The organism is Microcoleus sp. T3_B1 (assembly GCF_036700445.1).
Classification (GTDB): Bacteria; Cyanobacteriota; Cyanobacteriia; order Cyanobacteriales; family Microcoleaceae; genus Microcoleus.
Genome location: NZ_JAUBOX010000035.1, coordinates 1 through 57,671, shown reverse-complemented (window position 1 = coordinate 57,671; position 57,671 = coordinate 1). Strand labels below are relative to the sequence as shown.

Annotated in this window: 40 protein-coding genes and 2 pseudogenes (1 of these 42 running past the window's edge); 19 read left to right on the top strand and 23 right to left on the bottom strand. The window is 45.6% G+C overall.

The features are described 5' to 3' along the window. Positions 1–1,418, top strand: the 3' portion of a protein-coding gene (locus tag QT990_RS19475) for an FG-GAP-like repeat-containing protein (protein ID WP_333465656.1). Its footprint begins 1,204 nt before the window's first position; the window shows 1,418 of its 2,622 coding nt (coding positions 1,205–2,622); the start codon falls outside the window, past its left edge; its stop codon occupies positions 1,416–1,418. A 683-nt stretch (positions 1,419–2,101) separates the two neighbouring features. On the opposite strand, the gene QT990_RS19470 is transcribed toward QT990_RS19475, so the two are convergent. The 3 genes and pseudogenes from QT990_RS19470 to QT990_RS19460 form a co-directional block, all read right to left on the bottom strand. Continuing rightward, on the bottom strand, positions 2,102–3,910 hold the full coding sequence (locus QT990_RS19470) for an aspartate kinase (RefSeq protein ID WP_333465655.1): 1,809 nt from the start codon (positions 3,908–3,910) through the stop codon (positions 2,102–2,104). Positions 3,911–3,939: 29 nt separating this feature from the next. Beyond that, complete coding sequence (locus QT990_RS19465) at positions 3,940–4,071, bottom strand: hypothetical protein (RefSeq protein ID WP_333465654.1); 132 nt, start codon at positions 4,069–4,071, stop codon at positions 3,940–3,942. A gap of 51 nt (positions 4,072–4,122) precedes the next feature. Beyond that, positions 4,123–4,938 (bottom strand): annotated as a pseudogene (locus QT990_RS19460) (Uma2 family endonuclease). A gap of 111 nt (positions 4,939–5,049) precedes the next feature. Here QT990_RS19460 and QT990_RS19455 point away from each other — a divergent pair. Together QT990_RS19455 and QT990_RS19450 are read left to right on the top strand one after the other, a co-directional pair. After that, a complete protein-coding gene (locus QT990_RS19455) occupies positions 5,050–5,709 on the top strand; it encodes an HAD family hydrolase (RefSeq protein WP_333465653.1) in 660 nt (219 codons plus the stop codon). 407 nt (positions 5,710–6,116) lie between these two features. Next, a complete protein-coding gene (locus QT990_RS19450; RefSeq protein WP_333465652.1) occupies positions 6,117–9,458 on the top strand; it encodes a PAS domain S-box protein in 3,342 nt (1,113 codons plus the stop codon). A gap of 180 nt (positions 9,459–9,638) precedes the next feature. Here QT990_RS19450 and QT990_RS19445 read toward each other — a convergent pair whose 3' ends face one another. Beyond that, complete coding sequence (locus tag QT990_RS19445) at positions 9,639–11,996, bottom strand: iron uptake porin (protein WP_333139558.1); 2,358 nt, start codon at positions 11,994–11,996, stop codon at positions 9,639–9,641. 171 nt (positions 11,997–12,167) lie between these two features. On the opposite strand from QT990_RS19445, the gene QT990_RS19440 reads away from it, so the two are divergent. Continuing rightward, the gene (locus QT990_RS19440) at positions 12,168–12,899 is read left to right on the top strand and encodes a sucrose-phosphate phosphatase (RefSeq protein ID WP_333139561.1); all 732 of its coding nucleotides are present in this window, start codon (positions 12,168–12,170) and stop codon (positions 12,897–12,899) included. Between the two features lie 577 nt (positions 12,900–13,476). Then, the gene (locus QT990_RS19435) at positions 13,477–13,830 is read left to right on the top strand and encodes a DUF6464 family protein (RefSeq protein WP_333106534.1); all 354 of its coding nucleotides are present in this window, start codon (positions 13,477–13,479) and stop codon (positions 13,828–13,830) included. Positions 13,831–13,870: 40 nt separating this feature from the next. Here QT990_RS19435 and QT990_RS19430 read toward each other — a convergent pair whose 3' ends face one another. The 3 genes from QT990_RS19430 to QT990_RS19420 all read right to left on the bottom strand — a co-directional run bounded on the left by QT990_RS19430 (position 13,871) and on the right by QT990_RS19420 (position 14,975). Then, on the bottom strand, positions 13,871–14,056 hold the full coding sequence (locus tag QT990_RS19430; RefSeq protein ID WP_333106532.1) for a hypothetical protein: 186 nt from the start codon (positions 14,054–14,056) through the stop codon (positions 13,871–13,873). Between the two features lie 185 nt (positions 14,057–14,241). Continuing rightward, a complete protein-coding gene (locus tag QT990_RS19425) occupies positions 14,242–14,592 on the bottom strand; it encodes a late competence development ComFB family protein (protein ID WP_333300290.1) in 351 nt (116 codons plus the stop codon). 74 nt (positions 14,593–14,666) lie between these two features. Then, positions 14,667–14,975 (bottom strand): DUF1830 domain-containing protein, encoded by a 309-nt coding sequence (locus tag QT990_RS19420; RefSeq protein WP_333139568.1) that lies wholly within the window; start codon positions 14,973–14,975, stop codon positions 14,667–14,669. Positions 14,976–15,045: 70 nt separating this feature from the next. Here QT990_RS19420 and QT990_RS19415 point away from each other — a divergent pair, with 70 nt between their 5' ends. Beyond that, positions 15,046–15,360, top strand: a complete 315-nt coding sequence (locus QT990_RS19415; protein WP_333465651.1) for a hypothetical protein — start codon at positions 15,046–15,048, stop codon at positions 15,358–15,360. Between the two features lie 816 nt (positions 15,361–16,176). Here the strand turns inward: QT990_RS19415 and QT990_RS19410 are convergent. The 5 genes from QT990_RS19410 to QT990_RS19390 form a co-directional block, all read right to left on the bottom strand. Beyond that, entirely contained in the window at positions 16,177–16,563 is a 387-nt protein-coding gene (locus QT990_RS19410; protein ID WP_333139573.1) for a response regulator, read from the bottom strand. Between the two features lie 283 nt (positions 16,564–16,846). After that, positions 16,847–20,317 carry a PAS domain S-box protein gene (locus tag QT990_RS19405; RefSeq protein ID WP_333465650.1) on the bottom strand — a complete coding sequence of 1,157 codons (3,471 nt, stop codon included), beginning with the start codon at positions 20,315–20,317 and terminating at the stop codon, positions 16,847–16,849. Between the two features lie 20 nt (positions 20,318–20,337). Continuing rightward, entirely contained in the window at positions 20,338–20,565 is a 228-nt protein-coding gene (locus QT990_RS19400) for a hypothetical protein (protein ID WP_333465649.1), read from the bottom strand. A gap of 291 nt (positions 20,566–20,856) precedes the next feature. Further along, positions 20,857–22,779 carry a response regulator gene (locus QT990_RS19395; RefSeq protein ID WP_333465648.1) on the bottom strand — a complete coding sequence of 641 codons (1,923 nt, stop codon included), beginning with the start codon at positions 22,777–22,779 and terminating at the stop codon, positions 20,857–20,859. Positions 22,780–22,980: 201 nt separating this feature from the next. Then, the gene (locus tag QT990_RS19390) at positions 22,981–24,267 is read right to left on the bottom strand and encodes a chemotaxis protein (protein ID WP_333465647.1); all 1,287 of its coding nucleotides are present in this window, start codon (positions 24,265–24,267) and stop codon (positions 22,981–22,983) included. Between the two features lie 613 nt (positions 24,268–24,880). Here QT990_RS19390 and QT990_RS19385 point away from each other — a divergent pair. The 4 genes from QT990_RS19385 (at position 24,881) to QT990_RS19370 (ending at position 30,321) form a co-directional block, all read left to right on the top strand. Further along, a complete protein-coding gene (locus tag QT990_RS19385; protein ID WP_445252012.1) occupies positions 24,881–25,435 on the top strand; it encodes an IS607 family transposase in 555 nt (184 codons plus the stop codon). Then, complete coding sequence (locus tag QT990_RS19380) at positions 25,398–26,627, top strand: transposase (protein WP_333139580.1); 1,230 nt, start codon at positions 25,398–25,400, stop codon at positions 26,625–26,627. The genes QT990_RS19385 and QT990_RS19380 overlap by 38 nt, the downstream gene beginning before the upstream one ends. A 181-nt stretch (positions 26,628–26,808) precedes the next feature. Next, entirely contained in the window at positions 26,809–29,355 is a 2,547-nt protein-coding gene (locus QT990_RS19375; protein WP_333139582.1) for an ATP-binding protein, read from the top strand. Positions 29,356–29,643: 288 nt separating this feature from the next. Next, on the top strand, positions 29,644–30,321 hold the full coding sequence (locus QT990_RS19370; RefSeq protein ID WP_333139584.1) for an N-acetylmannosamine-6-phosphate 2-epimerase: 678 nt from the start codon (positions 29,644–29,646) through the stop codon (positions 30,319–30,321). A 260-nt stretch (positions 30,322–30,581) separates the two neighbouring features. On the opposite strand, the gene QT990_RS19365 is transcribed toward QT990_RS19370, so the two are convergent. Continuing rightward, on the bottom strand, positions 30,582–30,941 hold the full coding sequence (locus QT990_RS19365; protein ID WP_006635567.1) for a phage holin family protein: 360 nt from the start codon (positions 30,939–30,941) through the stop codon (positions 30,582–30,584). Between the two features lie 224 nt (positions 30,942–31,165). On the opposite strand from QT990_RS19365, the gene mrdA reads away from it, so the two are divergent. Then, positions 31,166–32,980 (top strand): penicillin-binding protein 2, encoded by a 1,815-nt coding sequence (gene mrdA, locus QT990_RS19360; RefSeq protein WP_333139586.1) that lies wholly within the window; start codon positions 31,166–31,168, stop codon positions 32,978–32,980. Between the two features lie 456 nt (positions 32,981–33,436). Here mrdA and QT990_RS19355 read toward each other — a convergent pair whose 3' ends face one another. Then, complete coding sequence (locus tag QT990_RS19355) at positions 33,437–33,937, bottom strand: pentapeptide repeat-containing protein (RefSeq protein WP_333139589.1); 501 nt, start codon at positions 33,935–33,937, stop codon at positions 33,437–33,439. A gap of 368 nt (positions 33,938–34,305) precedes the next feature. Here QT990_RS19355 and QT990_RS19350 point away from each other — a divergent pair, with 368 nt between their 5' ends. Continuing rightward, a complete protein-coding gene (locus tag QT990_RS19350; protein WP_333139591.1) occupies positions 34,306–35,247 on the top strand; it encodes a pentapeptide repeat-containing protein in 942 nt (313 codons plus the stop codon). A gap of 146 nt (positions 35,248–35,393) precedes the next feature. Here the strand turns inward: QT990_RS19350 and QT990_RS19345 are convergent, their stop codons facing one another. The 3 genes from QT990_RS19345 to QT990_RS19335 form a co-directional block, all read right to left on the bottom strand. After that, the gene (locus QT990_RS19345; protein ID WP_333139593.1) at positions 35,394–40,997 is read right to left on the bottom strand and encodes a DNA/RNA non-specific endonuclease; all 5,604 of its coding nucleotides are present in this window, start codon (positions 40,995–40,997) and stop codon (positions 35,394–35,396) included. A 757-nt stretch (positions 40,998–41,754) separates the two neighbouring features. After that, positions 41,755–41,898 (bottom strand): hypothetical protein, encoded by a 144-nt coding sequence (locus QT990_RS19340; RefSeq protein WP_333139595.1) that lies wholly within the window; start codon positions 41,896–41,898, stop codon positions 41,755–41,757. Positions 41,899–42,081: 183 nt separating this feature from the next. Then, on the bottom strand, positions 42,082–43,113 hold the full coding sequence (locus QT990_RS19335; RefSeq protein WP_333139596.1) for a hypothetical protein: 1,032 nt from the start codon (positions 43,111–43,113) through the stop codon (positions 42,082–42,084). Between the two features lie 103 nt (positions 43,114–43,216). On the opposite strand from QT990_RS19335, the gene QT990_RS19330 reads away from it, so the two are divergent. Then, a complete protein-coding gene (locus QT990_RS19330; RefSeq protein ID WP_333139598.1) occupies positions 43,217–44,152 on the top strand; it encodes a metallophosphoesterase in 936 nt (311 codons plus the stop codon). Between the two features lie 27 nt (positions 44,153–44,179). Next, positions 44,180–44,662: a PD-(D/E)XK nuclease superfamily protein gene (locus tag QT990_RS19325; protein WP_333139600.1), complete on the top strand. Its 483-nt coding sequence runs from the start codon at positions 44,180–44,182 to the stop codon at positions 44,660–44,662. A 225-nt stretch (positions 44,663–44,887) separates the two neighbouring features. Here the strand turns inward: QT990_RS19325 and QT990_RS19320 are convergent, their stop codons facing one another. After that, on the bottom strand, positions 44,888–45,763 hold the full coding sequence (locus QT990_RS19320) for a DNA adenine methylase (protein WP_333139602.1): 876 nt from the start codon (positions 45,761–45,763) through the stop codon (positions 44,888–44,890). Between the two features lie 276 nt (positions 45,764–46,039). Between QT990_RS19320 and QT990_RS19315 the strand changes: the two genes are divergently transcribed. The 3 genes from QT990_RS19315 to QT990_RS19305 all read left to right on the top strand — a co-directional run bounded on the left by QT990_RS19315 (position 46,040) and on the right by QT990_RS19305 (position 47,834). After that, positions 46,040–46,243, top strand: a complete 204-nt coding sequence (locus tag QT990_RS19315) for a DUF751 family protein (protein WP_190657763.1) — start codon at positions 46,040–46,042, stop codon at positions 46,241–46,243. 344 nt (positions 46,244–46,587) lie between these two features. After that, on the top strand, positions 46,588–46,980 hold the full coding sequence (locus tag QT990_RS19310) for a PadR family transcriptional regulator (protein WP_333139606.1): 393 nt from the start codon (positions 46,588–46,590) through the stop codon (positions 46,978–46,980). A 320-nt stretch (positions 46,981–47,300) separates the two neighbouring features. Beyond that, positions 47,301–47,834, top strand: a complete 534-nt coding sequence (locus QT990_RS19305) for a cofactor assembly of complex C subunit B (RefSeq protein ID WP_333139608.1) — start codon at positions 47,301–47,303, stop codon at positions 47,832–47,834. Positions 47,835–48,197: 363 nt separating this feature from the next. On the opposite strand, the gene QT990_RS19300 is transcribed toward QT990_RS19305, so the two are convergent. Both QT990_RS19300 and QT990_RS19295 read right to left on the bottom strand, forming a co-directional pair. Continuing rightward, on the bottom strand, positions 48,198–48,521 hold the full coding sequence (locus tag QT990_RS19300; protein WP_006635576.1) for a DUF3155 domain-containing protein: 324 nt from the start codon (positions 48,519–48,521) through the stop codon (positions 48,198–48,200). 106 nt (positions 48,522–48,627) lie between these two features. Continuing rightward, a complete protein-coding gene (locus QT990_RS19295; protein WP_333465646.1) occupies positions 48,628–48,795 on the bottom strand; it encodes a hypothetical protein in 168 nt (55 codons plus the stop codon). A 124-nt stretch (positions 48,796–48,919) separates the two neighbouring features. Here QT990_RS19295 and QT990_RS19290 point away from each other — a divergent pair, with 124 nt between their 5' ends. Then, positions 48,920–50,305, top strand: a complete 1,386-nt coding sequence (locus tag QT990_RS19290) for a HAMP domain-containing sensor histidine kinase (protein ID WP_333465645.1) — start codon at positions 48,920–48,922, stop codon at positions 50,303–50,305. 28 nt (positions 50,306–50,333) lie between these two features. Next, on the top strand, positions 50,334–51,026 hold the full coding sequence (locus QT990_RS19285) for a hypothetical protein (protein WP_333465644.1): 693 nt from the start codon (positions 50,334–50,336) through the stop codon (positions 51,024–51,026). A gap of 14 nt (positions 51,027–51,040) precedes the next feature. On the opposite strand, the pseudogene QT990_RS19280 reads toward QT990_RS19285, so the two are convergent. The 3 genes and pseudogenes from QT990_RS19280 to QT990_RS19270 form a co-directional block, all read right to left on the bottom strand. Then, positions 51,041–51,283: pseudogene (locus QT990_RS19280) on the bottom strand (hypothetical protein); the annotation flags it as partial. A 716-nt stretch (positions 51,284–51,999) separates the two neighbouring features. Continuing rightward, positions 52,000–53,541 carry an ATP-binding protein gene (locus QT990_RS19275; protein WP_333465643.1) on the bottom strand — a complete coding sequence of 514 codons (1,542 nt, stop codon included), beginning with the start codon at positions 53,539–53,541 and terminating at the stop codon, positions 52,000–52,002. A gap of 170 nt (positions 53,542–53,711) precedes the next feature. After that, positions 53,712–57,671 (bottom strand): ATP-binding protein (locus QT990_RS19270; RefSeq protein ID WP_333465642.1); only part of this gene is annotated, 3,960 nt, incomplete at its 5' end.

Below are 57,671 nucleotides of genomic sequence, written 5' to 3'. Positions count from 1 at the left end.
CAACACCGATAACAACTCCAACACCGGTGACAACTCCAACACCGATAACAACTCCAACACCGGTGACAACTCCAACACCGATAACAACTCCAACACCGATAACAACTCCAACACCGGTGACAACTCCAACACCGATAACAACTCCAACACCCGTGACAACTCCAACACCGGTGACAACTCCAACACCCGTGACAACTCCAACACCGGCACTAATATCTGTAGTAAATCCAACGCCGATATCAATTCCTACACTACCTCTTACCCTCTCAACCACACCCACTGAAATTACTCTGCCATTAAATTTCCTCGATCAGAGTCAGATCGAGACGATAATTCCCGCATCCGTACCGACTCCCGCACCCGCACCGACTCCTGCACCCGCACCAGTACCCGTACCGACTCCCATTCCTGCACCCGCCCCAACGCCCGCCCCAACTCCCATTCCTGCACCCGCCCCAGCGCCAACACCCATACCGACTCCCGTTCCTGCACCCGCCCCAACGCCCGCCCCAACACCCATTCCTGCACCCGCCCCAACGCCCGCCCCAACGCCCATTCCTGCACCCGCCCCAACGCCCGCCCCAACGCCCATTCCTGCACCCGCCCCAACGCCCGCCCCAACACCCATTCCTGCACCCGCCCCAACGCCGGCCCCAACGCCCGCCCCAACACCAGTACCCGCCCCAGCACCTGTACTTTCTATCAAAACCCCTCTCCCCAATGCCACCGATAGTGGCGAACCGACAGGAATCCCTGAAAATCTACGCGGAGAAGGGTTTTACCTGCTAACAGACGGATCTGATACTGCCATTCCAGAAGTTGCCGCCAAGACAGGAATTTCTGCTTTGTCGGGTAATGACTTTCTCACCGGTACAGAAGATGACGATCCGATCAATGGCAATCAAGGGGCAGATACGCTAGCCGGAGTTGGCGGCAATGATATTTTGCTTGGCGGCAAAGGTTCTGATTTTCTCGACGGCGGTTCTGGCAATGATTTTCTCAGTGGTAACAATGATAATGACACCTTAGTCGGAGGAGATGGTAATGATGTTTTGCAAGGTGGCAAGGGAGATGATATTCTCAATGGCGGTGCTGAGGATGACGTATTAATTGGCGATTTTGGTCAAGATATTCTCATTGGCGGTACTGGAAATGATGCCTTTATTTTTGCGGAGAGTCAGGCGATCGCATCCATCGAGCGGGCTGATGTAATTATCGATTTTTCTAAGGGTGATGCTATTGGTTTGAGTGCAGGCATTGCCTATGCTCAACTGTCCTTTGAGCCGGTGTTATTACAGATTGATAGTGGGAGGCCAGTGGCTTCTGTTGCGATTAAATTTAATTCTGATTATTTAGCGATCGTCTTTGATATCGGTGCTAGCTATCTAACTGCTGATGTTTTCTTCACTACCTCGTAGATTATAGATAACTCGGCGCTTGAAGCCTTGTTCTATGCTACCGTGGTGTCATATAGCAATCCTAAATCATTTGTAAAAATATGTAGGGGTAGTGCTACCCCTACTCCCCGTGCCTACCCCCTATCGGGGCAACCACGGGGGATTGCCCCTACAAGAATTACACGAATCATTTAGGATTGCTATATCAAATCCGTTGACATCGGAATTATTCATCTCTCTTCTCTCTTCTGGAGAATCTGCGATCTTTGCGCCCTCTGCGGTTTAATCATTCCCATACAGGCGGAATTGATATCAATAACTGCTCGGCCCTAAAAAAGAAGGATTATCTATTGACTTTGGTTGATTTATTGTGGTATATTTTAGATAATGGGAGTGGTGGCAAAAATTTTATTTTCGCCACCACTCCCATTATTAAATTGTACTTGATTAAATCCTCGAAGTCAAGTGTTTCACCCTAAAAAAAAGGGCGATTTTTTTTATATCAATTAAATAAAATTTGAAGGACTGAATTCCTTACTACGAATCTCGAAGAAAGGACTAATACCAAATGCGGCTTAAATACCCCGTTCATTTCTTAGTCTGCGGAGGCAGACGAAAGTTTTTGTAGTAGCGGTTTCAACCGCCGAATCATAAAGGGGGTGAAAAACTCGGATTCGGTATAAAGTCCTGACTAGAAACCTTAATTACGCTGGAACTTGGATTTTTTCGGTGCCGGCAAGTTCAAAGGCTGCGTGAATTGCCTTCAAAGCAGTTACGGCTTGTCCTTCATCCACAACGCAGCTAATTTTAATCTCGGAAGTGGCAATCATTTGAATGTTGATTTGCTGCCGGGAAAGCGCTTCAAACATCTTTGCCGCTACTCCTGGATGCGCTACCATCCCGGAACCGACAACGCTAACTTTGGCTATTTGTGTATCGACTGCTACTTCGCCCCATCCGAATTCTGGGGCGGCTTTTTCGAGGACTATTTTAGCAGCTTCGGCGTCAATTTGTGCGACGGTAAATGCAATGTCGCGAGTTAATATGCCGTCGATATTGTGGCAGCGCTGCGACTGAATGATCGTGTCTACGCTGATATTTTCCTCGGCTAAAAGTCCGAACAGTTTTGCTGCTACTCCGGGGCGATCGGGCAATTGGCGAATTGCTAGACGCGCTTGATTGAGATCCAACGCAACGGCGCGGACTGCGGGCCGTTTTTGGGAGGATGAACGCAGCCCAACAGGGGAGTTGGCGACATCAAATGCTTTGCAGAGTTCGGCAACGGCCCGATCGCAATCTTCAGCATCGATCGCACAACTAACTTTCACCTCGGATGTAGAAATCATTTGAATGTTAATTCCCGCATCCGCTAAAGTCTTAAACATCTGCGCCGCTACCCTCGGACGACCGATCATTCCCGCACCCGCAATGCTAACTTTAGCTATTGGCCGCTCTTCTGCTTTCACTTCCGGTTCTCCCAATTCGGGGCGAGAATTCTTGCCGAGGGTGGGAATAATTGCATCTGCAACGGCGGTGGCTTGTTGCAGAGATTTTCGCGTCACTGTGAAGGCAATATCGTTAGTATTTCCTTCATGAATTGACTGGATAATTAAGTCTACATCGAGGTTTTGTTGGGCGATCGCACCAAACAACCGCGCTGCTACGCCGGGGCGATCGGGCAAACGCAGTAGCGACACCCCCGCCTGATCTAAGTCAAATTCCACCGCATCGACGGCTTTTGCGAGCTCCAAGCCCTCCAAAGGCCGGGGTTGCGGGGGTGGGGACACTACACGGGTACCGGGGGCGTCACTCCAGCTAGAAAGCACTACTAGGGGCACGCCGTAATTCTTGGCAATTTCTACCGCGCGCGGGTGGAGGACTTTTGCGCCCAAACTCGCCAATTCCAGCATTTCGTCGCAAGTGATTTCGTCCATCAATTGCGCGTCGGCAACCAAGCGCGGATCTGTAGTCAGAATTCCGGGCACGTCGGTATAAATTTCGCATCTGTCGGCCCGCAGCGCTGCGGCTAAGGCTACTGCTGTCGTGTCGGAACCGCCACGGCCCAAGGTGGTAATTTCCAATTCTCCGGCATCGGCTATGCCTTGGAAACCCGCAACCACAACGACTTTACCGCTTTTTAACTGGCTTGAAAGCCGATTCGGATCGATTCGCAAAATTCGGGCGCGGGTGTGGGCTGCTTCGGTGACAATGCCGACTTGGGCGCCGGTGAGGGAAATGGCGGGCTGTCCCATTTCCTGCAATGCCATGCTCAAAAGTGCGATCGAGACTTGTTCCCCAGTGGAAAGCAACATATCCATTTCCCGCTTGTTGGGATTTGGGGAAATTTCCTTGGCGAGTTTAACTAAACCGTCGGTGGTTTTGCCCATCGCTGAAAGTACGACAACGAGAGAGTTGCCGAGCTGTGCTGTTTTTACTACTCGTCTGGCTACTTCCAAAATGCGATCGACTGTACCAACCGAGGTTCCGCCATATTTCTGAACAATTAGTGCCATACATTCTACACAAAGCTACAAAATACTTATCAAATAATACAAGCAGCTTCTGGATTAGAAGTGGTAATTTTTAAAATTCCCATACAACAAACCGGAGAAAAGAAAAAAATATCTGCGTAAACGATGAAAATATGTGGGTAGGGGCGGGTTTTACCAGCCATTTAAGTCTCTCACACCAATATTTTAATAAACCCGCCCTCTTGAGTCTGATTTTAGCCTCCTTCTAACTCTCGCAAACGCGCTTCTAAAGCTTGAATTCGCTGCTCGGCTTCTATTCGCTTTTGCCGTTCTTGTTCTACTTCTGACTGCGCTTGTTCGACTGCCAATTCTGCTTCTTCGACTGCCAATTCCGCTTGTTCAACCCGTTCATCAGCGGCCAGCAGCCAATTCCCCTCAGCATCCCACCAGCGCATCCAAGGCAGTTCTACGCCCTGATAAACCCCTTGCCAAATGCCTAATTCCAATCCCATTGGCTCGATTTGGTAATGTCCGCGCTGATTTTCTGACATTAACTCAAATCTATCTTCTACCAAATGATAGCATTCTATTTTGGCTTTTTTAACTTCATAAATTCCGTAAAAAGCAGGTCGAATAATCCGCTCGTAAATCCAGAATTTGCCTTTTTTTGGAGTTTTATCTCTTTCTTCGCTGCCATCTCCAGAGACAAATTCTAGTATGATTAACGGCGGCATTAATTATTTCCACATTACATAGGAACGCCGCATATTTCCGTCGAGAGTTGGCGGCACGTCGGGGACGTAAAACCAATCGGGTGCTTCAGCTCCTCTGGCTAGGGGTTCTGGGGGTTGCGGGACTCGCCAATAAATGCCGGAATCTTGACCGATACAATATTGTCCGTCGGGATGAAATTGGTCTAAAATGGGTCGAACAGATGTTGTTAACAGGATGCTTTGAGGGAGTTCTTGAAAGTTTTTTACAAAAGTACCGTCGGAATCTGGTAATTGAGTGTGGTCTGGGAAATCTGTAAAATCTGTTACTAGAAGTTCGGGTTTTTCGGTGACACTCATGTTGACCTCTTGAATGTTAAAAAATTATACTTATAATTGGTGAAGGAGAGATTAATTATGCTATTATGTCGTGGCAAACCTCCGATTGCTATATAGAATATTTTAAATAATATGAGTCAGTACAAGTTAATTGTTTTTGACTTCGACGGCACTTTGGCAATTACTCACAAAGCTATTGTATTTTGCTTTACCAAAACTTTTGAAAAATTCAATATTATCCCGCCTGCTGCTGATACTATTATAGGTACGATCGGCATCAATTTACCAAATAGTTTTAAAATCCTCCATCCGGCGATCGCGGAAAGTGCAATTCCCGAATGGGTTGAAACTTACCGCTCTTATTATCGGACGGAAGGTGAAAAGCAGGTAGAGTTATTTACCGGGACAAAGCAAGTGTTGCAGTTGGCGCGTGAGTCGGGATTGAGCCTGGGAGTTTTCAGCAATAAACACGTGAGTTTTGTGGATTTGTTACTGCAAAAACTGAAAATACACAGTTTGTTTGATTTAATTTTAGGTGACAACGGAGAAATAATTATGAAACCAAACCCGGCAGTTTTTCACTCGATTATTAAACCGCTGTTCCCGGAGTTGGATAACAGTCAAATTTTAATGGTTGGCGATACAGCGATTGATTTGCTGTTTGCTAAAAATGCTGGGATAGATGTTTGTTGGGCGGCTTACGGATATGGCGATCGCGCTGAGTGTCTCGCCCTCGAACCGACTTTCGCGATCGACGATATTTCCGAACTTGCTGTGTTCGTTCAAAATTAATTTTTCCTCGGTTTGTTTTAGAGAAGAGTTTGACTCATTTAACTATAAAGTATTTAATTATTTTTTTTACTAGAGCCGGATAATGTAGTTTTTATTTAATTAAAAAAATAAGTGAACGAAATTGTAAGCCGCCCAAACTCTGCCAAGTAAACCATACCAGAGATAGAGTTATCGCTGGAACAACTATTATAAATTAACAACTAGGATTCCTTTGAAGGTAGAAGGCACAAGGCAGAAGGCAGAAGGAAAAAAAAACGAGGGAAGCCAGATTTTATTTAGGTAGAATTTACCGCCCCAATTCTGCATGATAGCCTTTTAACTTCAGCCTTTGGAAAACAGACAATTTTGTTAAACTCTAGGGTGTGCTGGCAGTCGGTATCTACAATAAACTCAATTTATAGAAACTCATGCAGATAGATATAAGCATTCCTTCTGAAACGCTATCGCCGACTCGTACTGGCGGCACACCGAATTTAATAGAAGAAGTCTGGAGGCTGTACGATCGCGCCCTGGCAGCTACCAGCAACGGCATCGCGATCGCGGACGCTACCCAGCCGGACAAGCCTATAGTTTACTGCAACGGGGCTTTCGAGCGGATTACAGGCTACAATCGCAGCGAAATAATCGGGCAGAACTGCCGCTTCCTGCAAGGCCCGGATACCGATGGCGCTGCCGTCGATCAAATCCGCGTGGCCCTGAAAGAACAGCATGACTGCAAAGTAGTTCTGAAAAACTACCGCAAAGACGGCACCTCCTTCTGGAACGAACTCACCATCTCGCCGGTGCGCGACAGCAGCGGGCTCGTTACCCACTTCATCGGCGTCCAATCTGATATCACCGATCGTAAACAAGCAGAAGAAGCCCTCAAACAAGCCGAGGCAAAATACCGCAGCATCTTTGAAAACGCCACCGAAGGCATATTTCAAACCGCCCCAGACGGGCGCTACCTCAGCGCCAACCAGGCACTCGCCCGAATGTACGGCTACGATTCCCCGTCAGAACTGATCGCCAAATGTTCGGCAAAAAACCTTTACGCCGATCGCACCCGCCGCGCTTCCTTCATGGCAGAAATCAGCCAAAATGGCTCCCTGAAGGAGTTTGAGTCCTGCGTCCGCCGCAAGGACGGCAGCACTACCTGGATCTCGGAAAACGTGCGCGAAGTCCGCGACGAAGATGGCGAGATCCTTTACTACGAAGGAACAGTCGCCGAAATCGTCGCCCGCAAAAAAGCCGAAGCAGCCCTGCGAAATCAAGAATACTGGCTGAAAACCGCAATCAACGCCGTCCCCGACGCGATCAACCTCACAGACAGCGAGGGGCGCTGGCTGATTGCCAACGACTGCGCCCTCCAACTTTTGGGCTGGGAAACCGCAGACTACCAGGGCAAAACTACTGCCGAACTCGCTACCGCCGCCGATCCGAGAGTCAGAGAAATCCTGCTAACTTGGCAGGAAACCGACGAAACCACCTGGCAAGCAGGCACTCTTACCTCCACCCGCCAAATTGTCCCCTTGCCCACAGGCGGCAGCAATTTGTTTGAAGTGCGGAAAGTGCCACTGTTCAACCCCGACGGTTCGCGCAAAGGTTTGGCAGTGGCGGGGCGGGACATCACGCAGGAAGTGGCAGCGGATGCAGCTTTGCGAGACAGCGAACAGCGGTTTCGGGCAATTTTTGAACGCGCTGCGATCGGCATGGTAGTCGCTACCCTCGAAGGTGTTGCGATCGCCACTAATCCGGCATTTCAAGCTATGCTGGGGCGATCGGAAGCTCAACTGCGGGGTCTCGGCCTCGACGACTGCGCGCACCCGGAAGACGCACAAACTTCGCGCGAGTTGCGCCAACAGTTGGTCGCGGGCTCCCGCGAAGCTTACCAAATCGAGAAGCGCTACCTCCGCCAAGACGGCAGCATCAGGTGGGGACGCCTCAGCACATCTGTCATCGACAGCAGTCAGGGAACCCCACAGTTTATTTTGCAAATGGTAGAGGATATTACCGATCGCAAACAAGCCGAGTCAGCTTTGTTCCAAAATGAGGCTAAGTGGCGATCGCTAATTCTCAACAGTTCCGACATCATTACTATTCTCGACGCCAGCGGTCGCATTGTTTACGAAAGCCCTTCTGTAGAAAGAGTTTTAGGCTACGAACCCGATGAAGTCGCCGGTCAAATTGCTCTCGATTTGATCCACCCTGACGACCTGCCCTCGGTGATGTCCGACGGCGAAAAACTGATCGCAAATCCAGGCGATCCGATCGCCCTAGAAGGTCGGTTCCGGCGCGCTGACGGTTCTTGGTGTTTTCTCGAAGGTGTCGGCATCAACTTGCTAGCAGACCCCGCTGTGAAAGGAATTGTGATCAACTCCCGCGACATGACGGCGCGCCGGCAAGCAGAGTACCGCCTCAGCAAAATCAACGAGTGCTTTTTGGGATTCACCACCGACGCCGCTGATAACATCCAGCGCCTGACATCCTTAGCCGGCGAGCTTTTGGGCGGAAGCTGCGCCATCTACAGCCGCGTCGGTGACGGTCTGCTGCGCGCGATCGGGACTTGGCAAGCGCCGCCGGACTACCCGCTAGTCGATCGCGCCGAGGGTCACATCTGCACCGACGTATGCAGCAAAGGAAGCGATCGGGCTGTTGCCATTCCTGACTTGCAGAACACGATCTACGCCCAAACCGATCCCGCTGTCATCCGCTACCAACTGCGAAGCTATCTGGGACAAGCAGTGCGGCGGGGCGACAATTACGTGGGTGCGGTGTGCGTTGTCAACACTGAGTCGATCGCGCCCACAGAAGCCGACTGCAAGCTGATCGGAATTATTGCCGGGGCGATCGGAGTTGAGGAAGAACGGGCCGCCGCCGCCGATCGCGATCGGCAAAAATCCCAAGAATTGCAAACAGCTTTGAGCGACTTGCAGCAAACTCAAATGCAGTTAGTACAAACCGAAAAAATGTCTTCCCTCGGACAGGTGTTAGCAGGAATTGCCCACGAAATTAACAACCCAGTTGGCTTTGTCGCCGGCAACCTCTGCCACGTCCGAGGCTACGTTCTCGACTTATTAGAAATCGTGCAAGTCTATCAAGAAGAGTACCCAAATCCCCCAGAAAAACTTCAGCAACAAGCCGAAGATATAGATTTAGAATTTCTAGCAGAAGACCTGCCCAAATTGCTCAATTCGATGCAGACCGGATGCGAGCGCATTGTAGAAATTATTCAAACTCTCCGAAATTTCTCGCGGGCGGACGAAGCGAAAATCAAGACTGCCGACATTCACGAAGGTTTAGAAAGTACCTTGTTAATGTTGAACACCCGGCTGAAAGCCAAGGCCAACTGGCAGGGCATTAAAGTGATTAAAGAATACGGAGAACTGCCCCAAATAAACTGTCATCCCGGACTCTTAAATCAGGTATTTATGAATGTATTGGCAAATGCGATCGACGCCTTAGAAGAAAGCTGCAGCCAAGCACAAGACACCGGAAATACTATCTTTCCTACTATTACCATTCAAACTGAAACGATTGATGACAAGAGCATTTTAATTCGGATTAAAGACAACGGTCAGGGCATTCCCGAAGATCAGATTGTGCGTTTGTTTGACCCATTTTTTACCACAAAACCCGTAGGTAAAGGCACAGGTTTGGGTTTATCAATTTCGCACCAAATTGTCGTTGAAAAACACAACGGCAAATTGCAGTGCCTCTCCGAACCCGGTAAAGGTAGTGAATTTATCATCGAAATTCCAATTAAGTAGAAGGAAAAAGGAACAGTGCTGGACGCAGTACGATATCCAGAAACCGGGTTTTTTGGAAAAACCCGGTTTCTTTTGGCTGCAACGTGGGTATCTTGTAGGGTGCGTCGCTACCAGATTTTCTATTTTAATTGCAGATGGGAGGGTAGCGACGCACCATACGGTATCTATTTATTCTGGAAATTAAAAACTAAACTGAGTCCGCAAATTCCCCACAAAAATTGTCGGGTTGTTATCGAAATTGTTGGCATTCCAGATCGCATAAAATGCCGGTACGAGCGAAATATTCTCGGTTACAGGCAAATAATAAGTGGCTTCAATTTCGTACTGTTTGCCACCATTCCCCCCGCCCGAAACCAGAAACCTCCGACCGCCAGTAACGTCAAAAGGTACTAAAAATGAGGCGGTAAACACAGCTCCTTTTTTGAATAAATCAGGAAGTGCAAATCCTAACATATAAGATTGAGTTTTGATCGTGCCGTCGGGTCGGTCAGTCTTGGGAAATATATTGGTTTCGGCGTAGCCGTAGCGGCCGAAAAGACCGAAACGGCGGCTGAGCGACCAATCGAAATTAAAGCTATAAGTATTGGCAGTAGCATTGCCGAGACGGCCACCGAAACCGTCATCTGCCAAACCGTTAAGGGGCCTGCCATTCGGTGCTCCGATTAGCCCGCCAATTTGCTGGATGTTGGAACGGCTGTACAAAAACCGCAAGTTTGCCCGATCGCTCGGACTGAATGTTAGTTCGGCGGTACTCGTATTTGTCCCACCAAACAAGCCTTGAGACGGATTGGAAGCGGAATTAAACACCGAACTGGGCAAAAATTCCATACTCTCGCCCAAATAGCCTAAACGCAGTTTCAATCGGCGGCTGATATCCCACAAAGCCAAAGCACCTGCGCCGCGTTTGGTAGCAGTTAACAAAGTGCTATTGTTAGAATTAAAACTGCTCGCACCGTCCACGAAAAAGCTAAAATTATTGTTGTCAAAGTAGCGGTAGAAATTAATTCTGGGGCCGATTACTAATTGCAAGCTGTTGCTAACCGGGAACTGATAATAAAGTTCTCGCAGGATAACTTCATTGGGATTCACCCCCGCAGTCTGGTCGAGAAAAGGAGTGCCAAAGGTATTAAAAAGACCCGGAGAAGTATACTGATTTGCTGGTGAATTTCCGTTACCTACAGCTAGCTGTGTAACCAATTGGTCTTTGCCTGTAAAAGAAGTAGTGAGGGTTAACCAAATTAAGTGGCTGAAAGCAATTTCTGGGTCGTCCACTCTCTGCACGATCGGTCTGTTGGTGACAGGATCGCGTCCGGCTACTCGATCGAGCGGAGCAGCATCTGCATTTATTGCTTCAACTCGGACTCCCTTGTCCGCAAAAGCTCCACTCAGGTTAAACCAAGCAAATCCGTTGAGTTTAGTAGTAGTTGAAAATTGGTTGGCCTCCAATTCGGCCGTGCGGGCTTCTAAAGCATCTACTCGACCGCGCAATGTAGCTAATTCGGCTGCAAATTCTTCTTGCAATCTTTGCAAAGCAAGTAAATCTTCTCGCTTGACTAAATTCCCAGTAGAACCGCCAAGTTGTTTGGTAATTTGGTCTAAGCAAGCGTTTAATCCGGCGGCGAATTCATACCGAGTCATTGCTCGATTGCCTCGGAATGTGCCGTCTGGATATCCCGCAATGCAGCCGTATCTTTCTACTAGGGATTGCAAGGCTTGAAAAGCCCAATCTGTCGGCCGCACGTCGGAGAGTTGGGAAACAGAAGTGACTTGTGCTGCGTCTTCTTGTATGCTGAGGTCATCAGCGGTGCCTGTCTCGCTGCTGATGTCGGCAACTTTGCTGGCTTCAGCAACTTGTTGAGACTGAGGAGAGTTTGCAATTTCTAACTTCTGTGGAGGCAATTCGCGAATTGCCTCCGTTATTTCTGGGGTTGTTGTTGCACGATCGACTGTTGCTATATCTGTTTGGGGTAAAGCACGATTCACCCATGCTGCATCTGTTGGGGGTAAAGCACGATCGACTGTTGCTATATCTGTTTGGGGTAAAGCACGATCGACTGTTGCTATATCTGTTTGGGGTAAAGCACGATCGACTGTGGCTGCATCTGTTTGGGGTAAAGCGCGATCGACTGTGGCTGCATCTGTTTCGGGTAAAGCACGATCGACTGTTGCTATATCTGTTTGGGGTAAAGCGCGATTCACCCATGCTGCATCTGTTTGAGGTAAAGCGCGATCGACTGTGGCTGCATCTGTTTGAGGTAAAGCGCTATTCACCCATGCTGCATCTGTGTCGGGTAAAGCACGATCGACTGCGGAGTTAGTCTCTGCGGTAATCGCCGCTAACTGCGGTATCTCAATATTACCTGCTGCCAGCGCTGCGTCTGGGGTAGCCGTAGGGACGGCACTCGCTTCTAGCGCAACTTCTGGAGTTGAGGTATCCTGAATTTGAGCTGTTGCGGAGATCGGCCCCAAAGGCACTGCCGCACCAGAAATCAAGAAAGACAGCCAAAAAGCTTTAACCGAGGTTGCATTATTCACCATAAAACTCACACCACTTGTGGAAAATTAAATCTGGCCAAGCTTAACCGATAAGCTTGCTTATAAATGTATTTTTTTTAACAAATTCTTATAAATAGTTAAAACTATTTTAGGAAGCGCTCGATTCCCCATCACTAATCACTGATGACTACTGACTCCTGACTAATTCCCCAAATGAAGTTTTTATTAGTTACAGATTTAGACAACACGCTAGTCGGAGATGACGAAGCAACTCAAGTTTTAAACCAGCGCTTGCAATCACAGCGATCGCAAATTTGTTTGGTTTACGCTACCGGGCGTTCTTATGCTTCAACTTGCGAATTAATTGCCCAAAAGCAACTGCTAGCACCGGACTATTTGATCGCAGGTGTAGGCAGTGAAATTTACAAAGACGGAACCCTCGATTTAGATTGGGCGGAATATCTTTCTCAAGGCTGGGATAAAATGGCGATCGCCTCTTTAGCGCAGCAGTTTTCCCAGCTTAAACCCCAATCCCCAAAAGAACAAAATCCTTGGAAAATCAGTTATAGTCTGGAACCAGCAGCAGAAAATAGCTCGACTGTCCAGGCTTTGCAGGAAAAGTTAACTGAATCGGGACTGCCAGCTCAAATCATTTTTAGCAGCAATAGCGATGTGGATCTTTTACCGCAAACTAGCAATAAAGGCAATGCCCTTACTTATTTACAAAAACGCCTACAAATTCCATCTGAGGCAACATTAGTTTGCGGTGATTCTGGCAATGATATCAGTATGTTTGAACAGGATGTCCGGGGAGTAATCGTCGCTAATGCTCTCTCAGAACTCTTAGAATGGCATCGCGAATGCGGCACTGAAAATCATTATTTAGCTGGTTCTGCTTGCGCTTGGGGAATCATGGAAGGAATGGCATATTTTTGGGAATTTTGATTGCCAAAAAATCGGTTTGATTTGTAGTGAGAAGTGAAGGCCTCATACAAATCAGAGGACTGAAGTCCTCACTACAAACGCACCCGAAGCACCCCAAGTCCTGCAAACCGTTGTTAAAATCTGTTGAGGAATCTCAACCGCGTATCGATCGAACCTGCGAGTTGCGATACCATCAGCGTGTACTGCTTTATACAACCTAATCGAACTTAACTTTAGTTACCTCAAGCGAGTTGAAGTTTATTTCCTAGCCTGTTGGGTGGAACTCACATCTTGCACCATCCTCAAGAACAGGCAAGATGCCTGTTCCACAAAAGATAAATTTTATTGTGGAACAGGCATCTTGCCTGTTCAGAAAAGGCTAATTGAGAATGGTGCAAGATGTGAGGCTCAACGTAGTGGAGGGAGTCGGCTATCCCAAGATAAGTCGCCTATTCCTCGATCGCCAAAAGTTATATAGTTAAGTTGAGCGCCTAAACCTAAATTACTCTCTCTATAAAAACTTATCTTTCTAGATGAACAAGATGTAGGTTGAGTCAACTATTTGCCCCTTTAGTTCAGTTCGCCAACGCACCGCCACATGGAACAAAATACTTTACCCGTAGAGGTGATTCTCTCTCACCCCCGCCAATATTTAGGTAGCCTGCGGCTGGATTGGACGCCACAACCGGGGAACTATGTAGATTTAGAGGGACAAACCTACGCTGTTTTGGAACGCCACCACCGCTATCAACTCAAATCCGGCCGCTACCGACTGCAAAAAATTGCCCTGTACGTGCAGTCGGCCACACCGCCGACGGAAAGAACTTTTGTAAGCGGCATCTGGGTTATCGGAGATGCTAGCTGTCGCTTTAATGCTCGATCGGAAATTCTGCGCTGTGCTGTCAATCCCAATGGCCCGTGCAACTGCTGCTGCGATTACCAAAAGTCTTGAACCATCAAGTCAATCGATTTTAGATTTTAGATTTTAGATTTTAGATTTTAGCAGGGAGCATCTCATATTTGTAAAAATACTTCTTCTGGCTCCTTCCTTCTTCTGGCTCCTTCCTTCTTCCTCTTTCCTTCTTCCTCTTTCCTTCTGCCTCCTGCCTCCTGCCTCCTGCCTCAAAACTCCAATTTCTAGCGGAGGGCTGCAAAGGTGAGATGCTCCCTTTAAGCATTGACCCCACGGATAAATTCGGGGGCGCCTTTATCGGATACAGGTTTTTTATTTCTGGGTCCTGAGTCTGCTTTCGGAATGAATCCGGGGGCCTGTATCCTGGATGCTTTCGGTCAGTACACAATTCCACCTCGCCCAACCGAGAGTGCCGAGAATCTCGGCGTCTCCCTCAATTACCAGAAACTATCACAACCAACTAGCAACTCTGGAATCAAATTTAACTTCTTCAGGAACGCGGTAATCTATCTTCTGATAGCTGTGGAGCACGTCGCGAATGCCAGTATGAATCAAATTTTCTATGTGCAGCAACTGTTCTGAAGAACAGCGAACCTGAACTGTTTGGTTTGACGCAAACTCGCCGGAGTCGATCGCAGTATATCTATTAGGAACTCGGCTGAGCACATAAGCAATTAAATCCTGTCGCAATCCCGAAGGCGAAAAAGCTTGTTGGTATGGGTGCTTCGGATAAGACTCCAAGATAATTTCTACTTCCTCTGTGACTACAGCTAAGGTAATATTGACAAGATTTTTCTGCATTTTCCCTGTCCCCAAACACTCGTTAACTAATATTTTTGTGGCCGTTCTCGATCTCGTCTGATTTCTCATGAATTTTAACCCGCTAATACCCCCAATCGTTCTTCGGTCATCACCAGCTCGAACTCGGAACTTACCTCTTCTATAACCCGCAGCACGTAGCAGGGAATCTTGTCCGATAAAATAGCACTTGGCGCCGTACCAGTGTGAATTTCTAAGACTGCTTCTGCCGCAGCTTCAAACATCAGTCGCTGTCCCGGAAACATCACTCTTTCAAAGTACCAATTAGGAATGTTCCCAATCCGAACCACCTGAACTTGGTTGCTAACATTTGCGTAATAGCACAGAATCTGGTTGTTACCTTTATAAGATAGCTGATCAGACATTTAAAAAATCTCCACACTCTTTCTAAAACTTACTGAGACTTGGCCTTGCCTGTTAGTAGCAATTACGAGTTTGGCTCTTGTTCAAACGACTTATTTTTGGGGTGTTATTCGAGAGCGCGAATCACCTCTTCAGTTATTAATTTTTTTAGCATTGAGTTATCCTGCCAACACTGAGATGTCGGCCGCAGAATCCCCGTTTTTCCCGGTTAAAAAACCCGGTTTGTTTGGTATGCAGTGCGCCACTCCTGACTTATTTAGGTTAATTGTGCTGTGGCACGAGTTAATCGAAAGTACCGTCACTGCGCTGAACTCTCCTGACAACAGGTTGGCTCTTTGGCAGCGGAATGGTGCTGAGAGTGCGATCGACCTTGAGATCCAGAGCTAGGAGTAAACTTTATCTAAAAAATATGAGGAAATTATGAAGACCATCATTTTTTTTGATAAATATACTTTTGCTCAAGCAGGGATTACAACACTTAGGCAAAAACCGGGTTTTTTAGCCAAAAACTTGGCTGCATCTGTGCTCCGGGGTGAAAAAACCAGGTTTCTGAGGGAACTCGGCGTAAATCTTGGATTAGCAAGCTGAAACCGGGTTTTTTACCAAAAAACTTCGCTGCATCTGTGATCTCGGATTAAAAAAAATCGTTCTTGAGGCCCATCTGTGTAACTTCTGGAGGAGTTATTCTGCCTGTAAATATGGTATTAGCCGATCGGCTTTGCGGGTAACAAAAAACCCCGACTCCCTGAGATCATCTCTAGAACTTCTAGGGAATCAGAGTTTAAATTAACCAATCACCGATCCATCTCAAAGCTAAATCAAAAAAATGAGGAAATTATGAAAATAGCAGGAAAAGCTAGAACTTTCCTGGACGCATAAACCCGGTTTACTAAGATAATTGCGTAATTTTCGCAAGAATCAAGAGAATGAGAAAGCGGATTTTCGATCGTCATCCGGCTTTAATGCCCCCTTTATTCTGTCGTCGGGCTGGGCCGACTTTGTTTGTCTATAGCAACCCTAAATCATTTGCCTAATTATTGTAGGGGCAATCCCACGCCCGGTTGCCCCGATAGATAGGGGGTAGGCACGGGGAGTAGGGGTAGCACTACCCCTACAAATTTACATGAATGATTTAGGATTGCTATAGTAGCGGTTTCAAATGCCGAGTTTGAGCGGCTATCTGCGATCGCATTTTCCCCCAATTTAAAGCAACGGTTCCCAACCCAGAATTTCCGCCACTTGCTGTGCCAAACTCAAAGGATCGAAAGGCTTTGCAATCACCCCCGCTACCCCCAAATCAGCAAATTCGCTCAAATCCATCGCCTGCACCTTAGCCGTCAGGAAAATCACCGGAATCCCGCGAGTAGCCGCATTGTTTTGCAGCAAACCAAACAGAGTAACTCCGTCCATATCCGGCATCATCACATCTAGCAGAATAGCGTCAGGGAGTTGAGTTTCAGCTAAAAGCAATCCTTGGCTGCCGTCGGGCGCGCTTAGTACCGTCCAGCCGCCTAAATGCTCCAGACAGGCCTGAATCACGCTGCAGAGGTTTTTTTCATCATCGATTACCAAAATGCGCTTTGCTGACATAATTAAAACTCAAATTTTAAATAAATCATGGTAAACCGAAAAAGGACTTACGCACGCTGCCTCCTCAACCGGGTTTCTTGACAGATATAGCAGAAAGAAGAAGCAATAAAATTAAGAGTTTCAGCACTTAAAAACGTCCTAATCGTCGGGCGCGGTTGCTATATTATGCCGCTCACCTACTTAAACCGAGAACAGAAAAATCGATATATAGCCCTTGCAAACTCATTCTCCCCGCGTGCGTTGCGAGGAACGTTAGCTTTCGCGATGTCTTATGAAAGCAATCTCAAAACTCCAAACTTTTTCCCCCTTCGCCTTCCAACTGTGCGGGCACTGTGAAATAGAAACTGCTTCCTTCTGAGAGAACACTTTCGACCCAAATTCTGCCCCCGTGCTGCTGTACTATGCTGCGACAGATAGCCAAACCCAAACCCGTACCTCCTTTTTGGCGGGAGTCAGAAGCATCCACCTGTTGAAACCGTCCAAAGATAGTTTCTAGTTTATCAGCAGGAATCCCCCGCCCTCGATCTTTGACTTCAAATAAAACCCGTGAAGCGTAGCTATCCCGTAGGGAATCGCCCAAATCTTCAACCCTGACAGTTACTGTACTCCCTGGAGCGGAGAATTTAATCGCATTGCTCAACAAATTTACCAGCAGTTGAACAATTCTGTCCGGGTCAGCCCAAATTTTTGCTTTTTGGGGCAAAATCGACAAATCAATGTTATTTTCAGCAGCCAAAGAAAGTACAGATTCTGCAGACTTCCGCATCAAAACCTGGGCATCGCACCACTGCTTGACGAGGATAACTTGGCTTGATTCGAGCCGCTCTAAGTCTAGAATATCGTTTACCAAACGCACTAACCGTTCGGTATCGCTCGAAGCGATTTCTAACATCTGTTTAGCCGTTTCCGGTTTACTTTTCAGTACCCCAGCCGCCAGCAAACCTAAAGAACCGCGAATCGAGGCAAGCGGCGTTCTCAGTTCGTGGCTGACAATCGAAATAAACTCATTTTTCATTTTTTCAATTGCCCGACTTTCTGTGATATCTGTGACTGTGCCGACGTGACCAATTAGTTGAGATCTGTCGGAAAAAATCGGAGCTGTTTTCAGCCGACAAAACCGGATGGTTCCGTCTCGCTGGATGTGGCGGAATTCGCAGGAAAATTCCCCATCTAGCGATCGCGATTGGGGCCACTTAGACAGAATTAGTTTGAGGTCTTCGCGGTGAACAAACCGCATCCAGCCGTTTCCTAAAGCTGCTGCAGGTGTGAAGCCACCAATTGCTTGACAGCGAGGATTTGTATAGGTACATTTCCCCTCAGTATCAATTTTGAAAATACCCACGGGGGAACTCTCGCTCAGAGAGCGAAATAAAGCTTCGCTTTCCCGGAGTTCTGCTTGAGAGCTTTCTAGTTCTCTGGTGCGCTGCAAAACTCGCATTTCTAACCGTTCGTTGAGCTGTTGGAGGGCGGCTTCAGCAAATTTGCGATCGCTAATATCCCGGTGCACTGATACCCAGTGGGTAAACTCACCATTTTTGTCCGCTATGGGCACAATGCTCATTTCTACCCAAAATTCCGTCCCGTCTTTGCGGTAATTGATCGAGTCAACCCGCACCGGCTGCCAGGTTTTCAAAGCTGTCCGAACTCGATGGAGACTGGCGCGATCTGTTTTTTGTCCTTGCAAGATGCGCGGCGTTTTGCCCACAACTTCTTCTAGCGTATAGCCGGTCATCCGCGTGAAAGCTGGGTTGACATAAAGAATTCGCGGGCCCGGTTCCTCAATCGGTTCAGCTTCGGTAATTAACACGGCGTCGTTAGTGGTGGTGACTACTAATTCCAACAGGCGCAACTGTAATTCTCTAGCTTTGCGATCGGTAATTTCTGTAACTGTCCCCACCATCCGCACTGCATCGCCGGCTTCGTTGTAAAAAAACTTACCTTTCCCCTCCATCCAGTGAATGCTGCTGTCGGGCCAAACCACACGGGTTTCGTGACAGAAATCTCCTCGCTGGGCGATCGCCTGATTTATAGCATTCTCCATACTTTTTAAATCTTCTGGGTGAACGCAAGCTGCAACACTTTGATAAGTTCCGGCAAAAGTTCCCGGAATCAACCCAAACAACTCTTCGTGTTCCCTCGACCAAACTATGCGATTTTTCTGCACGTCCCAGTCCCAAAATCCTATTTTGGTAGCCGACAAAGCTAAGCTAAGCTGCTCATTGGTTTTTCGCAACTCTATGCTAGTAATAGCAACTCGAAGTTCTCGGGCTATTTCGATTTCGCACGGCTGCCAAGGCAAAGATTTTGACCTCACAGTTTCTTGCCACAACTCAAAGGAAATGCGAGGAGACATCAATCGGCTGCCATCCGCTTTAAGTTCAATTTGCCCCTCTGGTGGACCTGCCCAGTTGACAGTTTGAAGTGCTTCGGGACGGAACCACAAAATGTAATAATTTTGCATCTCGGACATGGCAAGTACCAGCAAACCGCTAGCAAATTCTTTAAACTTCTCGGCGGGCGGATACAGTTGTGAGAGAGAATCTGTATAAAAAACCTCATTATTTATTTGAGTTTTTATCCAAGCAATTAAGTTTTCGATTTCTACCAATTCGGGGGTTTGCCCGATGGTTGTTAAACTTTCATTTGCACACACAACTCCACCAGTGGCACCCACTAAAGCCAGCAATTCATCTCGGTATGTTAGTAAACCTTCTACAAAGCAGTTTTTTTGATAAATTTCCGTGATAAATTTTTGGCAAAGTGCTTTTAAATAAATTGCATATTCCCGGTCTTCGCTATCTTGTTTGTAGCTGAGTTCTAGATTTACAAACTTGGCTAGCAGTTCGCAAGCAGTTCTTGTTTCGTAGTTGACATACTTTCGTGTTGGGTGGTGACAGGCGATCAATCCCCAGAGTTTTTTATCTTTGATTAATGTTAGGGTCATGCTAGCGGCAACGTTCATATTTGTGAGATATTGAACGTGGCAAGGCGAAACTGTTCTCAACAAAGAGCCACCCATATCTAAAGGGCGACCCGTCAGCGGATTGCAGTGAGGAATTAGTTCTACAGGCTGACAGTTAATATCGGGAATAAACCGAATTAAATTCATGTGGAAGAGGTTTCTTGCCGGGGCGGGGATATCGGTAGCCGGATAGTGCAGTCCCAATAAAGGAGCCAAACTTTCTACTTTGTCTTCGGCGACAACTTGCCCCGCACCTGTGGCATCAAATTGATAGACGATCGCTCGATCGAAACCGATGATCCTCCGCACTTCTTCAACTGCTGTCTGACACAGCACTTGCAGGTTTGGTGTTTTGTGGATTTTGTCGATCGGCTCTTGGACTAAATTATAACAATTGAAACAATCGCTCGTTTTTGGGGAAACAACCGACTCTAGTTCAACAATTAATGCTGAATTTGATTGATGCAGCGTCCCCTCAAAAAAAGACTTGCGGTCTTGACTTTTGAATGATAATCTGAGCGCGTTACGTTGTTGGTCGTTTTCAAATAAAGCTTTTTCAATAGCCTCAATTTCCTCAATCTCGACAAATTCCTCTAAAAATTGATCCAAAAGTTGTTCGGGGTAAAGGCCCATCGCCTCAAAAGTATTGTTGCTAACTTGCAAAATTTTCAACGCCGGAGATTCCAGCACCAAAAGGATGCCGTGAGGTTGAATGGAACCCGGGGCGTAAATTAGTTCGCAGTCGCTGTTATTGAGAGTGCTTGTGTCTGAGGGCAATACCATTGCTTTCATCTGATTAATACTTCTCTAAATTAGTCTGTGTGGGAGCATCTCATATTTGTAAAAACACTTATTATGGCTCCTTCCTTCTTCCTCCTTCCTTCTTCCTCCTTCCTTCTTCCTTCTTCTTCTTTCCTCCTGACTCCTGACTCCTGACTCCTGGCTCCAATTTCTAGCGGAGGGCTGCATAAGTGAGATGCTCCCGTCTGTGTTCTCGGCGGGCTAGCATCAATCAACAGCACCGCGTCGCAATCACACAATCTAACAATCCCCAGTCTTGGCTAAGGCTTCCTGAGTTGTTTCGGACACGCACTGCATATTTGCTCCTATAGCCTTTCGAGCTCTCATATGAGGTACTCATGGGCATAGGGCATAGGCCTCCGTGGGCATAGGCCTCCGTGGGCATACCTCACCACGCTTGAGAACCGCTATAGTTATCCCATTAAAAAAAAAGAATACAAGTGTAGGTACGCGATCGAAACCCATATCTCATCAGTCATTCCCACTTCTTCAATTCTTTAATTCTTTAATTTTTTAAATCTAAAATGGGATTAGCGCTGTGCCTGAGCCAGTCTGTTTCTCAGTTGAGTCCGCTCCAAACGATTCAGGAGGCGAGCAATCAATTCCGGTTTCACGATCGGCTTGTTCACGTAGTCGTCAGCACCTGCGACAAACATTTGGCGCACTATTTCCGATTCGGAATGAGCTGTCAAAAATAGCACGGGGAGCTTGCTCCAGCGCAAATCGTTGCGAACTGCCAAACACAGCTCGATACCGCTGTAACCGGGCATCTCCACATCTAAAATTAGCAAATCGGGACAAGTCGTTTCGAGTACCTCCCAGAACTTTTCGGGATCGTCCAATGTTGTTACTTGAAATCCCCAAGGTTTTAGAATCACTTGCAGTGCAGCCAATAGATGCACGTCATCGTCTACCACCATAACTTTAGCTTCAGCAGGGCCGGTCTGGTCGAGAACTTGGGCGACTGCTTTGAGTATATCTGCTGGGGGCATAGATTTGTGTAAAAAGCCCGAAGCTCCCAAACGAGCAACTTCTATTCGATCGCTCAATTGATTGTGCCCGCTAAAAACCATCACCGGAATTTCGGGTTTTTCACGGAGGAGTTCGGCTAGGAGAGAAAGTCCGTTTTCCTGAGCTTTGGAAAATGTCAAATCCAGCAAAATCGCGTCGGGAGGCTGTTGAGAAATCGCATTTCTTGCCGCTTGCGGAGAGTTGGCGACTTCTATCTGGAAGCCGGAACCGGATGCTACTGTTTTGAGTTGATCGCTCCCAAAATTATCATCCTCAACAATCAGCATTCGGCGCTTTTGGGAAACAGCAGGAACCAAATCGCCTTCTGGTTCGGGCGACGGGCGATCGAATATCTGTTTGATCTGATGCAGAAATCCCTCAATCTGCTGGGCAGTCCCCGGTTTCCAGATGTTTTGGGCCTTGAACAAATGTTCTATCTGGCGCGCAACTTCCGAACCTTGCGGCAGCCCTAACGTTCCCAAAGAACCGACTAATTTGTGAGCTTGAGCCTGGGCTTGCTCGCGCAGTTCACCCTCCAAGGTTCCGCTTTTCAGTTGAGCGATCGCGCGATCGAATATCGCCACCTTTTCTATAAAATTAGCTTTTAAATTTTCCCGCATTTGGGCAATCGCATTCAAGACTTTGAGACGGCGCTCGTCATTGTTTAATTCGTGGCTCGCTCCGCTGGATTCAGTAGATAAAGTCTCTTGAGTTTTAGCAGTTTCTGGCCTTTCCTGCCCAGCTTGTTGGCTCTCAATCTCCTCCGGCAGACTTTTGAGCCGATAGCCCAATCCGTACACCGTTTCCACTAAATCTACAGTCATCCCGGCTGCTTTCAGCTTCTGCCGCAGCCCCTTGATGTGAGCGGTAACGGCTTCTTCTTGAGGAAATTCGCCGGCCGACCAAATGCGATCGAGGATGGCGCTGCGACTGAAAATGCGCCGGGGATTTCTCAGGAAAAGTTCTAGCAAATTGTACTCTTTGGGAGTCAAGTGCAGCACTTTTTCGGCATAAGTTACTTCCGTAGTGTCCGGGTTGACTTGCAGTTTTTCCCATGTTAAATTTGTACTCGACAAAGTTGCCTTACCCCGGCGCAGCAAAGCCCGAATTCGAGCGATTAATTCTTCGAGATTAAAGGGTTTGACCACATAATCGTCTGCACCAGCCTCTAAACCTTGGACTCGATCGTTGCTGCTATCTAGCGCTGTCAGCAGTAAAATCGGCATTTGGCAGCCGGACGATCGCAATTTCCGACACAAACTAATGCCGTCGAGTTTAGGAATCAGCACATCCAAAACAATCAGGTCGTAATCGTATGCCTGCACCAAATGCAACGCTGTTTCACCGTCGGCAGCAGCATTCACATTGTAATTGTGAGAGTTCAGCGCTTGAGTCAGCAAACTGACTGTAATTGTGTCATCTTCTACCAGCAGGATTTTCATAAACGTCACCTGTCCTTCCAACTATTATTGGAACTTTTTATCGGTTTTTGGGGCTAATTAAATAGCCTTTTTACAACTTAATTTAAAAATCCCCCACCTTCAGTATAACAAATAGTCTTCTGCAAATAGAATAATTCTAAATTATTATTTTTATTTATTTGTTTTATTCTCGAAATTTTTCATTAGATTCGGGCTGGGATTTTATGGCTTTTTGGACTTCAGCGCCTGCTGAATCTTTTGAATCAGATATTGCGAGGAATCTTGATGTTTAACTAAGTCTTCTAACTCGGAAACCGCTACTTCGGCGTGTTCTATCTCTTGAACTAAAGAATCAGCGGTAACACTTTTTATGCCTCCCAAAGGTTCTTGGATAGCGGTCAATGAATTAAATTTTTTTTCCGCTATTAATTCTTCCAACTCTAGCAGGGCCATTTCTGCGCGATCGATCTTGATCGTCACGGATTTAGCCACATTAGCACCCGCTCTTGCTGCCTCCGTGATTTCGTGAACTCGAAGTTTAAACCGGCTGGCAATTTGCTCCATTTGAGTCCCCAATTCAAAAGTTTTACTTGCCAGTCTGCCAATTTCTAGACTCACTTTGCTCAGACCGCTGGGCTGACTTCCCATTTGATTGGTAACTACAGCCACCTGTACTGCTAAATGCCTGACTTGTTCGATCGCCTCCCGGATGGTTCGGGAAGTGCGATTAACCGTTTCTAAATCATTAGCTATTGCTTTGCCCACGCCCAAAATTTTATCTGTATTGTTGCAAATAGAATTAGCGCCTTGAAAAGTAGCTTGAAATGCTTGGCGACCTTCGGAAGAAATCAGTTTCGCAATCCTCACAAATCGCTGATTCATTTGAGCAATTTCTTCAGCTTGTTTGACCAGTGCCACTTGCTGGGCACTGGGATTAGTATGCAATTTTTCTGTTTGACGTTGTTGGATTTTTAAAAGCTCATTACATTCGTGAACCTTAGCCTGTTCTTGTTGAAGTAGCGCCAAATACTTGTGTCTTTCTACTCGGTATTTTTGAAGAAGTTTGTTAGCTTGCGCTAAATGCTTTGACTGGGCAATCACCAGAGTATGAACGTCCAAAAGGTGGTGGCTCTGGTCTTCCCTTACCACAATAATCGGTTCATAAATCAAGTCTTTGTGCCTGTGGAAAGACGCTTGGACGGCATCGTCAACTTTCCAGTTTTCCGAAAGCAGCAAAGGCGGAATTCTAATAAAATCTAACAAGGCTCGAATCGGGTGTGACCCGTAAAGTTCTACGCGATCGGGAAAACTCATTTGCTCTCGAAATTTGACGCGAGAAATCATGCCCAATACCTGTGATTCATGAGTAATAATGACTCCTGGCAGGTCTGGTTCTTGCTCAAATCTTTCAGCCACTACCTGTCCTAGAGTTGTAGCGCTCACTTGGAAGTCGTGACACGGCAGATGTCCGATCGTGAAATCGGGGGTGAGTTGAGTTGGATTGCTCATTTACCCGGATAGTGTTAAGTACAAGTTAACAAATTATATATTAATATTATACTGGAATAAGATTGTTGAAAGTAGTCAACGACCCAGCACGGAAGTGACTGGGCTTCGCGCCTAAAACTTCATTTTCAGTTGACCAGCCTGACAGTAATGACACCAAGCGGATACGTAGCTAGTCCCATGTTCTGTCGTTAAGGGTTAAACATTTTTATTTGGGTTAAGGACGTGCCATTAGCCGAATCAGCTCAGAAAACAAAGGCGCGTGCTAACTTCACCCCAGCAATGGGAGTGGAATTGCTTAGTTTCCATCAACAACCCAGTTCACAAACACAACCAGAAGCGATCGATTATACAGCCGTATCCCTTCCCCCCGTTTCCTCCTACCGCTTTCGCGCTCGTAAAGCGGTGAAGTGGGGGTCACTCGCCCACAAGAAAGAGTAATCCCTAGGAGGGGCATTTCTCAGACATTTTTCGTAATAAGTCCGACAATTGGTGTATGAGAGAGTGATTCACTTAGAAAAACCTACCATGTCCAAGTATGTACCACCAAGAATCGCTATTCAACGACTCGGAGTATGTGCAAAAACACGCTTAGCAGTGGGAAAAAGAAGGGAAAATCAAAGCGTACAGAACACCTTCAGGACAGCCACGACATGACGGAGACTCAATTGTCGATATTCCATCTACTCAACCAACAATCCTCTACGCCAGAGTTAGCAGTCGAAGTCAAAAAGCCGACCTTGTACGACAGGCTGACTTTCTTGTGTCTCGCTACCCCGGAGGTGAAATTATCCAAGACATCGGGAGCAGCCTCAATTTCAAACGGAAAGGTCTTATCACCCTACTGGAACACATTTACACGGGCGACATCGGAATGGTTGTCATTGCCTCAAAAGATAGATTGTGTCGGTTCGGGTTCGATCTTATCTCATGGTTTGCGGAGCGGGGCGGGTGTAAGATTTTGGTTCTCAACAATAGTTCACTTAGTCCAGAAAGAGAAATGGTTGAAGACATACTCGCAATCATCCACGGCGACCGTTGCCGACTCTACGGACTCAGGAAGTATAAAAAGCAAATCATTGAAGACTATGACGTACCGAGTTTACCCAAAGGGGGAGACAAAAAGAATCTGGATGCTGAGAATTCATGCCAATCGAAAAGTCTACAATAACGCGATTGCTTACCTGAATCAACATCAAGGAAAATTCACGTATTATACTGTGGACAAAAAAACTAATCAACCAGTCTTAAAAACTTCAGGGAAGCAAGCTTTTCGGAGTTTTTGTAAAACTTGGGACTCCCAAATAATTCCTGAATGGTGCAAAGAACTAGGCATAGCTCACGGGTTAGATAATGCACTCTTTGAGGCTTACACAGCTTGGAAAAAAACCGATAAGCAGCCCGCTCAAATAGGTAAAGGGAAAAAGGCAAAAATCAATCCTTTAGTCGGATTGAAGTTAGCTCGGTTCCGATCGATACGATCCCAAAAACAGACCATTCAGTTTGCTCCGGGGGACTATAAGAACGGTCATTTAATGACCAATTCTAGTAAAGGTTTAGAGAAACCTCTATGGACTGGGCAAGATTTCTGCTTAATTAACTACGATAGAGCCGTAGAAGTCACCTACAACAAGGGGCGCTGGTTTGTAAATATGCCTGTAGAGATGGACGTTCCAGAGTCTAAAAATGGTGGCAAGACCATCGCACTCGATCCAGGACTGCGTTGTTTTTTGACCGGGTTTGATGGTAATTCTTTTACTGAATTTGGCAAACACGACTTTGGGAAGATTGCTAGGTTGTGTCAACATTTGGACAAAATGCAATCAAAACTTAGTCGCTCTCAAGGTAGCGAGTTTTCTCGATTACGCTATCGATTAAAACAAGCTATGGAAAGGGTGAGGACAAAAATTAAAAACCTACGCTCTGAGATTCACAAGCAAGTAGCAAGTCACTTGGCTAGGAATTATGATGTTATTTACTTACCTACTTTTGAAACTTCTCAGATGGTGGCAAGAGGTACTCGCAAGCTCAATTCTAAGTCGGCGAGAGCAATGATGACTTGGGCATTCTATCAGTTCTCCCAAACTTTAGAACATCTCTGTAATCGTTACGGTTCGAGATTGGTTAGGGTAACTGAGGAATATACTTCCAAAACTTGTACGAAATGCGGTCATATTCATAAAAAATTGGGTAGCTCTAAAACTTTTAGATGTCCTAACTGTGGTTATGAAATGCCCCGTGATTTTAATGGCGCTCTGGGAATTTTTCTCAAAGCTTTGTGGGATACCACCATACTCTGGGACCTGTCTGATGAGTGTGCTATATTCAGATTTTCACCGATTGTCGGGGATTGTCGGGATTAAAAGTATCAGGACAACTATAGGGAGAAATTAGCTCTCTCATCCTGGGGCCTTCTATTACCTACTTTCTGACTACTGTCATCTCAACTTGTTGGATCGGCCGCGCCTGTTGTGCCCCAGGTTCCTTCCTCACAACAGAGGCATTCATATTTTGTTCTTTAAAACAACCGGGAAAATATCTAGATTGAAACCAAAAACCTTAAATCGGACTTTGCCACTAGCAACCTTTGAGGCTGCTTACCAGTTGTTACAGCAAATGGCTGAAATCCCAGGGGCGATTTGGCTCACCGACGATGCCGCTGATTATCAAAATCTGGAAAATTCGTCGGAAAGGTTTGCAGCAGTAGTATCAGAGCATTTTAGCGCCCTGCTGCGGGGCAATCTATTAGATGAGTTCGCAACCAACGGACACAAGCACAGCGAAAAAAATCTCCATTCGCAATTGAATGTGCAGTTGACTTTCGACCCCGGGGCGATCGCCAATTTCCTGTCTCCCCTCGCCGACAAACTCGCAGAAATAACGCCCGCACCCTCGTGGCAAATTGACATTCCCGCCCTCAAACAAGCAATTAAAAATATACAGCCCAACTCGGCAGTTCTCCAAAGCGAATTCACCCTAAATTTGCTGGATATTCTCGCTGCCAATGCCAGCCCAAATAATCGCCCGCCCCTACACAGCCAAACAGAAATAGAGGGAAAATCCGCACCCAAAGTTATAGATCCCGAAACACTACAAAGCCAGATTGCCGAAGCCGTCAATCAATTACAAATTGCCAGTCCCTGCATTTCATTTTGTCAGCCAGTGGAAGATGCTTTGCAGCAACAGCTTGAACAAGAGCGACTTTTGAATCAGGTGACAACTCAAATCCGCCAGAGTTTGGAATTGCCTGTAATTTTGTCAAAAGCAGTCGAGCAAGTGCGAGAGTTTTTGGAGGTCGATCGCCTGTTAATTTATCAATTTGAAAAAGTGCCAGCGCCGCACAATGGCGAGTTAGCTAAAGAAATACCTGCGGCGGTTTCGGGGTCTGGCGAAATCCAAGAAAATTCCGCGTCTTACTTGTATTTAGGTCGCGTTACCTACGAAGCTTTAGCCAACGATGCTATCTCGTCTGTACTGAATTTTACTGAAGACGCGCAGTGTTTTACCCAGGGAGTCATTGACCGAGAGAAATATCGCAAAGGTTTGGCTTTGTGCGTCGCGGATGTGGAAACAACTTACTCTTCACAGCCTTGTTTTTTAGAGTTGATGCGACGGGCGAAGGTGCGGGCAAAGTTGCTAGTGCCGATCGTAGTTCAAGACGACTTGTGGGGGCTGCTAATTGCCCACCAGTGTACTTTTTGGGAGTGGGAAGAAAGCAAAAAAACATTTTTGCGACAAATAGCAGAACATTTGGCGATCGCCATTTACCAAGCCGAACTTTATGCACAAGTCCAGCAGCAAAAGCGCACCTCAGAACAGCGCGTAATAGAGCGCACGCGAGAACTGCGCGATGCACTGGTTGCCGCCCAGTCTGCCAGCCTCGCCAAGAGCGAATTTTTGGCAGCTATGAGCCACGAATTGCGGACTCCTCTCACTTGCGTCATCGGCATTTCCGACACGCTGCTGCGGTGGTCTTACGGCAAAGTTGGCAGTAAAGAAGTGCCAGTGCAAAAGCAGCGGCAGTACCTGCAAACTATCCGAGACAGCGGCGACCACTTATTAGAATTAATCAACGATATTTTAGATTTATCGCAAGTAGAAGCGGGAAAAGCAGTATTAAAAATTAGTGAATTTTCACTTTCTAAATTAGCTTCTCAGAGCCTGCACGCCCTCAAAGAAAAAGCTGCGGCTAAAGGCGTGGAACTGCTGCAAGAACAGCGGATAAAACAAGAGTGCGATCGCTTCATCGCTGACCCGCGCCGCTTGAGACAAATTCTCTTCAATCTTTTAGGAAATGCGATTAAATTTACTCCCGAAGGCGGGCAAGTCATCCTGCGAGTTTGGGTGACAGAAGATAAAAATCGAACGCCTGCAGTGCGGCAGCCCGGTACGGCACCTGCTGGCAGCACCGCTGTTTTTCAAATCAAAGATACCGGCATTGGAATTCCCGAAAATCAGCGATCGCTGTTGTTTCAAAAATTCCAGCAGTTAGATTCTCCCTACCGCCGCGAATACGGCGGCACCGGTCTGGGATTGGCTTTAACTAAACAGTTAGTAGAGCTTCACGGCGGTGCGATCGAAGTTAACTCTACAGTTGATGTCGGCTCTACTTTTACCGTTTTTATACCAATCCAAACTCAAAGCAAAGATGAATCCACAAAATTTAAATATGAAAAATCGAATTCATCTTTACCGCTGCATTCTTCCTCCTTGCGGGGCAGCCTCGTGCTCGTCGAAGAAGATGAAGAAACTGCCATGCTGATTTGCGATATCCTGACAGTCGCAGGAATGCAAGTGGTGTGGATGATTGAAGGTTCGGCGGCGGTGGAACAAATTGAACTTTTGCAGCCCAATGCTGCGATCGTCGCTATGCGTTTGCCCGGTATGAATGGCTGCGAAATAATTCACCAACTGCGCGAAAAACCCGCTACTGAAAATATCAAAATTCTGGCCTTAAGCGCTAATGAAATCCCCGCCGATCAGATATCTTTCGTGACGGCGGGAGCTAACGATTGTTTGGCTAAACCGATTCACCCTGAGCAATTGCTGGACAAAATTATTTCTTTAATGGCTGGGATTGGTAATGGGTAATACAATTTTAGATTTTAGATTTTAGATTTTAGATTGGGGAATGACCACTAATTTCAAAGGTGGTACCCGCCACGTGATTTATCCGTGGAATCAATCCAAAACCGAAAATCGAAAATCACTTATTGCCCCCGCATTTATCCGTGGGGTCGCCTCTAAAATCTAAAATCTAAAATCTAAAATCGATTGACTCATTGGATATAGGTTGGGATATGGTCTACAGTTACATTCTTTTTTTGAACTGGTATAATTTGTAATTCCCAATTACCAATTCCCCATCCGCAATTCCCCATGATTAATTGTCAAATTCCTACAGGATTAATTGTTTCTTGTCAAGCACCTGCTGATTCGCCGCTGCACGATCCGATCGTAATTGCGGCAATGGCTCGAACCGCCATCAATCGAGGTGCATCGGGCGTGCGGATTGACACTCCGGCTCACATTGCAGCGGTGCGAAAACAGATATCCGCTCCCATAATTGGGATTTGGAAGCAGCAATTGCCGGGATGCGAGATTTACATTACTCCTCGGTTTGAAGACGCGCGGGCGATCGCCGCTTCTGGAGCCGATATTATCGCCGTTGATGCTACTCTGAGAAACCGTCCTGCTGGCGGCGAAGATTTAAAGACATTAATCGCGCAAATTCACAGCGAATTGGGTAAATTAGTGATGGCGGATGTAGATACAATAGAAGCTGCGATCGCGGCAGCCGAAGCTGGTGCAGATACTGTAGCAACTACTCTTTTTGGCTACACTGCCCAGACGGAAAATTTGTCGCCGCCGGGATTTGATTTGGTTGCGGAAATGGTAGAAAAGCTTAAGGTTCCCGTTATCTGCGAAGGCGGGATATCGGGGCCGGAAATGGCTAAAAAAGCCTTGGATTTAGGAGCGGTGGCTGTTGTTGTGGGGACAGATATTACTGGGATCGATCTTAAGGTGACAGCCTATAAGTCGCTGATGGGGAAGTAAGTTCGGCAACGGATTCGCTCGACGGATGTAACGGATGTAACGGATTGAAGGAAGTTCGGCAACGGATTGTTTAACGGATGTAACGGATTGAAGGAAGTTCGGCAACGGATTCGCTCGACGGATGTAACGGATGTAACGGATTGAAGGAAGAAGGGAGAAGAAATATTCAGCGATAGAAATCGGTTGTAGGCACAGGAAACGCGCCAGCTAAGGGTGGGAAATATCGGGCGATTTCAATCGCCCTTTATCCGGGGAAGTTGCTAAATCAGTGCGCCGTTGATAAAGCTGCTAACTACAGCTAAGGCGATCGCCCCCAGTACCGCACTCCAAAGGCCCATCCGCAAACTAAATCCTTCAACTAACTTCGCAGCCGAGGCAAAAACAATCACGTTCATTACAAAAGCAAACACGCCGGAAAGCAATCCCAGCGTCAGCAAGTTCGGCACGAAAAAAACTGCTTTCAGAATTGGCAAAATTAAAACATTCAACATTCCCAAAACCGCAGCGGAAATTACTGCTTTCGGTGTGCTGTCAATTTCTACGCCGATCGGGAGTTGAGAAATTAGCAGCAAGCTGCTGCCCGTCACCAGCCAAGCAATCAAAAAATCGATCGGTTCCACAGCGCCCCTACCTCCTTAACAGTTGAATTGTCAGAAAAACCTGATATTTAACATATATCTTATATACCTTAATTAAACAATCCGGCTGATTCGTCTGCCAATCGACAGAATTTATGTCTGTTACTAAAGAGTTAGAAGTTATAATCCCTGTAATCATCTGCCCAATCATCCGGATGGGGCCCGTATCAACCTGTTAGTTGAATAAAAAGAGCAGATTAATTAATATGGCTGGCGATTTTTCTTTTAACTCTAAAGTCCGATTCGACAAAAATGGCTTGGACAATGCTTCACGGCAACGCAGCCGATCGCTCCAAGTTATGATTTTTATGCTGCTCGTCACTACCTTGATGGCGCTACCAATATTTCGTCTAGCCGAATTGCAACTGGTACAGGGAGCCTACAACCGACAGCGGGCGGAAAATAACCGCATTCGCCCTGTTTCAGTCCCAGCGACTCGCGGTCAAATTTTAGACCGCAACGGCAAAATTTTTGCGGCCAGCCGCGTATCTCGATCGGTCTATGTGTGGCCAAAAGAGCGATCGGCCAAGGAGTGGCAAGAGATCGCCGCTACACTGGGCCCGATCGTCAAACTGCCCGCGGCCGAAATTGTCAAAAAAATCGATGCCGCTGGCTACAGATCGGCCCTGCCAGTGCGAATTAGTAAGGATATCGATGTAGGTACTTTCGTCGCTTTGGGAGAACAAGCTAATAGTTTGCGGGGAGTGGAAATTCGCGTAGAATCGAGCCGAGACAATCCCAACCAGCAATTAGCAGCTCACCTTTTGGGATACGTCGGCGAAGCTAGTTTAGAGCAATTAAAAGCTAATCCTGCATATCCGATGGGGATGCTCGTGGGTCAAATGGGAGTTGAAAAATTAGCCAATTCAACTTTAGAGGGCGTTTGGGGAAACCGTTTAATCGAGGTGAATGCTAAGGGCGAGGAAATCCAAGATTTAGGTGTCAAAGACCCTATCCCCGGCAAACCGGTGCAGCTAACTTTAGATTTAGATATGCAGAAAACTGCAGAAAAAGCTTTGGGCGATCGCCTGGGTGCAGTTGTCGCGATCGACGTAAAAACCGGAGCTCTTTTAACAATGGCTAGTTGGCCGACATTTGACCCCAATATTTTCACCCGCAAGGTGACTCAAACAGAATGGGATCGACTGCAAGGGCCAGAAAAACCGTTTTTAAATCGAGCCGTTCAAGGTTATCCAGTCGGTAGCACTTTTAAAATTGTCACTGCTATAGCGGGGATGGAGTCGGGCAAGTTTTCTCCTGACTCGACTGTGGCTACTTCTTCTTCAATTACGATCGGCGGAATTTCTTTTAACGAACACAGCGGCGGTTACGGCGTTATCGGTTTCCGCGATGCTTTAGCCTACAGCAGCAATACCTTTTTCTATCAAGTAGGTATGGCTGCAGGCCCCGAACAAATGGCAAAAGCGGCTAAAGCGATGGGCATTGGCGGTACTATTAATTTAGACCTTTTGGGGTTGGAATCCGCCAATCACGGTCAAGTTCCGATACCAGCAGAGAAACAGAAAATGTATGGTGAAGATTGGTACGTTGGCGATACAGTAACAATGTCGATCGGTCAAGGTTTGGTACTTTGTACTCCCTTAGAATTGGCTGTGATGGTGTCCACTGTTGCTAATGGCGGTTATCGAGTTCAGCCGCATTTATTGGCTTCTCAAACCAACACTCCTATTACCAAAAAAGTTCCCACAGGTATTAAGCCTGCAACTTTGAATGTTGTTCGCCAGGGATTGATTGACGTGGTGAAAAAAGGTACTGGCAAACGCATGAATGATGGTACTATTCCTTTAAGTGCTGGTAAGACTGGGACGGTGGAAATGCCCGGTCATCCTGACAATTCTATGTTTGTGGGTTTTGCTCCCGCTGACAAACCCGAAGTTGCGATCGCAGTTATAGTTGAAGGCGGCGGATTTGGTTCTGTATCGGCGGCACCAATTGCTCAAGAGGTATTCCGAACCTATTTTCAAAAGCAGGGCTTTAAGCCTACTAATAAGCCTCTCTAGTCATTAGTTAATAGTTGACTCTTGGCTGTTGACTGTTCTCAGTTTGTCCCATACTTCGATCGCACTATCCTTGATATCTTGGAAAAGTGCGATCGATCAAAAGTTTTCCCCTACCAATCGTCTCACTTCCACGGTCGATAAATTCATCATTTGCGCTACCTGTTCCAGACTCATTCCAGAATTTAATAGTTGAGTTACGAGCGATCGTAAAGCTGACTCCGCTGCCAGTCGTCCCAGGTTTTCTTCCTTGTAAGTCTTCAAAGGGGTAAAAGGCGGTAAAAGGGCGGTCGGCTAATATTGCTCTTTAGTAAATGCAGTATTAATGAAGATGAAGATTAGTTCAATGTTATTAAAAGTCAAGAGCCTGGTAGGCCTAGCAAGTTTTCCCGCCTACGTTGGTTGATTTAATAATATAAAGAAAGTTCACGAGCCGCTGTAACAGGGGCTCCAAGTGAATTAATAGACACAAATACCTAGACGTTGGCACCCATCATTCCTCTCACTGCCATCGGGCATAATAGTGTGGCAGAAAATACATTCTTGTTCCAGCCAGTATTCGATGTCTACACCGGAAGCACCGAACAAATTAGAGCGATAGAAGTTGGTCTTCTCCACCAGGGTTTCATCCAACTCGGCACGTACCAAACAAGCATGAGTCAAGTCAGCTCGATCGAGGATCGATTGAGCCAGGGTAGCTCCATCCAAGCGGGTATGTTGCAGGATGGCGTTCTCCAGAGAGACTTCAGCCAATTCGGCTCCAATCAGGTAACTTCGAGAGAAGTCAGTTCCAATCATCGAACCCTGCAGAACAGCCCCGGAAAAATTGGCATCGCTCAAGATTGCTCCTTGGAGATATGAGAACGCACTAACACGAATTCCAGCAAAGTTTCGCTCCCCAGCAGCATAACGTTCGAGCAATTCAGAGGCACTCATTTCAGTAAATAGCGATCCTTTCATAGGTCGTCTTCTCTTAATTCTCCATTACTCAATAATAAGGTAAACTATTAGTCCGATGTTGACACTTGATAGGCTCTGGAAAGACACCGGATTCTTGCTTCTGTGGCACTTATCTATACAGAAGTTCCCCTCAACCGCCCATAAAATCAAGGTAGCAGGTGGAGGGTGATATCAAATCCGGTTAAATGCACATAGTTCAGTAGGGGCAAACCCCCCGTGGTTGTTCCCTCGGTACTGTGGTTAATCTTTCCGGGTTTGATATGAGGAATAGTTAAAGGAACTGTAATGTGTTGAATATTTAGATAGGTCCCTACCTATTTCATAATAGTTCTGCTAAAATTAACTAATATTTTATATGAAAAAAAACCGTGGTGGACGAAAAAGAGTCAACGAGAATCTACGACCTGCAAGAATTACGGAGACGGTATATAGCTGGAGAGAGAAATTTTTCGGGTTTCGATCTGAATAATTTTCATCTCTCCGAGTTTTTCCTGGTTGATATCAACTTGATCGGTGCTAATCTGGAAGACGCTAGTTTGGGGGGGGCTAATTTAATTAATTCTAACTTGAGCCATGCTAACTTAGAAAGAGTATGGCTGGATCAATCCTTACTGATTAAGGCAAAATTGAGCAATGCCAATCTCAGGAATGCTAAATTGGTTAATGTTGACTTGACTGGTGCCGACTTAACAGGTGCCGACTTGACGGGTACCGACTTGACGGGTGCTGTGCTGATTGACACTAATTTGACTGATGCCAATTTGACGGATATTAAAACAACAGAGCAGACTATTTTTCATCAAGTGACTATGCCTGACGGCAGGATTCAAAACGATTTAAACAGAACGTTGTCTGCTGAAGAATTGCTCCGGCGCTATGGCGAAGGCGAGCGAATTTTTCAGGATAAAATATTGCATCGTGTAGATTTGAGCGGTGCTGACTTGCGTGATATTGACCTGAGTCGTTCTCGCTTAAGCTATGTCAACTTTAGTTGTGCTTGTTTGGAAAATGTTGGCTTGGGAATGGCTATATTTTCTGATTTCAGAAATGCTCGATTTAGTCGGGATGAAGATTGGTTGGGTGTCTATTTTTTTTATTGCGATTTGAGAGAGGCTAATTTATCAGGAGTTGACATGAGTTATTCTCAATTCATAGGAAGCAACTTTTCGGGAGCTAAAAATTGTCTTTCTGGTGGTCTCCAAGGAGATGTATTCTTTTACCAGACTACTTGGACAGATGGAGAATTTATCCAGGGTCCAACGAGTGCTACTTACCACTGGCGTGGTGAGATTAGGGAGGGTGAATTTTAAATTGTAATAATTAGTCGTAGGAGTTACATCTGTTTCAAAAAACAGGACTTACGCAGAGCATTGAGAAAATTGTAATGTTTTGAACATTTAGATATCTCCCCAACCTATTTCATAATAGTTCTGCGTAAATCCTGAGCAAGTCGGACTTAGGGAGGTGGTGGAAACGAGAAATCGCTCTGTTGTTTAATTCGATTGCGAACATCTTCAGGAAGATTTGACAAAAAGTTAAAAACCGTGTCAGAACCCTGAGTATTCAGAAGATTTTCAAGCTGATCGATAGAAATCTTCCATGTATTAGGTCTTCGCCATTGTTCAGCACTTGTTATAGGCTCGCGGTTTTCACCTAACAGTTGATTAAGTGGGTTCGGGACTGCTGGTTGCCCGTTCCAGTCCGTGTAAGGTTCTGGTATATTGGGCGTAATGTATGTGTAACTGCCAAGAACATCTTGTACCCCAAAACTTGATTGATTGGAAACTAAGATTGTTTTCCATGCCCACCCAGGAATGCGAATTCCGTTAGCTTCTAAATTTGTAGGATCTGTATTTCCTTGATTGGGCGCTTCCGTAAGTAATTCAGGTGCTCTAGTTTTTGGCTGGATAGACCAATTCTGTTCTTTAGTATCAAAAACACCAGCAGTAATATCAAGTTTTTTGTTGTAATCAAAGATTAGCTGCTCAACTAATTTTGATTCAATTCTAGACCATGCAGGCGAAATATCTGGGTCTAATCTACCTCTGTTATTGGGGAAAAGTCGGTTATTGTCGAGCGCTTGCGGGATTAAGTTTGTGCTTAGGTAGGTAGCCTGAGCATCTTTCTCATTTCTGTTTCTATCTTGGTTAGGGATAAGATGACCTCTATCCAAACCCGTTCCTGTATACATTATCCCATCAATTCTAGGCCAGCTCGGAACTTGAGGACTACCAGGCAAGCCTGGATCGGTTATGAATGGAGTATTTGTTCTTCCCTCAACTCGATTTCTCCAAGAGCTGTCAACTTTCCAACTTACCCAGTTAGGAAGCCCAGTAACGGCATTATAAGATGAGGAATACTGAGGTTTTTCAAGCAACAAATTGGTTTGATATGGATTTTGCTCCGGGGCTTTAATATCCCATCTTGCTTCAGTTGGATTTCCCAATCTCAGGTGGTCGCTCTTAAAGAAGACATTATCTATGAAAACATGGTCTCCTCCTTCTAATTCAAACTTCAAAGTAGCTGGTTGCCCTCGGTAAAGCTGTGTCACTTCATCAGGAGTTTGCAAGTTAAGCTGGAAAGTTTCAAAACCTTCTCCACCAAATCCAATCTTATTAGCATTACCTAAGTAGATATTAGTAGCCAGATCGAGCTTTTCTGGGGTATTGACATTTTCGTTGCGGTTGAAAGGGAGTTTTTGCAAATTGCTTTTCAGGTCTATTGTGGTTTTTGCGATCTCTGTACCTGTTGTCGTTTCCAACGTGACCTTCAGGTTTCCTTTTTTGACAGGAGCATGAACATCAAAGCGTAAATTTCCCCAATCGGGAACAACAAACCGATTGTGAACAATTTCTTTGACTCCGTTGGCTCCTAGTTTAAAGGCATAGTCTGTTTCGCTTTTTCCTTTAATGGACTTTACGTCCTCCAAATTTTGAACCAAATCAATATTTGGATTTTGTTGACCGTTGTGGAATGACCACCCAGGTAGCGCGTTAGAAATAGTTCTGCGAACCTGGCTCAAATTCCCCCCAAACGGATCGGTAACAGCATCAAAATTGCCATTAAAAAGAGTCGGAACACTAGCATCGCCGCGCATTCTGGTGCTGTAAGTATTGTCAAAACTTAGCGGCACTCGCGGCTGCGTTTCTGGCCGCAAACGTTCACCGCCACCATTTATAGAATAAAACCATCCAGTCCCAATTCCTTCCCAAGGAGCCTCAGCGCTACCTTGGACAAAGTTTGCTGCTGTATGATCTGGGGTGTACCAAGGATTGACGCGGTTGGGATTGGTATCGTAGAAGTCGGCATCGAACAACACCTCGTAACCTCCATCGCTGCGGCGGCGGTAAACTGGATCTTTGAGCCAATCCACCGCATAGCTGGGTTGCGACTCCGTTAAACCCAGATTCGCACTGCCGGAATACCAATTGAGAACTCGTCCGTGAGTAGCGCCTAAGCCACCCCCAATTACCGGAATAGCATCGGTTTGTCGGCTGAAGCCAGCCCGACTCTCAGCATAGTCCGTTTCCCTAGAACGAGTTCCCAGAAATTCGACTACATCGGGGACACCGAGGAGATTGCCATTTGCATCTTTGGGAAACTGAAGTCCGGGTTGATTGCTAGTATCTTCTGGTGGCAGAAGGTCAGGAATATTTCGACCGTTCGGAGTAAACGACCCCAAACCACTCGGATCGGCTGTAGTTTGGTAGTAATTATCGGCAAATGTAATGCCTTCCCAAGTCTGCACCTTGGGTTCGTAGAAGTTCCTAAACCCTCCAATCCCCACCAGCGAAAGACTCTCCTGATCGAAGTCGTGGGGGTCGATTGTTGTCACTTGAAAATCACGGCCGAATTGATTTGTTCCGCCTGCATTGGGGAATGCTGTCAGCAAGCGCTGCACAATTTCACTATTAACAACTGTGCCCCGACTGAAGCCAATAAAGTGCATGGGGGAACTCAACAAGTCTCCTTGGTTGCGAATTAGATTGCCTTTGCTGTCGTAAAGACTCACCAGATTCCCTTGAGAGTCGCGCTGTCCAATACTTCCTCCCAAAGCCTGGTCTAGCTGTACTAACGATGCGTAGAAAGCATCTGCTGCACCTTCTGTAAAACCAGAATCAGGAACACTTGACTCATTGTTTTGAGCCCAATCAGGCAGCAGCACTAAAGATTTGTCGCTGTAATTGTCAGATATGTAAGTAGCTAATTGTTCGAGGTAATTTGTTGTGGTTTCTGGATTTTGACCTGCGGGGAAGTCTTGCATCACAGCCCCATATTTATCCACAGGAACCCAGAAACCTGTACCCTTATCGTAGCGAATAATCAAACCCCCACCCCCTGCATCCGCGATGTTGTTTGCGATGTCAAAAAAGTTAGCGGGAATTACTGCTTCTGTAACTATCGGAGGTGTAAAACCGTGAGTGAGAACAGTGACGCTTCTGAACGGAGAAAGAGAGCTTTCTAGTTGTGTATTAAACTCCCCAAAATCAAGATTGCGCTCTCCCTCAGCGTTTATTGCTTCGACAGCCCAATAATAGGTTTGACCTGCTGTAAGAGTCCGGTCTGGATCGAGGGTAAAATTGTTGTTATCTCCAAACCTGTCACCTCCATTCCAAACCCAGCCACCCGAAGGCTTCCAAGTTGCTGTTAGAATGCGGTTGGGATTAAAGTCATCAAACTCTTGCCACGGAGAACTCAAAAATTGTCTTTTTTCCTCTTGAGTTAGGTTGGAATTGGGCAGCACTTCCGATAAATTGACAACTTGGTCCCAAGGCAACAGACCCTCACCTTCTGGGAAGGTACTTACAAACAAATTAACTTCGCGTATTTGGGAATCAGGAATGCTGAAGTTCCAGTCAAAAGTCGGAGTCAAGTCATTTATTGTATTCTCACCTGGCCCAATTAAATCCAACCAATCCAGCGGTGTCGCAGCCAAACCGCGAGAGTTAGTCGCAGAAACAGGAGCTCGCTTGCTACCAGGCGGCACGCCGTAAGTATACTGGCTGTTCGCATCAATCAGAATCTGGAAGTCAGCAGCAACACTAACCGCTGGGTTAATATTATCAATGGGCACTGTGGAAAGGTCAGCAACCGTAGCAGTTCGTGCGGTAGTGCTGTCGAACAAAGGCAGCCCGACACCCCGACCTTTAGCATCAATTTGAAATTGACCGGGGTTGGTCACTGTTTTCACGAATTCTTCAGTGTCAAAGACATACACCTTGCCATTAGCACCGCTCAAATTGGGATAGGAAGCATAGAGGTACTTGCTATTACCTGAAAGCGCTAAATCAGTAGCAAATCCGTCGGGAATTGGTCTTGTTCCCGCCACTAATTGCGGATTGGTCAGCGGGTCTTTGATAATGCCGATATTGCTACCGGCCCGCGGGTCTCCATCCACGCTGGGCAATTCCTGACCGAAAAATTTCGTGTCCGCATTGCGACCCACAACAAACGCATAGCTAGCATCCGGTAAAACCGTTACCGAAACTCCCTCATTCACATCAAAGTAATCAAAACTGGAACCCAGCCCTAAACTTGCATATCGGGTGGTAGCAGCAAAACTCACCGGGTCATTATTAGTAATGTCCAATACCCCAAATCCGTTGCTATCTTTGCCGCTGTTCGTAAAGGTCATGGCTAAGGGATTGACGGTGCTTGCTATTCCTTCTACTCCTTCATCGGCTGTGATACTTCCGATTAATTGATTCCACTTTTTGGGGTTCTGACTGGGGTCGCTGGGTCGGTCTTTGGGGTCGATGTTAACAGCGTAAATTTTGCTGTTCGAGCCGTTTGGTGCGGTAACAAACAGCTTTTTGCCGTCGCTGCTAATGGCTATTTGTCGCAAACCGTTCGGGGCTGTACCGACTGGGATGGTTTGGGTGACTTGGTGATAGGTTGAGGAAAACGGGTTGATATCGAGAACGTAGATGGAGTTGCTGCCGATTTTTCCGTCTGCGATGTAAGCGTATTGGTCGCGGGGGTCTATGACTATGGATCGAGGTTCTGCACCGCTGGGCAAATTTATCGGGTTAATACCAGCGGTATTCGGCTGAGTGTCTACCTGTTGCCTGGTCATCGGATCGACTAAAGCAATGCGCCCGGAACGATCCATCGCTACATAAGCACGGTTGCCGTCACTGGTTACAGTTAGTTCTCGCGGTCGATCGAGTATACCATCCGTGCCTACAGAAACGCTGGCAATCGACAAGTCGCTGCTATTAGTAGCTGTGACGACTGATTCGGGATTTGCACCGTTAATAATTGCGATTTTATCTGTTGTCCACTGCGCGCCAAAGATGTATTCTGTATTGTTTTCTATTCGGTAAGGACTGCTATCGTATTTAACTTCTTTGGCTGGTTCTGAGGGATTTGGGCTAACTTTTTCGTTTTGCTTGCGGCTGATGACGATGCGGGATTCACCTAACGGTAAGGTGTTGGGAACTTGAACGGCGATTTCAAATTGATTGTTTGCCAATTTGCGACTTTTGTCTGTCAAAACTGTTCCTTCGTAAGCTTGTCTGCCTACGATAAATTTAACGGTTAAGTCGCTGAATCGGCTGCCTAACGGGTCGCTCAAGTTATCTACTAATACATTAGTACCCGTGATGAAGAGAACGGGTTGATTGTTGGGAAAAGATTGATTGTTGCTGTCTGTAAACTTAAGTTCGGCACTTTGGATGATGGGAGGTGCTTTGGGATTAGAAGCTGTTGGTGCGACTTGGGATGCGCGTCTTTCGCCGATTAAAGCATCTTTGTCGTAAGAGTCGAGATCCCTTTCACCTATAATTTCCCCAGTCAGAGCATCCAGTGCGCTATTTTTTGCGGGGGGGGTAAAATCTGTGTTGGGGAAGCTCTGACTCAAACTGAGGGAGTTGGAAAAGCTGGCAACTTCAGCGCTATTGTTGTCAGCGGCCCGAAGTGGAGGGAGTGTTTGTTCTGAGATGTTGCTGGCGTAAGCTTGACTATTGAGTAAGTTTTTGGTATCAATCTCGAATTCTGGGGCGAGGAAATTCTGAAACGGATCTTGAGAGTTAAAAGGTGAATCTTTAACAAGTTTCATGTTTAATTTCCGTAGATGCGAGTGAGCTGTTTGCTTGTGATAGTTTCAAACTAACTAATTGATGCGCTTCACCCTTCATTCAAGAAGAATGTGTGGATTCGGACTTAATCAAGTTTTTAGTGCGTGATTTTTAGTGAGCTGCCAAGCTTTTATTAAGAATAATGTTCCCGTATTTTCGGCAGCAAGTCAATCACGGAAATTACTGATATTTTCCGTCGGGTACTGGAAAACTGGCAGTGTCCGCAACAACTTAATAGCAGAGCATATGTGAAGGTTGCTGCGCTAGTTAGTTTGTTTGACTGATAAATTGTGATTGAATTGTTAAATTTTTACAGATTCTTTATCAAAGTAATGTACGTTACTCAGCCAAAATACTTAGATTGTTGTAGGCTCGCATTTCAAGCCTACTTAAATTTACTGACTGGAAATTACGGAACAACGGGAGCATCTCTCTTTGGCTTTTATAGTGCGAGATATTCAATAGTTCGCACTGTAAAAAAAAATGCTTTTTGCAAAAATGAAATGCTCCCTGTTGTTCCCTTGTTCATAATAAATGAAAGAATTAGCTGACACGTAAACATCAGAACGTTCTTGAAAGTAAAGCTTGACAGCTTGGGAGCATCTCACCTTTGCAGCCCTCCGCTAGAAATTGGAGTTTTGAGGCAGGAGGCAGGAGGCAGGAGGCAGAAGGAAAGAGGAACAAGGAAAGAGGAACAAGGAAGGAGCCAGAAGAAGGAAGGAGCCAGAAGAAGTATTTTTACAAATACAAATATGAGATGCTCCCAACAGCTTCAACGCTGTAAGTCATGTAATCGCGCGTGATGTCGCTTTCAGCCATCCGCTCTCCGTCGCTGCTGGGATATTGAATTTCTAATTGTTCGGCTTGAGTTAAAATTGTCATTTTTCAATTTTCCTCAAACTTAATTAATTTAATGCCAGCATTCTGTAGGAGTTGGGAAAAGTTCGATATTCCTCAAAAACATCAACAGCCGTAAGGTACGCAGGCATCACGCTACATAATTATGTTATGCGTCCTGGACTTTAAGGCTGGTAAGATGGTGTACAGATACAGACTCTTTAAATTCTAATTAATCCCTCTCTCTAAAATAATCATTTCCGAACCAACAACCGGACTTCTAGCTATTAACTTGCCTTCCATATTCGCAATTTCTAACTTGCTGAAATCGAGTGAGTTAGCCTCCTTCCACATCTTCGTTGCTAGTTGATTTTGCTCAAGTTCGCTGAGTTTGTACCAATCTTCAGCGACTTTTACTGTCAAAATGCTGCTGGCAAAATTAGCTTGAACAGACTCAACTAAGCCGCCTCCCAGTCGATTCTTAATGTCAGTAACTTGATTTTGAATCGCAGCAATCAGAGACTGTTCGGGCGTCAGCGGTGGCGGTGGGATAATTTCTACTGGTTGCGGTTTTTCCGGCGTCACTAAATCGGGCAACTTGCTTTTGAATTTAGCAGAGATTTGCCCAGACGGTACGATCGCCTCTGGGGATTTCGGCGTTCCCGATGCCAGAAAATCATCAAAAGTTTGCGGCGACTGCTGCGCTGCTGGCAAAGGCACTTTTGCTACTTTCTCCGGCGGTTTTGGGGAGAAACTGTTGAGAGTTAAACCGACTGCAACGATTAGAATTGCTGCTATGGCGGCGTTTAAAATTGGATCGGACAGCTTCTGGTTCGTAGATGGTGGCAGTAGCGATCGCACTAGGCGCACAATACTTTGCCAAAGTATACCGACGTTCTGTAAAAAGCTCCCTTCCCTGCGTTGGGATACAGGCTTTTTATCAACTTTTACAGCAACTTTTGGTGGCACGCTGTTAACTTCCGCAGCAACAGCCGCAGGAGTTACTGTTGCTGAGTCTGAAGCGGTGGGCGCGATCGGCTTTTGGGCCTGCAAGGGGGGTTCGGCTGCTAATTTTTTCCCTTTTTTTCCCAAATTCCCAATCGATGCAATCAAAGTTTTGATTCTCTGATTTTTGGGAACCGCGCTGCTGGCATTTTGAGTTTTGCTGCCAGTGGGGGCAGACTTTGCAGCCGAATCAACCTCCGGTGTGGGAGATTGAGAGGGTTCTGGAGTTGACTGGTTTAGTTGTTCTTCTGACATTTTCTCTGCCTTGGGGCGTTGCAAATATATCTAAAAGCGATAAATTTTTAGTTGAGCCATCTCAACCTTAATTTATCATTTCATTAGTTGTAACTGAATCAAAATGAGCATCAAACGCCGTCACTTTCTAATTTTAGGCAGTCTCAGCAGCTTAGGTTTTGCCGGAGTCTGGAAAATGTTTCAGCTTCGGAGTGCCTGGGGTACAGATGCCAACGCTGCTGTCCCTTCTAACGTTGAGGCAGAAAGGGCGATCGTCCCTTTGCCGGCCTCACCGCCTATTTTACGCTTTATTTCGGTAGCCGACACCGGTACCGGCGCAGAAGGTCAGTATGCTGTCGCTGAGGCGATGGCGCAATATCACCGGGAAAACCCTTTTAATGTTACTGTTCTCGCCGGCGACAATATCTACAATAACGGCGAAATTGAAAAAATTAATGCTGTTTTCGAGCGACCTTATCAGCCCTTATTACAGCAAGGTGTAAAATTTTATGCTTGTCTGGGAAATCACGATATCCGCACTGCTAACGGCGATCCGCAAGTTAAATATGCGGGTTTTAATATGCAAGGTCGCTACTATACTTTTCGGCGCGATCCGGTACAGTTTTTTGCTTTAGATACCAATCACAATGCGGATTGGAAAAATCAGCTTGTTTGGCTGGAAAAAGAGTTGAGTCAGAGCACCGCACCTTGGAAAGTTGTGTTCGGCCACCACCCGATTTATTCCTCTGGCGTCTACGGATCGGATCAATCTCTTATTAAGACTTTGACACCTTTGTTTCAAAAGTACGGCGTGCAGCTTTATATCAACGGACACGAGCACAGTTACGAACGCACTCGCTCGATTAACGGTACGACTTATTTAATTTGTGGGGCCGGCGCGGGCACTCGTCCGGTGGGGCGTTCTGAGTGGACGGAGTATTCTGCTAGCCGCCTAAGTTTTGCGACGTTTGATGTCTATGAAGACCGGATGTTTGTCAGTTCTATCGGTACTGACAAACGGGTTTTTGATAGAGGGGTGATTCAAGTGCGATCGGCTTAATTCAAATTATATTCAGGAGGAAACAAAATGAATAGGGGTTTTAGAGCCAATAAAACTGGTTTTGTTTTAGAAACAACTGTAGAAGGTACGTTGAGAGGCCACGGATATCTCGAAATATGCCCCCAGTTGCCGAAAAAGCGCAAGCGAGATTGGCTCTTAATCTCTACTGAAAATCCCAAGCGATATGCTAAACAGGTTTATATCGGGTCTAGTATCTATGAAACTGAAATAAATGTCGATTTTTATATTGTTGGTTGCGGTTTATTTCCTCTGGGTCTAATTGTTGAGTGCAAGTGGCAAGAAGACAAAGGTTCAGTAGACGAGAAGTATCCTTACCTCAATTTAAATATAAAAAATTGCTATCGGGTTCCTACTATTGTTATAGTGGGCGGTGATGGTATGAGACAAGGTTCGATCGACTGGTTTAAAAAACAAATTCCTGACAATCAAAATCTGTTGGCAGTTCACAAGCTAGAAGGTTTTATTACCTGGGCTAACAAATATCTGTAACAGAAATTACGCAACTTTGCCGCGTCTGGCGAAACTAGGTATTGCTCCTACAAAATATGCTTAGGATCGCGAATTAAATAATTTACACTCTTGAAAGTGGGGAGTAGGGTTGGGCTTATAGCCCGCCCTTTCTGGACGGGCGGGACGCCCATCCCACAAGAACCATCACGCATTGTAAGTTATTTAATTCTCATTCCTTAATTATAGACTTGGCTTAAATAATATTTAAAATGAACGTATTAATAATTCCTTGATTTTCCCGCGCTTCAAACTATTAGAATTAATTCCCCTAGATGCTGAGATTTCAATGAGTTTTGGCAGAGATTTATTTGGGAAAGCTTGAGTATCGCGGTAGATTTTTTCGATAAAATCGCAGTTGGAATTAGACAGCATAACTTTCACGCCCCGTTCTGCAAGTTGGGCAAAAATATCTCTCAGTTTAAGCTGTTCCGATTCTTTGAAATTATCCCGGCTGTAAGTGGTGAAGTTACTGGTGGCACTGATTGGATAATAAGGCGGGTCAAAATAAACAAAGTCTTCGCGGCTGGTAGCAAAATCCAAAATTTCATCGAATTTTCTGACTTCAATTTGAGCGGGCGCGAGTAAAGATGAGACCGATCGCAGTAAATCGGCTTGACAAATGTTAGGATTTTTGTATCGACCTATGGGAACATTAAATTCACCTTTTGAGTTTTCTCTGTAGAGGCCGTTGTAACAAGTTTTATTTAGGTAAATCAGGCGTGCTGCTTTTTCTGTATCTGTTGTGTAGGAGCGCGATCGCACCGAGTAATAATAATCTTTATTGTCCTTGCTGTGTTCTGACTGGTGATCGAACAAAAGCTCAATTAGCTCCTCAACTTTATCCCTGACACAGCGATAAGCATTAATCAACTCAGGATTAATATCTGTTAAAACAGCTTGCAAACCAGGGTGCTGCTGTGCTAAGTAAAAAAATACAGCTCCGCCGCCCAAAAAAGGCTCGTAGTAAGTTGTGAACTTTTCAGGAAAATAAGGTTGATATTGTCCAATCAACCGAGTTTTGCCTCCTGCCCATTTCAGAAAGGGACGTGGCAAGACGAAAGAAGGTGCGGCAGCAGACATTTATCTAGAAATAACGGCCCTCTAATATTTATCACAACTAGAACTCAATAGAAATACTTCTGAAGTTCTTACCGGAGGTCGCGTGGCATTAAACAGACAGTGCCGGAGCGATCGGCGAAAAGTTTTCGTTAGAATTATATATGTCAGCTAAGCCTAGGCAAAAATGCCCGAGCGCCCGATCGGCAGATTTAGCTCCGGCTGTGCCAAAATTGTCTAACTCGCTCACAAGTGTTACCAGTCAAAGATTGTGCTGTAACACTTTACCCCACCAAGCTCATGCAAGATTTTATTAATAACGTCTCTCGCTACCCGCGCTTTTTCATTACGATATGTCTGGGAATTTTCTTTTTCCTGTTCGAGCGACTCAAGCCCCTGCTCGATCGACCGGCAACTGCGATCGCCCTGATTAGTTCGATTGTAGCGACTTTTGTCTTTCTAACTTTTACACTGCGGGCTATGTTAGGCCTGAGTTCGGTTTAAAGCCTGCGCTTGAACGCAAACACCAACGGCAAATTCAGTTAACACACTAATTCCCCAAGTAACTGCCAACTCTTGCAGGCGATCGCACACTTGACAATAGTCGTTGCGATACATTGGAAGAGGAAAAAAATTGCGCTAGTTACGCCCGCGCTGCTCAACCAAGCCGCAGGCAAACATTACCGAAGTGCAGGACAAGCGTTTGGGGCTATCAACATTCACTGGGGAAATACTGCACCTCTGTTTCCCCGGTGTCCCACTTAATCATTAGGAAGCGGCACACCCCGCCCCGCTTTCCTCTCCCGTTAACCTGACGGTATCACGAGAGTTTCCAGCGGACAAGACAGATGAAGTTTGAACATATCTATCAATTTTTTCAAGACCCCCCTCCTGTTTATCTAAACAAGGAATTAGCTGTGTGTTACATTCTTTCCGTGTTATTGCGCGGAGATTCCTACGGTACAGAACTAATTGGCCAACTAGAGAGGGAATTCCCCATCTACCGACTTTCTGATACCGTTCTCTACAGCGCTCTGAAATTCCTCGAAGATGAAGCCGTAATCACCGGTTACTGGAAAAAAGTAGAAGGACGTGGCCGCCCCCGTCGGATGTATCAAATCCTCCCTGAGTGGCGGCACCAAGCTCAAGACCTCGCTCGTCTCTGGCATGAGTACATTGGTCAGGGAAACGGCGCGTCCGAGCGTCGTTCCCGCGCCTTAGAAACTGGTCAGACGGGTTAGCCGAGTTGGAATCGGATGCCTAAACCCTGGAGATGCTGGCGCTACTTGCAAAGCGATTTGCCTGATTGCCTTCGCTTTGCTAGATCGCCCGCCGCACACCGATTAAAGCAGCTACACAACGTCAGGACTTACGCACGGTCACTTGAGAATTAGGGATGATGGGGAGATAGGGGAATTGGGTGATGGAGAGCAAAACGCCTTGCAGAAGAAGCTTTCTGCGAATTTTGATAACAAAGTGTCTGCGTAAGTCCTCGATCGCTTTCGTATGTAAAGTTCTGTAAAGTAATAGTAGATCATTTAAATTACACAAACTTCTACCGATGGATACTGCTGTTCTTCCTTCTACCTTTGTGCTAACGCTACTGCTGGCTGTTGGCTTGTTTTTCTTCATCAAGGCTTCAGTCAAAGATCGAATCGAACAAGTCAAGCTGGCTTCCGAGAGCGCCCAAGAGTCACTGTTAACCGACTTACAACAGTATTTTGCCCAGAGAGCTTACCGAGTTGCAGCCGTCGATGCCCCCAACTATAAAGTCACGTTTGAGGGTTTTGTCAGGCCGAGTTGGTTTCTAGCTATTTTTCTAACTCTGCTGAGTGCAGGCGGCGCTCTGTGCTTGGGACTGGTTTTGGGAATGCTAGTTCCCCAACAAGGTCAAATTTTCCTAGCTTTGGTACTGCTGTCCCCGCTGGCGGGGGTATTTTATTGGAAAAAAGCTGGACGCTCTGAGCAAGTCTCGCTCAAACTCGAATCAGTTGCTGAGTCGGGAAGCCCAACCAAGAGCTTTGTTACTGTCAGAGCTCACCGCGATGAACTCGCAGCCATGCAAAAAGCTTTAGATTTGAAGCCGATCGATTAAAAGTTTGACGCGGAACTTTTTTTGATATGCTAGATGCCGTAGTTAGACTTCTAGCTGACAAACCCATAACTCAAGAGCGGCTTTCTAGTTGATAAACCCGTGGCTGTTTTTTTGATCCACTTGTTCGATCGACCAATTTGATCGACAAAACAATCAAAAAAAACCATTATCGTGAAAGTGCCAATTGTGGCGATCGCCCTTGGGGTGCGATAACGCCTGTTGCGATGGCTCCTTATACCCTAATTTCTAAGGACTTTTCGCAGAAATTTCAGTTGGCACTCTCCAGACAATGAGAACTCTCGCGCTTTTGTTAAAAGACTTAGAAAAACATTGCTGTCAATGTTTTGAGCTAAACATTTTGAGCTATGCGCGGCTGGCTGACACCACAGGAATTTTTTCTGTGGTAGCTTCCAACATCACCTTTAAGCTGGGAAACAAGAAATGGTTTTCTTCTACGTATTGGGCTCCAAATAAACCTTTTTCAGCCCAGAAGTATCTGTCAGTGGTATGCTCGTTACGCTTGACTAACAGCAAAGCTGGGGGAGCAATGCCTTCTGCATGGATGAACTTGCGAGCCGCTGTTACGGGTTTATCTTCGCCGCTCTCGATGCTATATTGAGGCACACACTCTAAAATTCTGCGTCCTTCTTGTCGGCGGCGACTCTTGCGTTTGCGTCTCCTGGCCAATTTCTTTACCTCCTCTGTGAGCAGACAGTATGAGCAGACAGGTTGTAATGATAGCTACCAAATCCGAGGCCAGTATATCCGTTCTAGCTCAAAAAATCAACTGTTTTTAATATATCGACATAATCTTAACATTCGTGCCGATCGACAAAAGTGTAGCGGTTGTGGTATGGTTGGCCGCAAGTTCCGCCAAAAGCCAAGCTTGGCGATCGGTGGAAGCTGCGCCGACGGCGATGCGGGGCAATTTTGGTTCATGAAAGCCGCATGCCTTCAACATAGCTGTCTTCTATCAAAGGGAAGAAACCTGAAATCTAGAAGTCTCTCATCAGTAATCGGTGGCCGATCATTTGTAATTTACTTAGAATTCCGTTAGATATCTTAATGATGTGGCGCTCATGTTAATGCCAGCCAGTTCAGAATTTGTCAAACTTTGCCGCTCGCAGGTAGCCATCGCCGTTAGTTTGGGAGCGGAATTCAGCGCGGTATACCTGACACAAGAGATCGTAGAAGGCAGCGAAGCAAAGTTGGTGCCGATCGCAGTTTACCCAGAAACCTCAGCCGAATCGGAAGAAAATCAGGGGTTGAGGTTGCAATCTCCCGAAAGCTCGACAGTGAAACCGGTACCGCGACTGCTGGCGCCACCTGTTCGGCCTGTGGAAGAATCAACGGTAGGGGCGATCGCACCCGATCGACTTCCGGGTAAGGAGCGCACTTCCCATCAGTGCCAAGGCCCGGAGAATGTGTGGCAGCAGCGGATGCAAATTGTGACGCCTCTGATACACGAGGGAGCTGTAATGGGACTTCTAGTCAGCGGTCGGCAAGACAGGCCTTGGAACGAGCGAGAGGAGGCTCAAATACAACAAATTGCTCGCACCTTAGCCCTAGCCTGCATTTTAGACCAGCGATCGCAGTGGATGCAGCAGGAATTGGGTACGAGTCGGCAAATCCAGGCTCAGGTTTACGACACGATGCACAATTTGCTGCATCAGTTCAAAAGTCCGCTGACAGCGTTGCGAACTTTTGGCAAGCTGTTAGCACGGCGGCTGGTACCCGAAGACAAAAACCGCAATGTGGCTTTTAGTATTGTCCGAGAGAGCGATCGGCTGCAAGAGTTGCTCGGCCAGTTCGATCGAACTGTTGACACCGGCGAATCACATCTAAAACTGCGATCGGGCACTTCAGAAAAAGCAATGTCCAATGTGGAATCAATCCGGCATTCTCCCCTGTCGCTGTCACCTGCGGCCAATGTCCAGGAATCCTGTTTTGTTACAGAAGTCTTAAAACCGCTGTTAACTTCCGCCGAGGCGATCGCATCCGAAAGGCATCTGAAATTGGTAGCCGACATCGAGGCGGATTTGCCACCAGTCTCCGCGAACGATCGAGCTTTGCGCGAAGTTTTGAGCAATTTAATTGACAATGCTTTGAAATATACCCCTGCAGGTCGCCAAATTTATATTAAAGTAAGGTACAAAGCAGCGGATGGCGATCGGGAAGGATACAGCCAATTGCCAGCCATAGCAGTTGCCGTCAGCGACACAGGTTCCGGCATTCCCCCCCAAGATTTAGAGCATTTATTTGAGCGGCACTACCGGGGAGAAAAAGCGCAGACCGAAATTCCCGGCACAGGATTGGGTTTGGCGATCGCCCGCGATTTAGTCCGCCAAATGCAAGGAGAAATAGAAGTATTTTCCCCTGTCAATCCTGAATGGCTGCCATCGGCGGAAACTCACTTATATCCAACCGATAGCGGCACTACATTTGTGGTTTGGCTACCCGTGAATAAGTAACGAACTCTATTGCTTGGAGACATTTTTTATGAAGCATCTGCCTTTCTTCGATAAAATTCCCAATTTTTCAAATTCTTTAGAAGTTTTCAAAAAACACTTTTTTCGTGTACGGTTTTTAGCTGCTTTTAACATTCTGACTGTTCTGATTTTGGGCGGGCTGAGCGTATACGCAAAACTCAACAACCAGGGAGACGGAGTTGAACGCCTGTTTAGCGATCCTTTTAATTTCTGGTTCCCTTACGAAGGCATTCTCACCGGAGTTTCCGAAGTCCTATGGTGCATCCCAGTCGCAATTTGTGCATTTACTTTCGGAGTGGTGCGCCAAAAAGACCCGCGGAGTCGATCGGCGATATTCTTATTTTTTAGTGCTTTACTGCTGGGAGTCTTTTTCCTAGATGACAGGTTTCGGATGACTTTGATTATTTCTCGATTGGGAATATCTAAGAAATTAATTTATTTGTGTTATGGTAGTGCTGTTTTCCTTTACGGAGTTAAGTTTTGGCGATACATCAAAACCACTCCTTACCTGCCATTAGTCGCAGCATTCCTATTGTTGGCTATCTCGCGGTTTGCGGATCCTTTACACTTGCGAAATCAAGGAGTACACGCGATGTTAGAAGATGGCACTAAATTATTAGCTCTTCTGAATTTAGCCCTGTATTTTTGGTACGTCTGTCATCATGAAGTTTGGCGGCATTTGCAGCAGAGGGAAGAACGTTGAGCGCCTCGATGATATTACAAAAAAAGGCCTGGCTGAATTAGGGTATCACTAAGCAACGCCGGCGATCGCCTAAAAGCCAAATAATTTATTTTATTTTGATATGGAATTGAAAGAGCGGCAGATTTTAGATAGTGAATTAAAAATCGAAGGGAATGTCTTAGCAACAAGTTGCCTGAGTGAGAATAACAAATATTTTTTGGTTTCACACGAGCTAAATAATGTCTTAACCTTGTATTTTCGCCCTCAACTCTTGTGATACAGCATATTCCATGTAGATGTAGATCGCGAGAAACCGGGTTTCGAGCAACAGAATCAGTAATGATACGAGAACTGTAAAGAAACCCGGTTTCTGGGGTGCACTTCATAAACCTAGAATACGCTGTATATGGAATAAGCTGTCGCGCATTTAAACTGTATATTCAGGGCGGGCGGGACGCCCAACCCCTACTCCCCACAAGACTTTAAATTTTTTTGACATACAATTTAAAGGCAGAACAGCTTATGCTGTATTTTTACGACACAGTTGGTAACGTCTGCGAACATATTGTTAAAAAATATAGCGGTTCTCAAGCGTTGTGAGGTATGGGGGCGAGTCCTATGCCCTATGCCCTATGCCCTATGCCCTATGCCCTATGCCCGCGTGAGCAGCTCATGTTACTGAGAAAGGCTATATATTGAAAACCAATACAATTACAGCGTATCCCAGCTTTATGAAGTGCAGCTTTAGACACGGCAATGCCATTCCCCTACGGGGATTGAGCCATCAGGGGTTTACTTCATAAACCTGTAATCTGCTCTAAGTTAGAAGAATGTGGCTAAAGCCGCAGTGGCTATCCCGACCCCAGAAGGGGGGGACTTGCTGCGGGGAAAAATTCAGTCATAATTTTGATTAATGAGCAATTACCAATTAGCAATTACCCTATTCTCATGCAACTGAAAAACGGTATACGATCAATTCAGCCCGATGAGTTTTCTAGGCATTCGCTAGGGCGGCGATCTTAGTGCATTTACAGATAGTCGGCAGCTCAATAATAAACTGCGTGCCCTGCTCTGGCTGAGAAATACACTCCAATTGACCACAGTGCTTTTCTATTAGAATTTTTCGGCTGATTGACAATCCCATGCCTGTACCTTTTCCTATGGGTTTAGTAGTAAAAAAGGGAGTGAAAAGTTTAGCACGAACTGTTTCTGTCATGCCCAAACCATTATCAGCAATTGTTATCAGGATGCGGGAATCCGAGGTAATGTTGTCATGGGAATTGCCTGGTACAACTTCAGTCCGAATCAAAATCTGGGGGTGAAAAACTGCACCATCTCCTCTTTCTCTACTTAGCCGCTCTTCTAAAGCATCTATAGCATTCGCTAAAAGGTTCATAAACACCTGATTGAGCTGACCGGCATAACAGTTCACCAGCGGCAATGCACCATAGTCTTTGATCACATTAATAGCAGGGCGATCGGACTTAGCCTTTAGTCGGTGCTGTAAGATCATCAAAGTGCTATTAATGCCTTCGTGGATATCGACTGATTTAATTTCAGTTTCATCCAACCGAGAAAAATTGCGTAGAGAGTGAACAATATTGCGAATGCGTTCGATCCCTAACTGCATGGAAGAAAGCAATTTTGGTAAATCATCTATGATAAATGGCAACTCTCCATCTTCTATTTCATGGATAATTTCTGCTTCGGGTTGCGGGTAATACCTTTGGTAAAGATTCACCATATTAATGAGTTCTTTAATATAGTCGTTGGCGTGGGAGAGATTGCCGTAAATAAAGTTAACCGGATTGTTAATTTCATGAGCCACACCTGCAACTAATTGACCGAGACTAGACATTTTTTCACTTTGAACTAGCTGGAGTTGTGTTTCTTGGAGTTCTTTGACAAAATGATCTAAGGCAACAGATTTTTGGTGCTCTTTTTCTTCACTGAGACGGAGTGCTTTCTCTACTTGTTCGCGTCGCTCTATTTCAGCCTGCAAACTCTGACTCAGAGAAAAACTTCTCAAAGCTGTTAGAATCGTAGTGTATAGCTTTGATGTCGTTAATTCAGTTTTAGTTTTATAGTCATTAATATCGTAATTGATAATAATGCTTTTTTCAGGTACTTGTCCGGGTTGACCCGTGCGTAAAATAATTCGCACTAAATGATTGCCTAAAACTTCTCGGACATATTTAACAAAGTTTAAGCCAGCATCATCTGTTTCCATAATTACATCAAGTAAGATGATGGCAACATCAGGATTTTCTTGGATTAGCTGTTTAGCTTCACGAGCGGAGTAAGCATTAATGAAGGTTAAAGATTTATTTTCAAAGACAAACTTCCTTAGTGAAATTTCGGTAGCGGTGTGAACTTGAGCCTCATCATCTACAACTAAAATTTTCCAGCTTTCACTCAGTTTTTCTTCTGTGGTTTCATCTGCAAATAATATCTCGTCATCCGAGTCCATTACTTCGGCAAAGTATACTGTTTCTGGAGATGGTGGAGTTAAGAAATCGTCAAAATCACTTTTCATTGCTGTACACCTTTATTTTTTACTAATGTGTAGGTTTGAAGTTAGAAAACCTGTTAAGCAAAAGGCAGAAGGGAGAAGAGTTAGACAGCAACCTTTTCAGTCATCCTTATTTTACTTTTAATGAGGTGAACTTACTTAGTTATCTTGGCCAGGAAATCGGAATTGTAACTCTACATTGGTGAATCAAGTTGCATCGGTAATTTAATAATAAACTTGGTTCCTCTTCCCACCTCACTTAGACATTCAATTTCACCTTTTAGTTTTTGGGTGACTAAATTGTAAACAATATGTAACCCTAACCCACTGCCACCTTGACCACGCTTAGTGGTAAAGAATGGATCAAAAATTTTACTTAAGTTTTCTGGGGGAATACCTTTACCTTCATCGGCGTATTCAAACCTTAGCCGATTGCCTTCTTGCTCCCAAGCAAAGATTAGTTCCCCAGAAATCCCTGGTTCGTAGGCATGAATCAGAGAATTGATTAGCAAGTTTGTCACAACTTGGGACAAGGCTCCTGGATAAGAATCTATAGCAATTTTGCTATCTCCCTTAATTTTAAGCGAATGTGGGCTATTTTTCAACTTTGGTTTTAATTGTAATAAAATTTCATCAAGATAAGGTCTGATCTGGAAAGTACGCCGTTCTTCGCTAGAGCGATCTACTGCTACTTGCTTAAAGCTTTGAATCAATGCTGCCGCGCGCTCTAGGTTAATTAGAAGTGCCTTACTGCTTTGGGTAGCAATATCGACAAATTCTTCTAAATCCGATCGCTTCATTTTGCCACTTTTATAAAGAGAGGCAAATTCTGTGGTATTTTCTGCCAAAGCTGAAGCAACCGTGACACCCACTCCGATGGGAGTATTAATTTCATGGGCAACACCAGCAACTAATCCTCCCAGAGATGCCATTTTTTCAGATTCGACTAGCTGAGTTTGGGTGGCTTTTAAAGCCTCTAGGGTGTTCGATAATTGTTGAGTCCGATCGCTCACTAATTGCTCTAAGTTTTGATTAAACTCCTGTAAATTTTTGTAAAGTTGAGCATTCTCAATGGAAATAGCAATTTGGGCAGATAACAGTTTTAACAATTCTAGGCGATCGGTAGTAAAAGCCCCTTCAGTCAGGTTATTTTCCAAATAAAGAATGCCTGTCAGCTTACCTTGGTGCAGCAGAGGAGTGCAAAGAATAGACTTCGGTTGAGTGGCTGCAATATAAGGATCGCGGGTAAATTGTCCCTCTTGGGCCGCATTATTTAACACCACATTTTCCTGGGTGCGAATCACATAATTGGCGATCGCACAAGCCAGCAAAGGAGTGCCCCCAGAAGCTGCTATCGGATTGAGAGGAAGCGATTGCAGCACACTAACTTCATCCTCCTGCACCGAACCTTCCGCCTCTAGCGCCCAGTTTCCCGCTTTTTCTAAAATCAAAAAACCTTTTTGCGCCCCCGCATTCTCGATCGCAATTTTCATCAATCTTTCCAGCAACCTACTCAAAACTATTTCACCCGAAATCGCGCTCGTTGCTTTCATCACCGTAGCTAAATCTAGCGTCTCACCCAAATTGCTGCTAGTAGTCGCCGTCGTTGTGCGGTTAACCTTTGTTTGAGTAGTTGTCTTTCCTGATGTTCTCACTATTAATTGGGGATACTTTTCCTCCAAACTCTCAACTTTACGTTTAGCCCCCCAGTATTGGTAGCCATAGTGGGCTTTAGTCAAGTAGATGTGGGCAAATTCTTCTTTATCTTTCCCCAACCAGAACTTAGCAGCCAATTCCGCCGCCAGCGCTTCATTCTGAATAAAATCATGCTCTCTAGCCTCAGCTATCGCGCGATCGTACAAATCCATCGCCGACAAATCTCGACCTGAAATTCTCGCCATTTCTGCCGCCACCAGCGAGAATTTATGTGCAAAACTTTCCGAGCAGTTATCCGCCCAAACTTTGATTTGTTTCTGATTAGCTTCTAATTGCTGCCAGTAATCTTTTCGCTCCGATTCAGAAACCTCTGAATACAGAGCAGTTAAAATCAGACAACGGTAAAAATAATGGTGAGCACTAGAAATATGACCCATCAAATAATCGATCAGCTCTGCCGCGCGTTCAGATGCTTCTAGCGCCTCACTATACTGTTCGTAAAGATATAAAGTCTGCGCTTTTAAAACATAAAACTCGCACAGCGCCGCCATGCTTTTACGGTCCTGAAAATTTTCTAAATGCTGTTTTTCGCTAACTTCATCCTCTTCGCCCATCAAATTTAAAATTGCTATCTTATTAGCAATAATAATATCAATAGCCCACAAATTTTTAGTATGATAGCAGAAATGGAGCGACTTGCCAATATCTTCCAAAAGGTTATTCAAATTCATACCCTGGAAGAAATAGGTAATAGTTTGAAACATCCGGTTATAACCCGTCCATTGCAAATTGCCCGATTGCAAGCCAACTTTATAACCTTCGTTATTAATTTCCGCCGTAGTTTTGAGCGGTCTCACCCAGCAGTTTAAGTAATTGGCAAAAATCACACTATCTTGGCAGTTTTGAGACAAGTTATTTGAATTTTCGCTGAGAGTCAGAGCGAGTCTGCCAAACTCATAAGCCGATTGGTAATCCCCTAAAATTGAATTCAGGATAATTCCATAACATGAATAGCAGTAAGACCCTCCCGCTACAAAACCGTACTTGAGAGAAAGGTTAATCGCTTTGATCACAGTCAACTTCCACAGTTCTTGAGATGAAAAGAACGTTAGCGGCCCCATGTTACCCAATAATTTCATAGCCATTTGTTGAGCCGGCTCTTTCATCTTGTCGGCATTAATTAATGCAGCAATTTCTTGGTTAGCCAAGTTGGCTTTAGCTGCCGCCATTTCCGCATTAACCGCCTCGCTTAAATTATCTTCATCCAAGTCTATGCCCAGCAATTGAAGGGCTTTTAATCCCGATTGAATTGCTTCTTGATATTTACTTAGCAGAGTGTACTGCACGATCAAAATGTTGTAAATTTCGGCTTTTTCTAGCTCTGATTTAGCCTGGGCAAATGCCACTTCTATTAAAGCTTCTGATTCATCAAAATTGCCGTTTAAATATTCGGCTTCGGCTAGCTCCTTATGAAAGGTAAAAGCTAGTTCGTAGGATTCTTGCCAAATATCGCCCGGTAAAATTTCTAGACCGAATTTTAAGTAATCTCTGGCAGCAGCATAAGCCGTTGCATCTTTGGCTTTGCGAGCGGCTGTTAAATTTAAAATAGCTAGTTCAATTTTCTCGTGAGCATCAATGATTAAATTTCGACCGGAATTCAAATGATCAGCAATTTCAAAAATTCTTTCGGCTCGTCGCTCAGGAGAAATATTTGCCAGTAACAGACGACCAATTTGTAGGTGAATTGCTGTTTGCAGTTTTGAGTCAATCAAAGCGTAACCTGACTGCTGCACGCGGTCGTGCAAAAATTTATAAGTAGTAATTACCAAGTCGGAGTTAATTATTTCTGATTCGGTAGCACCTAACTCAGAAGTAGTTAAGATTAATCCCTCTTGGATGGCTGGCAATAGTTCTTGAAACGTGGCTCCCCAAGATTTCTCATTAATAATTGAAAGAGTGTTTAAGTCAAAACTATTACCCACGCAAGCAGCCAACCGCAAAACTTGCTGAGTTGATTGGGGAAGTCTTTTCAATTTCCCAATCATCAATTCAATGACGTTATCAGTAATACCTACGGATTCAATTTCGGAAATATTCCAATCCCAGTTTCTTTCATGAAAATTGAATCTCAGCAGGTTTTCTTGATAGAGAGTTTTGAGAAACTGATTGACAAAAAAAGGATTGCCTTGAGTTTTACTGACCACTAACTCGGCGAGGGGGAGCGCTGATTTTTGGTCTTTACGCACGGTATCAGTAATTAAGTTAACTATGTGGTGAAGGTGTAAGGGAGCTAAAGTAATTCGCTCGATGCTTGCACCTTCATTTTGCAGCTCGTCCAAAGTCATCATTAAAGGATGAGATGGGTTGACTTCGTTGTCTCGATAAGCACCAATTAGAAAGAGATAGTTGGTTTGCTCATCGGCGAGCATTACTTGTAGCAATTTCAATGTAGCGGCATCAGCCCATTGTAAATCGTCGAGAAAGATGACTAAGGGATA

Coding starts and splice junctions, on each gene's coding strand:
- QT990_RS19370 (WP_333139584.1), top strand. CDS start 29,644: ATGATTAATTGTCAAATTCCTACAGGATTAATTGTTTCTTGTCAAGCA.
- QT990_RS19285 (WP_333465644.1), top strand. CDS start 50,334: ATGAAGCATCTGCCTTTCTTCGATAAAATTCCCAATTTTTCAAATTCT.
- QT990_RS19425 (WP_333300290.1), bottom strand. CDS start 14,592: ATGCAGAAAAATCTTGTCAATATTACCTTAGCTGTAGTCACAGAGGAA.
- QT990_RS19290 (WP_333465645.1), top strand. CDS start 48,920: ATGCCAGCCAGTTCAGAATTTGTCAAACTTTGCCGCTCGCAGGTAGCC.
- QT990_RS19450 (WP_333465652.1), top strand. CDS start 6,117: ATGCAGATAGATATAAGCATTCCTTCTGAAACGCTATCGCCGACTCGT.
- QT990_RS19320 (WP_333139602.1), bottom strand. CDS start 45,763: ATGTCTGCTGCCGCACCTTCTTTCGTCTTGCCACGTCCCTTTCTGAAA.
- QT990_RS19325 (WP_333139600.1), top strand. CDS start 44,180: ATGAATAGGGGTTTTAGAGCCAATAAAACTGGTTTTGTTTTAGAAACA.
- QT990_RS19315 (WP_190657763.1), top strand. CDS start 46,040: ATGCAAGATTTTATTAATAACGTCTCTCGCTACCCGCGCTTTTTCATT.
- QT990_RS19410 (WP_333139573.1), bottom strand. CDS start 16,563: ATGTCAGCAAAGCGCATTTTGGTAATCGATGATGAAAAAAACCTCTGC.
- QT990_RS19465 (WP_333465654.1), bottom strand. CDS start 4,071: ATGGCTGGTAAAACCCGCCCCTACCCACATATTTTCATCGTTTACGCA.
- QT990_RS19430 (WP_333106532.1), bottom strand. CDS start 14,056: ATGCTTAAAGGGAGCATCTCACCTTTGCAGCCCTCCGCTAGAAATTGG.
- QT990_RS19405 (WP_333465650.1), bottom strand. CDS start 20,317: ATGAAAGCAATGGTATTGCCCTCAGACACAAGCACTCTCAATAACAGC.
- QT990_RS19380 (WP_333139580.1), top strand. CDS start 25,398: ATGCTGAGAATTCATGCCAATCGAAAAGTCTACAATAACGCGATTGCT.
- QT990_RS19445 (WP_333139558.1), bottom strand. CDS start 11,996: ATGGTGAATAATGCAACCTCGGTTAAAGCTTTTTGGCTGTCTTTCTTG.
- QT990_RS19305 (WP_333139608.1), top strand. CDS start 47,301: ATGGATACTGCTGTTCTTCCTTCTACCTTTGTGCTAACGCTACTGCTG.
- QT990_RS19340 (WP_333139595.1), bottom strand. CDS start 41,898: ATGACAATTTTAACTCAAGCCGAACAATTAGAAATTCAATATCCCAGC.
- mrdA (WP_333139586.1), top strand. CDS start 31,166: ATGGCTGGCGATTTTTCTTTTAACTCTAAAGTCCGATTCGACAAAAAT.
- QT990_RS19395 (WP_333465648.1), bottom strand. CDS start 22,779: ATGAAAATCCTGCTGGTAGAAGATGACACAATTACAGTCAGTTTGCTG.
- QT990_RS19335 (WP_333139596.1), bottom strand. CDS start 43,113: ATGTCAGAAGAACAACTAAACCAGTCAACTCCAGAACCCTCTCAATCT.
- QT990_RS19420 (WP_333139568.1), bottom strand. CDS start 14,975: ATGTCTGATCAGCTATCTTATAAAGGTAACAACCAGATTCTGTGCTAT.
- QT990_RS19455 (WP_333465653.1), top strand. CDS start 5,050: ATGAGTCAGTACAAGTTAATTGTTTTTGACTTCGACGGCACTTTGGCA.
- QT990_RS19345 (WP_333139593.1), bottom strand. CDS start 40,997: ATGAAACTTGTTAAAGATTCACCTTTTAACTCTCAAGATCCGTTTCAG.
- QT990_RS19275 (WP_333465643.1), bottom strand. CDS start 53,541: ATGAAAAGTGATTTTGACGATTTCTTAACTCCACCATCTCCAGAAACA.
- QT990_RS19355 (WP_333139589.1), bottom strand. CDS start 33,937: ATGAAAGGATCGCTATTTACTGAAATGAGTGCCTCTGAATTGCTCGAA.
- QT990_RS19435 (WP_333106534.1), top strand. CDS start 13,477: ATGGAACAAAATACTTTACCCGTAGAGGTGATTCTCTCTCACCCCCGC.
- QT990_RS19310 (WP_333139606.1), top strand. CDS start 46,588: ATGAAGTTTGAACATATCTATCAATTTTTTCAAGACCCCCCTCCTGTT.
- QT990_RS19470 (WP_333465655.1), bottom strand. CDS start 3,910: ATGGCACTAATTGTTCAGAAATATGGCGGAACCTCGGTTGGTACAGTC.
- QT990_RS19330 (WP_333139598.1), top strand. CDS start 43,217: ATGAGCATCAAACGCCGTCACTTTCTAATTTTAGGCAGTCTCAGCAGC.
- QT990_RS19390 (WP_333465647.1), bottom strand. CDS start 24,267: ATGAGCAATCCAACTCAACTCACCCCCGATTTCACGATCGGACATCTG.
- QT990_RS19440 (WP_333139561.1), top strand. CDS start 12,168: ATGAAGTTTTTATTAGTTACAGATTTAGACAACACGCTAGTCGGAGAT.
- QT990_RS19295 (WP_333465646.1), bottom strand. CDS start 48,795: ATGTTGAAGGCATGCGGCTTTCATGAACCAAAATTGCCCCGCATCGCC.